57 protein-coding genes (2 of these 57 running past the window's edge) are annotated in these 57,671 nt (G+C 35.9%); 4 read left to right on the forward strand and 53 right to left on the reverse strand.

Translation table 11 applies throughout. From position 1 onward, the window contains the following. The 3 genes from H7K77_RS08525 to hflX all read right to left on the reverse strand — a co-directional run. Positions 1–118, reverse strand: the beginning of a protein-coding gene (locus H7K77_RS08525; protein WP_186577382.1) for a MerR family transcriptional regulator. It extends 278 nt beyond the left edge of the window; 118 of the gene's 396 nt are visible here — the first part of the coding sequence; the start codon lies at positions 116–118; its stop codon lies beyond the left edge, outside the window. Positions 119–269: 151 nt separating this feature from the next. Continuing rightward, the gene (locus H7K77_RS08530) at positions 270–1,517 is read right to left on the reverse strand and encodes a methionine gamma-lyase family protein (protein WP_186577383.1); all 1,248 of its coding nucleotides are present in this window, start codon (positions 1,515–1,517) and stop codon (positions 270–272) included. Between the two features lie 7 nt (positions 1,518–1,524). Further along, entirely contained in the window at positions 1,525–2,760 is a 1,236-nt protein-coding gene (gene hflX, locus H7K77_RS08535; protein WP_186577384.1) for a GTPase HflX, read from the reverse strand. A 245-nt stretch (positions 2,761–3,005) separates the two neighbouring features. Here hflX and H7K77_RS08540 point away from each other — a divergent pair, with 245 nt between their 5' ends. Next, positions 3,006–3,326, forward strand: a complete 321-nt coding sequence (locus H7K77_RS08540) for an ArsR/SmtB family transcription factor (protein WP_186577385.1) — start codon at positions 3,006–3,008, stop codon at positions 3,324–3,326. A gap of 127 nt (positions 3,327–3,453) precedes the next feature. On the opposite strand, the gene spoVK is transcribed toward H7K77_RS08540, so the two are convergent. Beyond that, positions 3,454–4,374, reverse strand: a complete 921-nt coding sequence (gene spoVK / locus H7K77_RS08545; RefSeq protein ID WP_186577386.1) for a stage V sporulation protein K — start codon at positions 4,372–4,374, stop codon at positions 3,454–3,456. 310 nt (positions 4,375–4,684) lie between these two features. Here spoVK and H7K77_RS08550 point away from each other — a divergent pair, with 310 nt between their 5' ends. Genes H7K77_RS08550 through H7K77_RS08560 form a run of 3 tightly spaced genes read left to right on the forward strand, consistent with a single transcriptional unit; the run spans position 4,685 to position 6,893 of the window. Next, on the forward strand, positions 4,685–4,867 hold the full coding sequence (locus tag H7K77_RS08550) for a hypothetical protein (protein WP_186577387.1): 183 nt from the start codon (positions 4,685–4,687) through the stop codon (positions 4,865–4,867). Between the two features lie 45 nt (positions 4,868–4,912). Further along, on the forward strand, positions 4,913–5,215 hold the full coding sequence (locus H7K77_RS08555; RefSeq protein ID WP_186577388.1) for a DUF4212 domain-containing protein: 303 nt from the start codon (positions 4,913–4,915) through the stop codon (positions 5,213–5,215). A 16-nt stretch (positions 5,216–5,231) separates the two neighbouring features. Then, a complete protein-coding gene (locus H7K77_RS08560) occupies positions 5,232–6,893 on the forward strand; it encodes a sodium:solute symporter family protein (RefSeq protein WP_186577389.1) in 1,662 nt (553 codons plus the stop codon). Between the two features lie 140 nt (positions 6,894–7,033). Here the strand turns inward: H7K77_RS08560 and hfq are convergent, their stop codons facing one another. The 49 genes from hfq to nusA form a co-directional block, all read right to left on the reverse strand. Then, positions 7,034–7,258: an RNA chaperone Hfq gene (gene hfq / locus H7K77_RS08565; RefSeq protein WP_186577390.1), complete on the reverse strand. Its 225-nt coding sequence runs from the start codon at positions 7,256–7,258 to the stop codon at positions 7,034–7,036. 38 nt (positions 7,259–7,296) lie between these two features. Further along, positions 7,297–8,232, reverse strand: coding sequence for a tRNA (adenosine(37)-N6)-dimethylallyltransferase MiaA (gene miaA / locus H7K77_RS08570; protein ID WP_186577391.1), 936 nt, complete (start codon positions 8,230–8,232; stop codon positions 7,297–7,299). Positions 8,233–8,338: 106 nt separating this feature from the next. Continuing rightward, positions 8,339–8,791, reverse strand: coding sequence for a Dps family protein (locus H7K77_RS08575; protein WP_186577392.1), 453 nt, complete (start codon positions 8,789–8,791; stop codon positions 8,339–8,341). Between the two features lie 95 nt (positions 8,792–8,886). Further along, a complete protein-coding gene (locus H7K77_RS08580) occupies positions 8,887–9,177 on the reverse strand; it encodes a hypothetical protein (protein ID WP_186577393.1) in 291 nt (96 codons plus the stop codon). A gap of 95 nt (positions 9,178–9,272) precedes the next feature. Beyond that, complete coding sequence (locus H7K77_RS08585; RefSeq protein WP_222599281.1) at positions 9,273–9,797, reverse strand: hypothetical protein; 525 nt, start codon at positions 9,795–9,797, stop codon at positions 9,273–9,275. 139 nt (positions 9,798–9,936) lie between these two features. Next, entirely contained in the window at positions 9,937–11,805 is a 1,869-nt protein-coding gene (mutL, locus tag H7K77_RS08590; protein ID WP_328701073.1) for a DNA mismatch repair endonuclease MutL, read from the reverse strand. Between the two features lie 25 nt (positions 11,806–11,830). Next, the gene (gene mutS, locus H7K77_RS08595) at positions 11,831–14,422 is read right to left on the reverse strand and encodes a DNA mismatch repair protein MutS (protein WP_186577395.1); all 2,592 of its coding nucleotides are present in this window, start codon (positions 14,420–14,422) and stop codon (positions 11,831–11,833) included. Positions 14,423–14,787: 365 nt separating this feature from the next. After that, positions 14,788–15,351, reverse strand: a complete 564-nt coding sequence (cotE, locus tag H7K77_RS08600) for an outer spore coat protein CotE (protein WP_186577396.1) — start codon at positions 15,349–15,351, stop codon at positions 14,788–14,790. Positions 15,352–15,579: 228 nt separating this feature from the next. Further along, entirely contained in the window at positions 15,580–16,002 is a 423-nt protein-coding gene (locus H7K77_RS08605; protein WP_186577397.1) for a RicAFT regulatory complex protein RicA family protein, read from the reverse strand. A 1-nt stretch (position 16,003) separates the two neighbouring features. Continuing rightward, positions 16,004–17,581 (reverse strand): tRNA (N6-isopentenyl adenosine(37)-C2)-methylthiotransferase MiaB, encoded by a 1,578-nt coding sequence (gene miaB, locus H7K77_RS08610; protein WP_186577398.1) that lies wholly within the window; start codon positions 17,579–17,581, stop codon positions 16,004–16,006. Positions 17,582–17,726: 145 nt separating this feature from the next. Beyond that, a complete protein-coding gene (locus H7K77_RS08615) occupies positions 17,727–18,656 on the reverse strand; it encodes a dipeptidase (RefSeq protein WP_186577399.1) in 930 nt (309 codons plus the stop codon). Positions 18,657–19,497: 841 nt separating this feature from the next. Next, positions 19,498–19,758: a stage V sporulation protein S gene (locus tag H7K77_RS08620; RefSeq protein WP_003468886.1), complete on the reverse strand. Its 261-nt coding sequence runs from the start codon at positions 19,756–19,758 to the stop codon at positions 19,498–19,500. 107 nt (positions 19,759–19,865) lie between these two features. Continuing rightward, positions 19,866–20,663 carry a TIGR00282 family metallophosphoesterase gene (locus H7K77_RS08625; RefSeq protein ID WP_186577400.1) on the reverse strand — a complete coding sequence of 266 codons (798 nt, stop codon included), beginning with the start codon at positions 20,661–20,663 and terminating at the stop codon, positions 19,866–19,868. A gap of 112 nt (positions 20,664–20,775) precedes the next feature. Then, positions 20,776–22,341 carry a ribonuclease Y gene (gene rny, locus H7K77_RS08630; protein ID WP_186577401.1) on the reverse strand — a complete coding sequence of 522 codons (1,566 nt, stop codon included), beginning with the start codon at positions 22,339–22,341 and terminating at the stop codon, positions 20,776–20,778. Between the two features lie 352 nt (positions 22,342–22,693). Beyond that, entirely contained in the window at positions 22,694–23,740 is a 1,047-nt protein-coding gene (gene recA / locus H7K77_RS08635) for a recombinase RecA (RefSeq protein WP_186577402.1), read from the reverse strand. A gap of 163 nt (positions 23,741–23,903) precedes the next feature. Further along, a complete protein-coding gene (locus tag H7K77_RS08640; RefSeq protein WP_186577403.1) occupies positions 23,904–25,154 on the reverse strand; it encodes a competence/damage-inducible protein A in 1,251 nt (416 codons plus the stop codon). Next, the gene (pgsA, locus tag H7K77_RS08645; protein ID WP_186577404.1) at positions 25,154–25,732 is read right to left on the reverse strand and encodes a CDP-diacylglycerol--glycerol-3-phosphate 3-phosphatidyltransferase; all 579 of its coding nucleotides are present in this window, start codon (positions 25,730–25,732) and stop codon (positions 25,154–25,156) included. Before pgsA ends, H7K77_RS08640 begins: the two co-directional genes overlap by 1 nt. A gap of 87 nt (positions 25,733–25,819) precedes the next feature. After that, positions 25,820–26,710, reverse strand: coding sequence for a helix-turn-helix domain-containing protein (locus H7K77_RS08650; protein ID WP_186577405.1), 891 nt, complete (start codon positions 26,708–26,710; stop codon positions 25,820–25,822). A gap of 18 nt (positions 26,711–26,728) precedes the next feature. Beyond that, the gene (locus tag H7K77_RS08655; protein ID WP_186577406.1) at positions 26,729–27,520 is read right to left on the reverse strand and encodes a YmfK family protein; all 792 of its coding nucleotides are present in this window, start codon (positions 27,518–27,520) and stop codon (positions 26,729–26,731) included. A 210-nt stretch (positions 27,521–27,730) separates the two neighbouring features. After that, positions 27,731–27,991: a DUF3243 domain-containing protein gene (locus H7K77_RS08660; RefSeq protein ID WP_186577407.1), complete on the reverse strand. Its 261-nt coding sequence runs from the start codon at positions 27,989–27,991 to the stop codon at positions 27,731–27,733. Between the two features lie 90 nt (positions 27,992–28,081). After that, entirely contained in the window at positions 28,082–28,798 is a 717-nt protein-coding gene (gene ymfI / locus H7K77_RS08665) for an elongation factor P 5-aminopentanone reductase (RefSeq protein WP_186577408.1), read from the reverse strand. A gap of 10 nt (positions 28,799–28,808) precedes the next feature. Next, positions 28,809–30,098 carry an EF-P 5-aminopentanol modification-associated protein YfmH gene (gene yfmH, locus H7K77_RS08670; RefSeq protein WP_186577409.1) on the reverse strand — a complete coding sequence of 430 codons (1,290 nt, stop codon included), beginning with the start codon at positions 30,096–30,098 and terminating at the stop codon, positions 28,809–28,811. After that, positions 30,091–31,377: an EF-P 5-aminopentanol modification-associated protein YfmF gene (yfmF, locus tag H7K77_RS08675; RefSeq protein WP_186577410.1), complete on the reverse strand. Its 1,287-nt coding sequence runs from the start codon at positions 31,375–31,377 to the stop codon at positions 30,091–30,093. The genes yfmH and yfmF overlap by 8 nt, the downstream gene beginning before the upstream one ends. 216 nt (positions 31,378–31,593) lie before the next feature. Beyond that, positions 31,594–32,553, reverse strand: a complete 960-nt coding sequence (locus H7K77_RS08680; protein ID WP_186577411.1) for an ABC transporter permease — start codon at positions 32,551–32,553, stop codon at positions 31,594–31,596. Position 32,554: 1 nt separating this feature from the next. Beyond that, positions 32,555–33,601, reverse strand: coding sequence for an ABC transporter permease (locus tag H7K77_RS08685; protein ID WP_186577412.1), 1,047 nt, complete (start codon positions 33,599–33,601; stop codon positions 32,555–32,557). Continuing rightward, entirely contained in the window at positions 33,601–35,109 is a 1,509-nt protein-coding gene (locus H7K77_RS08690) for an ABC transporter ATP-binding protein (RefSeq protein ID WP_186577688.1), read from the reverse strand. Before H7K77_RS08690 ends, H7K77_RS08685 begins: the two co-directional genes overlap by 1 nt. A 223-nt stretch (positions 35,110–35,332) precedes the next feature. Continuing rightward, complete coding sequence (locus H7K77_RS08695) at positions 35,333–36,475, reverse strand: BMP family lipoprotein (RefSeq protein WP_186577413.1); 1,143 nt, start codon at positions 36,473–36,475, stop codon at positions 35,333–35,335. Positions 36,476–36,570: 95 nt separating this feature from the next. Beyond that, on the reverse strand, positions 36,571–37,293 hold the full coding sequence (locus H7K77_RS08700; RefSeq protein WP_186577414.1) for a GntR family transcriptional regulator: 723 nt from the start codon (positions 37,291–37,293) through the stop codon (positions 36,571–36,573). Between the two features lie 235 nt (positions 37,294–37,528). Further along, positions 37,529–39,835, reverse strand: a complete 2,307-nt coding sequence (locus H7K77_RS08705; RefSeq protein ID WP_186577415.1) for an FtsK/SpoIIIE family DNA translocase — start codon at positions 39,833–39,835, stop codon at positions 37,529–37,531. A gap of 167 nt (positions 39,836–40,002) precedes the next feature. Then, complete coding sequence (locus H7K77_RS08710) at positions 40,003–40,206, reverse strand: YlzJ-like family protein (RefSeq protein ID WP_186577416.1); 204 nt, start codon at positions 40,204–40,206, stop codon at positions 40,003–40,005. Next, positions 40,203–40,931 (reverse strand): ClpP family protease, encoded by a 729-nt coding sequence (locus H7K77_RS08715; RefSeq protein WP_186577417.1) that lies wholly within the window; start codon positions 40,929–40,931, stop codon positions 40,203–40,205. The genes H7K77_RS08710 and H7K77_RS08715 overlap by 4 nt, the downstream gene beginning before the upstream one ends. Before the next feature lie 87 nt (positions 40,932–41,018). Then, positions 41,019–41,903 (reverse strand): 4-hydroxy-tetrahydrodipicolinate synthase, encoded by an 885-nt coding sequence (dapA, locus tag H7K77_RS08720; protein WP_186577418.1) that lies wholly within the window; start codon positions 41,901–41,903, stop codon positions 41,019–41,021. Positions 41,904–41,991: 88 nt separating this feature from the next. Continuing rightward, the gene (gene dapG, locus H7K77_RS08725) at positions 41,992–43,215 is read right to left on the reverse strand and encodes an aspartate kinase (RefSeq protein WP_186577419.1); all 1,224 of its coding nucleotides are present in this window, start codon (positions 43,213–43,215) and stop codon (positions 41,992–41,994) included. Positions 43,216–43,230: 15 nt separating this feature from the next. Next, positions 43,231–44,277, reverse strand: coding sequence for an aspartate-semialdehyde dehydrogenase (gene asd, locus H7K77_RS08730; RefSeq protein WP_186577420.1), 1,047 nt, complete (start codon positions 44,275–44,277; stop codon positions 43,231–43,233). 105 nt (positions 44,278–44,382) lie between these two features. Continuing rightward, positions 44,383–44,967 (reverse strand): dipicolinate synthase subunit B, encoded by a 585-nt coding sequence (locus tag H7K77_RS08735; RefSeq protein ID WP_186577421.1) that lies wholly within the window; start codon positions 44,965–44,967, stop codon positions 44,383–44,385. 14 nt (positions 44,968–44,981) lie between these two features. Next, complete coding sequence (gene dpaA, locus H7K77_RS08740; RefSeq protein WP_328701074.1) at positions 44,982–45,866, reverse strand: dipicolinic acid synthetase subunit A; 885 nt, start codon at positions 45,864–45,866, stop codon at positions 44,982–44,984. 249 nt (positions 45,867–46,115) lie between these two features. Beyond that, complete coding sequence (locus H7K77_RS08745; protein ID WP_186577422.1) at positions 46,116–46,346, reverse strand: YlmC/YmxH family sporulation protein; 231 nt, start codon at positions 46,344–46,346, stop codon at positions 46,116–46,118. Positions 46,347–46,431: 85 nt separating this feature from the next. Then, the gene (locus H7K77_RS08750) at positions 46,432–47,643 is read right to left on the reverse strand and encodes a M16 family metallopeptidase (protein WP_186577423.1); all 1,212 of its coding nucleotides are present in this window, start codon (positions 47,641–47,643) and stop codon (positions 46,432–46,434) included. 30 nt (positions 47,644–47,673) lie between these two features. Next, on the reverse strand, positions 47,674–48,624 hold the full coding sequence (locus tag H7K77_RS08755; protein WP_328701075.1) for a polysaccharide deacetylase family protein: 951 nt from the start codon (positions 48,622–48,624) through the stop codon (positions 47,674–47,676). 152 nt (positions 48,625–48,776) lie between these two features. Next, positions 48,777–50,894 (reverse strand): polyribonucleotide nucleotidyltransferase, encoded by a 2,118-nt coding sequence (pnp, locus tag H7K77_RS08760; protein ID WP_186577425.1) that lies wholly within the window; start codon positions 50,892–50,894, stop codon positions 48,777–48,779. A gap of 276 nt (positions 50,895–51,170) precedes the next feature. Then, positions 51,171–51,440, reverse strand: a complete 270-nt coding sequence (rpsO, locus tag H7K77_RS08765) for a 30S ribosomal protein S15 (RefSeq protein ID WP_186577426.1) — start codon at positions 51,438–51,440, stop codon at positions 51,171–51,173. A 185-nt stretch (positions 51,441–51,625) separates the two neighbouring features. After that, on the reverse strand, positions 51,626–52,573 hold the full coding sequence (gene ribF / locus H7K77_RS08770) for a riboflavin biosynthesis protein RibF (RefSeq protein ID WP_186577427.1): 948 nt from the start codon (positions 52,571–52,573) through the stop codon (positions 51,626–51,628). A gap of 16 nt (positions 52,574–52,589) precedes the next feature. After that, positions 52,590–53,495 carry a tRNA pseudouridine(55) synthase TruB gene (gene truB / locus H7K77_RS08775; protein ID WP_186577428.1) on the reverse strand — a complete coding sequence of 302 codons (906 nt, stop codon included), beginning with the start codon at positions 53,493–53,495 and terminating at the stop codon, positions 52,590–52,592. A 183-nt stretch (positions 53,496–53,678) separates the two neighbouring features. Continuing rightward, on the reverse strand, positions 53,679–54,029 hold the full coding sequence (gene rbfA / locus H7K77_RS08780) for a 30S ribosome-binding factor RbfA (protein WP_186577429.1): 351 nt from the start codon (positions 54,027–54,029) through the stop codon (positions 53,679–53,681). A 67-nt stretch (positions 54,030–54,096) separates the two neighbouring features. Further along, positions 54,097–54,375 (reverse strand): DUF503 domain-containing protein, encoded by a 279-nt coding sequence (locus H7K77_RS08785; RefSeq protein WP_186577430.1) that lies wholly within the window; start codon positions 54,373–54,375, stop codon positions 54,097–54,099. Then, positions 54,372–56,486, reverse strand: coding sequence for a translation initiation factor IF-2 (gene infB / locus H7K77_RS08790; RefSeq protein ID WP_186577431.1), 2,115 nt, complete (start codon positions 56,484–56,486; stop codon positions 54,372–54,374). The genes H7K77_RS08785 and infB overlap by 4 nt, the downstream gene beginning before the upstream one ends. A 4-nt stretch (positions 56,487–56,490) precedes the next feature. Continuing rightward, on the reverse strand, positions 56,491–56,805 hold the full coding sequence (locus H7K77_RS08795) for a YlxQ family RNA-binding protein (RefSeq protein ID WP_186577432.1): 315 nt from the start codon (positions 56,803–56,805) through the stop codon (positions 56,491–56,493). Next, complete coding sequence (gene rnpM, locus H7K77_RS08800) at positions 56,798–57,079, reverse strand: RNase P modulator RnpM (RefSeq protein WP_186577433.1); 282 nt, start codon at positions 57,077–57,079, stop codon at positions 56,798–56,800. Before rnpM ends, H7K77_RS08795 begins: the two co-directional genes overlap by 8 nt. Positions 57,080–57,091: 12 nt before the next feature. Then, a protein-coding gene (gene nusA, locus H7K77_RS08805; RefSeq protein ID WP_186577434.1) for a transcription termination factor NusA crosses the window boundary here: on the reverse strand, positions 57,092–57,671 show its 3' portion. Its footprint extends 530 nt past the window's final position; the window shows 580 of its 1,110 coding nt (coding positions 531–1,110); its start codon lies off the right edge, out of view; its stop codon occupies positions 57,092–57,094.

Genomic DNA, 57,671 nt, shown 5'->3' on the forward strand with positions numbered 1-57,671 from the left:
CTGGATGAATTAGGTTGTGTTCTTCGTAATACCTAATTTGTCTAGCTGTTAGATCAGTCAATGATTTGACTATCCCAATGGAAAATAAGGGCATTGAACGTCTATCCATATCGCTCATTTGTTCCACCCCTTTCCTTCATCTTTTCCATAATTTAATTATACAATGTGAAAGATAATTGTCAATACGTGTTAGCTTTCTTTACATAAAAATTTTCTAAAAATTTTAATTTTATAGTTTTTTACAAATAATAGTATCCACAAAAGACACCTTATTTTCCTACATGGAGAAAGCCTAATTCAAGTAATCTCTCTACAGCTTCTACAACAGCTAAGCGCACGTGCGCATAAACTAACCCCCCTTGTACATAAGCGTTGTAAGGTGGCCTTATCGGACCGTCAGCTGTTAATTCTAAACTTGCACCTTGTACAAACGTCCCTGCTGCCATAATTACTTCACTGTCATAACCAGGCATATCAGAAGGATACGGTGTGACGTGCGAGTTTATTGGGGACGCGTGCTGAATTGCCTGACAAAATGCAACCATCTGTTCAGGTGTATCGAATGAGACAGATTGAATTAAGTCTGTTCTTGTCGCCTCAGGATCAGGAGTAGTTTTAAACCCTAGTTCAGATAGAAAAGCTGAGGTAAATATTGCTCCTTTTAATGCTTCACTTACCATATGCGGTGCTAGAAAGAAACCTTGGAACATTTCTTGTAGCATGCCAAGACTCGCACCAGTTTCTTTTCCTAATCCCGGGGCTGTTAAACGGTTTGCTGCCATCTCAACTAATTCATGTCTGCCAACTATATATCCACCAGTTCTAGCAATTCCCCCACCAGGGTTTTTGATTAATGATCCTGCAAGTAAATCTGCACCAACATGTGACGGTTCTTGTTTCTCTACAAATTCCCCATAACAATTATCCACAAAGACAATTAAATTTGGATTTATTTCTTTTACGAATTGAATCATTTCTTCTATTTGATTAACGGTAAAAGAAGGACGATCGTCGTACCCTTTTGAACGTTGAATCCCTATGACCTTTGTTTTAGAGGTTATATTATTTTGAACATTCGACCAATCTATTTTGCCTTCAATAGTTAAGGGAATAGCTTTAAATGCTATTCCAAATTCTTTCAGTGAGCCATTGTTTTCACCCCTGGATCCCACCACTTCTTCTAATGTGTCATACGGTTTTCCTGTTATGTACACCAACTCATCGCCAGGACGAAGCACGCCAAAAAGTGCTGTAGTTATGGCGTGCGTTCCTGAAATTAATTGTGGTCGAACTAGTGCATCGTCACAGCCAAAAACATCTGCGTACACTGCTTCAAGCTTTTCTCGCCCATAATCATCATATCCGTAACCAGTTGTCGGGTTAAAGTGGCTGTCACTTACCTTGTTTTCACGAAAGGCATTTAATACTCTCTTTTGATTGAATTCTGCTATTTTATCTATTTCTTTCATTTTTAACTCTATACTATTTTCAATTTCCACTACTAGTTGTTCTAACATGCCTTCGTTATTGCCCCTTCATCATAAATTTTAAAGGATGCTCAGGATCCATATGACCTTCTATAACATAGCCATCTAACGGTTCATCAAAGGAACGGTCGTGAACTATGGTTGTGCTATTTAGTTGATGTAAAAGCTTCCCTTCTGAAGAAGGTACAAACGTTTTATACGAATCCCATTCGTCAGCAATTACGTCTTCCATCTTAATAAGCACCTTTTCCAAATCTTTGGAATCATAGGCACTAATTGTAATAAAAGGATGCGCATGTGGAATGAATTCACTTGTTAATAAATCCTTTTTATTGTAAACCGTTAATATAGGTATACGGTCTGCATTTAAATCCTTTAATAAGTTCATAACTGTTTTTTGATGTTGGATTTGGTCCGGATGCGAAGCATCTACCATATGAATAATAAAATCAGCTTCTGTTACTTCTTCTAGGGTCGAACGGAAAGCTGCAATAAGTGAAGTCGGTAGATCTTGGATAAAACCAACTGTATCCGTAATAATAGCATCCAGGCCTGATGGTAACTGGATTTGTCTTGACATAGGATCTAATGTTGCGAATAGCTGGTTTTCCTCTAAAGATTCACTGTTTGTTAATCGATTAAAAATGGTAGACTTACCTGCGTTTGTGTACCCAACAATCGCAATCTGAAATGCACGATTTTCTCTACGTCGTTTACGATATTGTTCACGTTGGTTAACAACCGTTGACAACCTTTTCTTAATATCATCAATTCTTCTTCTAATATGTCTTCTATCTGATTCAAGTTTTGTTTCCCCAGGTCCTCTTGTCCCAATCCCTGCACCTAAACGAGATAAAGCCTGACCTTGTCCATGTAATCTAGGTAACATGTATTGATATTGTGCTAATTCAACTTGTAACTTACCTTCCTTTGTATTAGCTCTTTGCGCAAATATATCTAAAATTAATTGACTTCTATCAATAACACGAATTCCTAATCGATCATGCAAGTTTCTTAATTGGCCAGCAGATAGTTCATCATTTGAAATTACCAAATCAACCTCTAAATCCTCTACAGCTTGAGCAATTTCCTCTATCTTTCCTTCCCCCAAATAGAGGGCGGGGTGAATTCTTTCTCGTTTTTGTGTCACAATTTTAACAACTCTGCCCTTTGCAGTTTCAGTTAAAGATTGTAGTTCATCCAGTGAAAAGTGAAATCGCTCTTCATCATCTTTGTAATGATGGACTGCTACAATTAATACTTTTTCTGACATAATGTACCTCATTTCTAATGAATCAAATATATTTATGGTATAACATATACATTTTACCAAAGCATGTCATAATGTAAAATTTAAATTAGTAATACACAATAGTATTGTTCGTTAACAATACTAATCCAATACATTTTGTTTATAACTGATAAACCCAATTACATCAAATTTAATTGGTTAATTGACATATACAATATTTGGATATAGAATTATATTCATAAGAAAAGTTTTTTAAGGAGACGAATATGAATTCTCAATTAACCCTTATCGACTTATCCACGGAAAAAGCTTTAGAGAAATATGAATCTAGATTTAAAGCTATTGCAGACAAAAAAAGATTGCAAATTATGAACATCCTAACGCAAAAGGGAGAAATGTGCGTATGTGATCTAGCGCCAATAATAGATATGACACAATCGAAGCTATCTTATCATCTTAAAATTTTGCTGGATGCTAATATTCTAATTAAAGAAACTCGTGGTACATGGAGTTATTACCAAATTAACCAACACGAAATCAATCACCTATTATCTGAAGAATTATGTTGTTTATTCAAACCTCAGTAATTATAGAGATTTTAGTAATTAAATCAATTTATTTTGATGAATAAAACTATTTTCAGAATTAGCAAGTTGCTCATAGTTCTGTCCCGTTATAAAATAACTACCCCCCTGCTTTTGCAAGGGGGTAGTTTTACTTTTCTAATGTTAAATCATTTCTTGTTATCAACATTAATTCTTCTGTTGAATATTGACTCTTTTTCATTAATCTAACAGCATGTTTCCTAATTGATTTCTCAATCGTATTTCGAACAAATCGAGCATTTGCAAAGCTGCTATTGGATCTCTCTTGTTTTTGTTTAATTAAATAGTCCTTTAATTTCCACTCTGCTTCTTTTGTTAATTGGTATTCACGATCTATCGTCATTTGACGTGCAATTTCCAATAATTGATCGACAGAGTAATCATCAAAATCCATCACAATAGGAAACCGGGAAGCTAACCCTGGATTTAAAGATAGAAAATGATCCATTTCATTTGGATAGCCCGCTAATATAAGTATAAATTCACTATGACTATCCTCCATATGTTTCACTAACGTATCAATCGCTTCTTTTCCAAAGTCTTTTTCTCCCCCACGCGCAAGAGAATAAGCCTCATCAATGAAAAGAATTCCTCCCATAGCTTTGTTAATAAGATCCTTCGTTTTCTGTGCTGTATGACCAATATATTCTCCTACTAGATCTGCACGTTCTGCTTCTATAAAATGCCCTTTTGAAAGTACATTCATATCATAAAATACCTCTGCTAATTTCCTAGCTACAGTAGTTTTTCCTGTCCCAGGATTACCTTTAAATAGCATATGAAGTACTTGTTTTTGAGCTTTCAACCCAACTCTTTCTCGTCTTTCATTAATTTGCAGATTAGCATAAATCTCTTTAATGGTCTCTTTCAGGCGGTTCATCCCAATAAAAGAGGAAAATTCCTGATCGATTTTTTGAAAAGGGTCATTTTCATTTCTAAATTGTTCATTGCTGTCGAGAACAAGGTTTTCGCGCTCATGCAATACAATATTGATTTGACCATTTTTATTCAACGACACTTGAGATCCCACGTCACCACCCCTTACTATCTTCAGTATACGCTAGAAACTTAATATTGTGACATATGCCTATCATTTCAGTAAAAATTCTTGAAACCACTCAATCTTTTAAAGTTGTATTAAAGACACTATTTACTAACACTTCCTAAACAGGTTGACACTTCAAACGAAAGTCAGAATAATGAAATAAATAATCTACTTTTAAGTTCTATATTTTAACTATATTCATAAGTTTTAATTGAAAGCTGTTTTCACCTTCAAAAAAACATGAAAACAATTTAACGGGCAATAATGTTAACGCTTACAAATGAGGAGGAATTATATGATTTGGGTTCTATTGCTCTCCACAATCACAATTCTTGCTGTGTTTTACGGATTGAAAAAGAAAAAAGCCTTTTTATTTACTATTCCGGTGATCTCTATTTTTATATTCATCCTGGTCAAAATCATTATGGTTCCTGTCCCTTTTTTGGACACTGTTCGATTTATCTTTGGTTTAAGCTGATGGGAATCTAATGTATTTATAACTATAAGAGAAGGAGGTGTTACGATGAAAAAAGTAGACAAAAAGCATGCCGATTCGTATTTCCGTGCACGCGTTATCCTAATCTCTTGTTCCTTGGCAGTCGGTTTTTCCGTATCCTACCTTGTTGTTTTACTAGCTGAGAACCTATTAAGCATTACATTCAACGGTTTTCCACTCCATTATTATATGGGTGCTCAAGGAGCTGTTTTAACATTTATTATCCTTCTTTTCCTAAACGCTATTGTTAGTGACAAACTTGACAAGAAGTATGGGTTTATTGAGACAAATAAGAAAGATATTTCTTCTAAAAAAACATTAACTCATTAGACAAAGGAGGTTACCAATGAGTCAGTTTATGGTTTCGTTATTATTAATTATCGCTACTTTTGGTCTATACATAGGTATAGCCATTTTCAACAAAGCAAGAGCTACTTCAGATTTTTACGTAGCTAACAGAAGTGTCCCTCCTATTTTTAATGGGATGGCAATAGGAGCAGATTGGATGAGTGCGGCCTCATTCATTGGAATGGCTGGCACGATTATGATTCTTGGTTACGACGGACTTGCTTATATCATGGGATGGACAGGTGGATATCTGCTCCTAACTTTCCTCATTGCTCCACAGTTAAGAAAATATGGTCGCTACACTGTTCCAGAATTCATTGGTGATCGATACCAAAGCAATACAGCTCGTCTAATTGCTGCTATTGCTACCATAATTATCAGCTTCACCTATTCTATTGGACAATTGTCTGGCTCAGGTGTCGTCATAGGGAGACTATTAGAAGTAGACGTTGCAGTCGGCACGTTAATAGGGGTCGTTCTAATCGCCTTCTATTCTGCACTCGGGGGAATGAAAGGGATTACATGGACCCAAGTTGCTCAATATATCGTACTGATTGTCGCTTACTTAATTCCTGTCATTTTTATGTCACTTCAATTAACCCAGAACCCTCTTCCATGGCTTTCATATGGAGAAATTATTGGTGAACTTCAAGAACTCGACAAGCAGCTAGGCGTAACAGAATATATTGTTCCTTTCACCGAAGCTTCTAAATGGCAGTTTATTGCTTTACTGTTCACCTTAATGGCAGGTACTGCAGGTCTCCCACACGTTATTGTTCGTTTCTACACCGTAAAAACAATGAAAGCTGCTCGCTGGAGTGGCGCTTGGGCTTTATTATTCATAGGCTTGTTATATTTATCCGCTCCCGCATACGCTGCATTTTCTAGATTTATCTTAATGACCGAAGTTGCTGGTAACTCTATTTCAAATTTACCAGCATGGACAGCTGCTTGGATTGATACAGGTAAATTATCTCTGGCTGATCAAAGTGGAGATGGTATCTTACAATGGTCTGAAATTGTCATAAGTAATGATATTGTTGTTATGGCTACACCAGAAATTGCTAATTTAGGGGTATTTGTAATCGGATTAATGGCAGCTGGTGCAATGGCTGCAGCACTTTCAACAGCGGGAGGACTCATGATTGCTATCTCAGCAGCACTATCTCATGACATTTATTACCGCTCGATCAACCCTAATGCGAGTGAAAAGAAACGACTACTTGTTGGCCGGTGGTCGATTGTTATTGCTACAGTAGTAGCTGGTTTAGTCGCATTAAATCCTCCAGGGGCCATTACACAAATTGTAGCATGGGCCTTTGCTTTAGCGTCTGGATCCTTTTTCCCTGCTTTACTTTTGGGTGTTTGGTGGAAACGTTCAAATGGCCCTGGTGTAATTGCAGGCATGATAACAGGTTTAACAGTTACACTCGCTTACATCTTTGCAGCTAAATATGGAGGTTTAAGTATCTTAGGGATTATTGATACAGGAGCAGGTGTGTTTGGTGCATTAGCTGCGATCATAGCAAATATTTCTGTATCGCTATTCACAAAAGCACCATCACAAAAAATACAAGACGAGGTAATGGATCTTCGTTATCCAGAACAATTAACTTATAAAGATGGAGAAGTTTGGATAAACGACTATAAAGATGTTTAATTTTTACTAGGGGGCAGGAAAGTTTGCCTGCCCCTATTTTCCGGCTAACAGGATATAAGACGAATATTATCATTTTATGCACTTGCCTAGGAAATATAAAAAGCGCTTCGGAAATCACACTCCCCTTAGCGCTTTATTTTTCATTCAGTTTCCAAAGTAACGTTTTTGGATGGCGCAAATGTTGATATGGCATGCTTGAAAATTAACTGTTGCTTTCCATCTGTATCAAATAAAACTGTAAAATTATCAAACGCCTTTACTGTTCCTCTTAATTGAAAGCCATTTGTTAAAAATACAGTAACTTGGATACGGTCTTTACGTAATTGATTCAAGTATTGATCCTGAATGTTAACCGATTGAGACATAGCTCTTCCTCCTCTTTTCTATCTGTATGTTTATATTTCTACTTTTTTTCTAGCTTTCCTGCTAAATCTTGTAAAATAATTTCAATTTTTTCGCTTTTATCTTCATGTGTGATCGTGTACCAGTCAACGTCCATTTTATTTCTGAACCAAGTGTATTGCCGTTTAGCGTATCTCCTGGAATTTCTTTTTAGTATTTCTATCGAATCTTCTAAAGATTGATTTCCTTCAAAATAAGGTATAAATTCTTTATAGCCTATCGCTTTCATAGATTGAGAATCCTTCAAACCCTTTTCATAAAAAAACCTTACTTCGTTTACTAAACCTTCTTTTATCATTTGGTCTACTCGTTGATTTATTCTTTCATACAACAACGGCCTATCCATTTCTAATCCAATAAGGATTGGGTCAAACGGTGACACTAATTGTTGTTGTTCATGATACGCTGTCATTGTCATTCCTGTACGTTCATACACTTCCAAAGCTCTAACGACTCTTCTCGTATTATTTGGATGAATCTTAGAAGCTTGTTCAGGATCGATTCTTTCCAATCGCTTATAGACGCTCATAATCCCTTTTTCTTCTATTTCATTCTCAATTTTTATTTGGAAACTATCATCACGTTTCTTTTCAGCAAAATTGTAACCGAACAGTGCAGCTTGAATATATAAGCCGGTTCCCCCCACAATAATAGGTAAGTGCTTCTTGTCACTAATCTCTTTTATGTAATGGTGAACTTGCTCCTGAAAGTCTGCAACAGAAAAGGACTCATTTGGTTCCTTTATGTCAATCATATAATGCGGTATATTCTCTTTCTCGGTGTTTGTAACTTTTGCAGTACCTATATCCATCCCTTTATAAATTTGCATAGAATCACCACTAATAATTTCACCTGAAAATTTTTTGGCTATTTCTACACTTAAACTCGTTTTCCCAACAGCAGTGGGACCAACTACCGCTATTACTTTTTGTCGCATATTTTATCCTTTCCTTACACATTCTTATGTTGTTTATACATTATACACGATGGAAATAAAACTGCAATAAAAATTAGGTTGCCAAAACGGCAACCTACATTTTCAATTATTCATATGCAATATAAGCTTGTAGCATCCAAACATGCTTTTCGAATCTTCCGTGTATATCATTCAAAAGGTCCGCAGTTGGTTGATCATTTATTTCATCAGCTAAAGGTACTCCAGTTTCTTTAATTTCTTTGATCATCGTTTTGTAATCTTGTGACAACTGATGAATAATCTCATTCTCTTTGTCGTCAGCTTGTGCTTCAAATAACGTTTTTTCCTCTAAGTATTTACTCATAGTTGCTAATGGTTTACCACCGATTGCTAAAATTCTCTCGGCCACCTCATCTAAATCAGCCGCTGCTTCGTTATAAAGTTCTTCAAATACCTCGTGAAGTTTGAAAAAGTGACGTCCTTGAACAAACCAATGGTAGCGATGAAGTTTTACATATAAGACAGCAAAGTTAGAGAGCTCTTGATTAAGAAAGTTGATTAGCTTTTGATTTTCAGGCATATTTGCACCTACCCTTATTAGATTTCATTCCTTCCCTATTTTTAGTGTTAAGTGCAAATTTATACATGAAGAATAGGTGTAAACCCGAAACCTAGTTACTCTTTTTCCTCATCATCCTGATCCTCTTCTGTCTCTTCTGAACTTTCGTCAGATTCCTCCAAATCAACATCATCAAGATCAAGCCAGGAAAGCATTTCATTAACCACTGTATTTATCTTTTCGTCAACCATACTTGTTCCGTACTTCTTTTTGGCACGTTCAATATTATCCATAACATCCTCACTGAAATGAATAATTGGATCATCATTTTCAAGATTATTAAATAAATCAATTATTTCATCTAGAGCCTTATCAAATCGCTTACTTTCTAATTCTGTCGCTTTCACATTTATCACCCAGTAATAGGGTGTCCAAAAACAATAAGATTAGAGTCCTTAGACCAAAATTAATTATATAAGTGAATTTTACATATCCTGTCTATTTAGTCAAAATCATTACAGCTATCATCGTATGTAACATATTCATCAATTAAATAATTAATATTCGATAATTTTAATAAATCTTTGTTCGTTAAAAACATAAGTACATTCGCCCCATGATCTTGAGATGTCAATATTGGAGACATAGAAATATCATAAATAGTTATATCAAAAAAAGGAGTAATAGTTTCTAAATCCTCCTTATAACTATTTTTTATACTATTTATTATTGATAAATTAATCTCAAAAATTAAACTAGATAAGTCATCTTTAGATTGCAAATTAGTATGAGGAAATTCCATAAAATTATGGAGCGCATAACCGGTATATGGATACCCTTTTTCCAGTTTATATAGGTCACCTTTCCAATACCAGAACTCTATAGTCTTACCCAACTTTAAAAAATGGTGAAAAAGTATATAAAGGGCATTTTTAATTTCTTTAAACCTCGCTTCATAGTTTAGCTCATCATCATATAGGTTACTAGTATCGAGTTGATAATTATATGGTGAATTCAATATCTTCATACCCTTTCATCTGTTATTAAATTACCGCTAAAAACTAAGTGAAAATGGACTGATTAATGTGGAAATACCTTGAAATAATCAAGCAAAAGAATAAAAAGCGCCTAAAACCTTGATAAATTACGGCTAAGACGCTTATACATCACATCACTCGTTTAAACATTTTCTCCATCTCATATTCTGAGAAGTGAATAATAATTGGGCGACCATGTGGACAGGTGAATGGATCTGTTGATTTTCTAAGATCTTCTAGTAGTTGGAACATATCATCATTGTTCAAATAATGATTTGCCTTTATGGATTTTTTACATGACATTAAGATTGCTGCATCCTCTCTTAATTTGTATAAATCCACTTTCTCATCCGTAATAACTTGTTCAACAATTTCGTGAATTACTTCTTCCTCAAAACCCCTAGGAAACCATTGGGGATGTGCACGAATAATGTATGTGTGCTGACCAAAATGTTCAAAGAAAATACCGACTTTTTTCAGTCCCTCTTGATACTGTTCGATCATTAAGGCTTCTGTTTTAGTAAAATCAAAGGTTAAAGGTAATAACAACTCTTGCAATTCATTAGGAACATCCCCAATTTTATCGCGATAATATTCGTATTTAATCCTTTCTTGTGCTGCATGTTGGTCAATTATATAAAGCCCTTCTTCGTTCTGAGCTAAAATATATGTTCCATGATGCTGACCGATCGGATACATAACGGGAACACGTCGGGAAGACTGTTCAACCGAATCTTGCTTTTGCTCCTCTGTTAATACAGAGCTCCCTTGTCCTTGATCATTAGTCTGTTGTTCATATGCAGTAAAACTTTCTGCTGCAGCATTTTGTGCTTGTATGAAGGCGTCCTCTTCTAACTGTTTAGCTTCATTTGTTGTTAATGGATCTTCATCATTTAGTGAAAAATGTGACTGACTCCTTGTTTCTTGTCTTGGTTGTCTATTTTCATAAAAAGAAAAGGACGATTGTGTACTTGTATCCTTCTCTCTTCTTGGTTGTTTCACGTCTGGGATTAGTGTTTGCTCTCGAAAAGCCTGTTTAATTGTTGTTTCTACCGCTTCAAACAACTCTTTCTCCTTACTAAAGCGCACTTCTAGTTTCGTTGGATGAACGTTAACATCCACTAGGATAGGGTCCATATCAATAGAAAGAACAACCAATGGATTACGTCCAATTGGTAGTAAAGTATGGTAACCACTTAGAATTGCCTTTGCTAGGGGGATACTTCTTATATATCTACCATTAATAACAGTTGAAATATAATTCCTAGAAGCTCGTGTCACCTCTGGTTTCGCTATATATCCATTTATCGTAAAATCAAGCGTTTTATGTTGTACTGGTATCATCTTTTTTGCAACGCTCATTCCGTAAACTTGGGAGATAATTTGAAGCATATCTCCTCTACCGGATGATTGAAATAGTTGCTTATCATTGTGATATAACTCAAAACGTATCATTGGGTGAGAGAGTGCCATTCGATTAATAATATCAGTTATATGACCTAGCTCAGTATGAATGGTTTTCATGTATTTTAGTCTAGCAGGAGTGTTAAAAAAGATGTCCTCAATTAGAAGTTCCGTACCTTGCCTGGCATCACCCTTTGATTGGTTAATCACCTTTCCACCTTCTAACTGTACAACAGTCCCGGCTTCTTCCCCGGTGGAAGTCTTGACGGTTAACCTACTTACTGCAGCTATACTTGCTAACGCTTCGCCACGAAACCCTAATGTCCTCACATGAAAAAGATCATCTTCATTCCTTATTTTACTTGTAGCATGTCTTAAAAAGGCACGAGAGCAATCATCCTCAGACATACCTTCCCCATTATCTGTTATTTTAATAGATTGCAAGCCTGCCTCCATAACTTCTACCTTAATTGTTGTACTTTTCGCATCAATACTATTTTCAACAAGTTCCTTCACAACAGAAGCTGGTCGCTCTACAACCTCACCTGCCGCTATTTTGTTGGCAAGAGAATCAGGCATTTGGATTATTTTCAAGGTTGATCCTCCTTTTTTCTATTTATTAAGACTCATTTGCTTTCTTGTGTAATTGGTAAAGATGGTTCATCGCTTCCATTGGAGTTAATTCTAATATGTTTAATTGTTTTAGGTCTTGAATAACTGGGCTTTCTTTTACTTCTTGCTTTTGTTTTTTTTCTTTATTATTTTCCCTAACAAAGAAAGAAAGCTGTTGGTCATCATGTTTACCTTCATTTAAATTACTTTGTTTAGTATTATCTTGCTTTCCTTCTAACTGTTTTAATATGACTGTAGCACGATCAATAAGTGATGATGGTAACTCTGCTAATTTCGCTACATGAATTCCGTAACTCTCATCCGCTGCGCCGTCTTTTATTTGATGCAAAAATACTACTCGACCCTCGTACTCCTCAGCCCTAACGTGTATATTTTTTAACTTATTCAGTGTTTGATCTAAACTCGTTAATTCATGATAATGCGTTGAAAATAGGGTTTTCGCATGAACCTGTTCATGTAAATATTCAATAATGGCTTGGGCTAGCGCCATACCATCATAGGTGCTCGTTCCCCGTCCTATTTCGTCTAACAATATTAGACTATTTTCGGTTGCATTTGTAATGGCATGCTTTGCTTCTAACATCTCAACCATAAAGGTACTTTGGCCAGACACAAGATCATCAGCGGCACCAATTCGCGTAAATATTTGATCAAATACAGGAAGCAAAGCACTTTTGCAAGGTACGAAACAACCAATTTGCGCCATAATTGCAGTTAAGGCTAGTTGTCTCATGTAGGTACTTTTCCCTGACATGTTTGGACCTGTGATTAATAAAATATCTTTATCAGGATCCATCTCTACATTATTAGGTACAAATGAATCACTTTTCATTACTTTTTCAACTACAGGGTGTCTTCCTTCAATAATTTTTACTTCACGCTTATTCGTAAAGGTTGGGCGCTTATAATCATTCGCCTCACTAACTGTTGCAAATCCCTGTAATACATCGACTTCACTAACTCGTTCTGCTAATGCTTGTAAGGTTGGAATAAATCCTTTAACCTGCTCACGGAGTTCAATAAATAGTTGATATTCTAGATCAACACTCTTTTCTTCCGCTTCTAAGATTAACGATTCTTTCTCTTTGAGCTCTGGTGTAATAAATCTTTCAGCATTCGTTAGTGTCTGTTTACGTTCATATTTGCCTTCAGGTAATAGATGAAGGTTTGCACGTGTTACTTCAATGTAATAACCAAATACCTTGTTATACCCAATCTTCAATGACTTAATATTCGTTGACTCTTTCTCTTTTTTCTCTAACTCAGCAATCCACTGCTTCCCATTTCTAGACGCATATCGATACTTATCCAATGTTTCATTAAAACCATCTTTAATTAGTCCACCTTCTTTAATTGTAATCGGTGGATCTTCTACAAGACTTTTATCTAATAATTCATAAAGCCCGTCCATCGGATTTATATGTTTTCCTAATGATCGTACTTGTTCGTCTGAAAACTTTTGCAACAAAGCCTTTAACTCAGGTATCTTTCCTATTGAAATCTTTAACTGATTTAAATCACGTGCATTCACATTTCCAAATGCAACACGACCAGCTAGTCGTTCCAAATCATAAATAGATTTTAATACATCACGAATTTCTTCTCGTTCGAAAAATTGTTGTAAGAACCCATCAACTAAATTTAATCGTTTCTCTATAAGTTGTTTCGTTAGTAGAGGTCTTTCCAACCATTTTTTTAACATTCTAGCTCCCATTGCTGTGACAGTCTTATCGAGAACCCATAGTAAACTCCCATGCTTCCCTTTTCTCATAATTGTTTCAGTTAATTCTAGATTCCGTTTTGAGTACATATCTAACGACATAAATTGTGCTAGTTCAATAATTTGTACTGGCTTTAAGTGGTCTAGAGAGCGTTTTTGTGTGATTTGCAAATACTGTAGCATTCGACCAAATGCCTGTATAAGATTTTCTTCCGATAAATGCTCCACTAAGTGATGGAATTCTTCCTGAATTGTCGTATCTTCCTGATAAGAAAGGGTCACTAATAACCTCTCTTGTAAATCTGTTTGATAAGATTCATTAAGATCAGACGATACAACAATCTCCTTGATTGGGCGATTAAATAACTCACTCAAAACCCCATTCCAGCTAGTCAGAGTAGCGACACTGTTTTCACCCGTTGATAAATCGTTATATACAATTACAAAATCACCTTCAGAGAAATGACTAATGCTAGCCAAATAATTATTCTCTTTTTCTTGAAGCATTGTCCCGTCCATTACCGTACCGGGAGTAATTAATTGCACGACTTCTCTTTTAACAACCCCTTTAGCAGTTTTAGGGTCTTCTACTTGTTCACAAATAGCAACTTTGTATCCTTTTTCCACTAAGTTTTTTATGTAGTTTTCAGCAGAGTGGTAAGGTACTCCACACATTGGGATCCGCTCTTCTGCCCCTGCATTTTTTCCTGTAAGTGTAATTTCCAATTCTCTCGATGCAACAACAGCATCATCAAAAAACATTTCATAAAAGTCCCCTAATCTAAAAAATAGAAAACAATCCTTGTAATCTGCTTTAATAGAAAGGTATTGCTGCATCATTGGTGTAAAACCTGTCATTATAAATCCCCCAACACGTCCTAAATTTCTTGTCTTATTATATCATAATTTCAGTAGTCTTTTTCAGTACAAAGAATTGCCAATCTATTCTATAAATCTTTTCAATTTGGCTCCTTTTTGTTATACCAGCGTCTTCTAACTAAGAATAATCTGCTTATTTTATCAGTTCTTCAAAAAATTCCCATAGGATTGAAAAATTCTGGAGAAGCGAATTATAAAATTCATACAGATACAGCGCATCCTATATTACATCCTCACTATTACTTAGGGGGCTTATACCTTTTGCGAAAAGTGTCAATGAGACAAAATCTTAACAGAAAAAAGGGTACAACCTACAGTTGTACCCTTATCTATCTAAAGATTGGTTATTCTTCTTCTACATTAGCTAAAAAGTCAGGATCAATATCTTCAAACTCATCATCTGATAATTCTAAATCCCAATCATCATCATCGCTAATCGTACCATTTGGATCTACTTTTACACATACTTTTGTTTCTCCGATTACTTCAACTAGGAATTCACGCTCCACTTCAACTTGAACCTTGTGATCATGATTAGAGATCGTGCACTCTAAACAATTTGGCTGTTGGATAACTTTTGCAAAAACTTCTACTTCATCACCTAGCGTTTGCTCATCTTTTACTGATAGTTTAATATGGTCACAATAATTCACACGTTCTGTAACAACCTCTGTCTTCGTGTTATCATTGTAGGAATACCAAATATTCACATCATAACTACCATTCACTTCTACAACGTCATCACCTTTTAACTTAGCATTATATAAGTGATTTATAACCCAACACCCTAGTATGCTAGACGGTCTATGTGACGGTGTTATTGTGTTAGTATCCTGAGTAAACTTACGCCCCTTACCAATAACTGCTTTCGTAATAATTTCTCGATATTCTTGATCAAGAAAAGACATAGAACTAAAACCTCCTCTTTTTTTCATTGTCATATTATGCAGGCTACCTACCTAAAGTGCATAACGATTTACTGCGCTAGAAAAAAGTAGACCAGCAAAGGTTTCTAATTCATCCTATGCAAAAGCCTATGAATGTGTACGAATATCACAGAAAGTTTTTTAAAGTCTTCTTTAAATCCATAAGAAAAGCCCTGACTGAATCACAGTCAGAGCTTTTCTTATACATTATTAATGACAGGATCCGCTACTTGCCTTAGAACCAGTTTCTCCAGCAAGTACGTCTCCTTCTGTTGATCGGATTACTTCATTTGTAATCTCTCTTGCTATCGTGTTTGTAACAAGTTGAAGGATATCATTTATTACAACCTGTGAATCCTTAAATTCCTGTACGATTGGAATAGAATCAATTTCTTCTTGTAAGCGATCAATTTCAGCTTCCACTTTTTTCAATGCTTCTTGTTTTCCATAAGCTTGAAAGTTAACAGCTTGTTTTTGCAATGCCTTAATTTTTTTAATCATAAGTTGAACTTTTTGGTTCTCATTCAACTTAGCTTCTAGTTGCTTGAAGCGATCGATTTCTTCGATATTTGCCATCATACTAGCCAATTTATGCGCTTCTTCTATAACCTGTTTACGAGTATATTCCGCCATTTTATTTCACCTCAACTGCTTCTTCAACTAATTCTCCATCAAGAGACCATGTTTTTGCTTCCGTAACTTTAACTTCAACAATTTTGCCAATTACTGACTTAGGAGCTCTGAAATTAACTAATTTATTTCTTTCTGTGTATCCAGAAAGAACATCTGGATTTTTCTTGCTTTCTCCTTCAACAAGCACTTTAACAATCTGTCCTTCATATTTCTTCATTGCCTCTTTAGATTGTTTATTAACTAGTGCATTCAGGCGTTGTAATCGTTCTTTCTTCACTTCCATTGGCACATTATCTTCCCATCTAGCAGAAGGAGTACCTTCTCTTGGAGAGTAGATATAGGTATATGCGCTCTCAAATCCTACTTCTTCCATTAATGTCATTGTTTCTTCAAATTGTTCATCCGTTTCATTTGGGAAACCAACAATAATATCAGTTGTTAAAGTTGCATTTGGCATTGCTTTACGAATTTTAGCTACAAGATTTAAATATTCTTCACGTGTATATCTTCTTGCCATCACACGAAGAACCTCCGAACTCCCTGACTGAACCGGCAGGTGAATATGATCTAACAGATTACCACCCTTAGCAAGCACTTCTATTAAATGATCATCAAAGTCTCTCGGATGAGATGTGGTAAAGCGGACACGAGGGATGTCAATTTTGTTGATTTCCTCCATCAATTGACCAAGACCATACTCGAACTCCAAATCTTTCCCATAAGCATTTACGTTCTGACCCAGTAAGGTAACTTCCTTGTAGCCTTGTGCAGCTAACTGGCGGACTTCTTGAATAATATCCTCTGGCAAGCGACTACGTTCTTTGCCTCGTGTATATGGTACTATACAATACGTACAGAACTTGTCACAGCCATACATAATATTTACCCAACCTTTTATTTTACCTTTACGAACTTTAGGAAGGTTCTCGATGATATCTCCCTCTTTAGACCAAACTTCAACAACCATCTCTTTCCCAAACATTGCTTCTTGAATGAGACTCGGTAGTCGATGAATATTATGAGTACCAAAGATCATATCGATAAATGGATGTTTCTTAAGGATACGATTTACAACAGATTCTTCTTGGGACATGCACCCACATACTCCAAGAATTAAGTCCGGTTTTTCTAGTTTTAATGGTTTTAAATGACCAATTTCCCCAAATACCTTGTTTTCTGCATTTTCACGGATTGCACAAGTATTTAATAGGATTATATCTGCTTCATTCGTATCATCAGTAGATTGGTAACCCATATCCGTTAATATACCTGCCATCACTTCTGTATCATGCTCATTCATTTGACAGCCATAGGTTCTGATCAAGAATTTCTTACCTTGTCCAATCTGTTTCATTTCTTGCGAGATAGCAAAGTCATAATGGATGTCTACATCTTTTTTTAGTCGTTTCTTAGCTTTCTTTAGATTAGGTGGTTGATAGGTTGCTTGAAAATACTTACTTATCATCTCATCTGAATCTATTTGTTTGATACGTTCTAAGTTCGAATCCTGGTCGGATTTTATGTCCGATGGATCTACTTGTTTTATTTGGTTAGCTTGTTTTCGTTGTTGCTCATTCATTGTGAATAAAGCTCCTTTCATCGTTACCAAAAGAGTAAATTGGTTTGTCCCAATTTAATCATTATACCAAGGAATACATACAAAAATAAAGTTTTTCTCTATTATTATATGTCATAAGAAGTTTAAACACAAAAACAATTACAACTTATTTACTGATTCTAGGAAACTTGTCTATAAAATTTTGATAACTGATTTTCTTTACTTGCTCTTCGGTTAGTTCATTTATTTGTAAATTAGTCAATAATGATCGATAATCCAAATAATCATATAAGCCATCCACAAACTTATCTGTTCCATCAAAGTCAGAACCAAAACCTAAACAATTTATGGCTCCCTTATCTATGAAATAATCGACATGGTTTATAACATCCTGAATATTTGCATCCTCAAAATCTGTTAAGAAATAAGGTACAAAAGTAATTCCCATCCATCCATCACGTTGAATTAGTGCTTCTATTTGTTTGTCATCTAAATTTCTTCTGTGAGACGCAATTGATTTTGCGTTTGAATGGGAGGCCATGGGGAATTTTGCTAATCTCATAACGTCAAAAAAGCCTTGATAGGATAAGTGCGAAACATCAGTCCAAATGTTTTCCTTATTAAGCAACTCTACTACTTCTTCTCCAAAACTACTGAGACCTGCTCCACGAGGCTCTCCAACACCATCCGCGACTGCATTGGCTTGATTCCAAGTAAGTCCAACAGCCCTTACTCCTAAACGAATTAAGGTTTTTAATTTATTAATATCGTTCCCAATAGAATGACATCCTTCTAGTGTTAAAATAGCACCACGTTCATTTTCTTTTAATGACAACAAATCATTTCGATTTGAAATAAATTTAATATCATCATAGGGATCGACAACTTGCTCAAAAAAGATAGTTATCATTTCTAATGCTGCATCAAATTGCGATTCTGCTGGTACATCATCTGGTATAAAAATGGCAAAGCATTGTACTTTGACTGGACTGTTGATCCACTTCACATAATTTACTTGCAATTCTTCACTTGAATGGAAAGATATTTTCTTCTCCCAAAGTTTTAATAACGCATCACAGTGTGCATCAATCACCATATTCCCAACCTCCACAAATCAATTTTTGGTCAATTCATTATTATATAATGATAGTTCCTAATGACGAAATTCCCATAGAAAGCGAAGTAACTTTTTAGTTGCTGCTACGGAAATTCACTTCGCTTTCCGTGGGCTCGCGCTGAGCCTCCTCGGTCGCAAAAGTGCGTGCACCTGCGTCTTCTAGTAACGCTTCGAAGCAGGCTTCCTCGGTGCAAGGGAGCAAAGATGGTTACTCAAGTGGCCCCCTCACTCCCTGTGGGGTCTCAACGGCTTCGCTTTCCCACAGGAGTCTACGTGAATTTCCTCCGCTCAGAGCATATGAATGTAATTTCACGTACTATTATGCTTAATTCAATCCATTTTTCTACGATAGGTAGTCAGAGCAAAAAATAACAATATAATAGTTGATACTTGTTTTGGAATTAAGAATCATATGATAACTAGTCATTACTGTTCTTAGCGTTAGAAATCTATCATAGTGTAGGCAGAATACGGAGACTCCTCGAAAATATAACCCGATTTTCTTCGTGCGATGTATCGCTTCCATAGCATTCCTTGTCCTGTGGGAACAGCACGAGTCCGAAGATCCCGGAAGAGCGTTCTTTGCTCTGAGGAAGCTGAAGCCATGCCCACGGAAAGCGGAGTATTCTGCCGGAACGAGTTTAAGCACACATCCAAAGGTTCAAATAAGTTACTAGTGATTTTCTCTCCACTATGAAGTCAAACAAACTACTCTTTGAAAACGTTTTTTATTAGCTCTTTTTTTACTATTTAGACACTTAATCAAAAAAAACCTGCTTGCTGGCAAGCAAACAGGAAAATATGAATCTATTACCAAGTACTATCTTGGTTCTACAATTAGTTTAATAGCTGTTCGTTCCTCATTATCAATCATAATATCCGTAAAAGCTGGAATACAAATTAAGTCAACTCCACTTGGGGCAACAAATCCTCGTGCAATTGCTACTGCTTTAACGGCCTGATTTAACGCACCAGCGCCGATCGCCTGAATTTCTGCTGAGCCACGTTCTCTTAGCACATTCGCAAGTGCTCCTGCTACTGAGTTGGGATTCGATTTAGCTGAAACTTTTAATATGTCCATTCCTAGTACCTCCTTGGTTTACTAAAAGTATTTCCACTTTTACTATATTCTTGTAATTGATAGATATTCCCTTTTATTATGAATCAATTTTTCAAATAATTCAAATATCAACCAAAGAATGGATGATCGTCGTTTATCATAATTCGTTCGACACTTTTTGCAACTCCTGTATCCTTATTTATATCTACTAGAAATCCATTTAATTGTGTTCTTCCTTCTTTGGCAACCTCAAACCTGACTGGTAAATTAGTTAAAAACTTTTTAATAACAGCTTCTCGATCTGTACCAAGAATTCCATCATATGGGCCTGTCATTCCCACTTCTGTAATATAAGCACTTCCTTTTGGTAAAATACGTTCATCAGCAGTTTGTGTATGTGTGTGTGTACCAACAACAGCACTTACTCTTCCATCTAAGTACCATCCTAGCGCTTGTTTCTCACTCGTTGCTTCTGCATGAAAGTCCACAAAAATGATATTTGTTCTTTTCTTAGCTTCTTCAATTAACTCATCAGCTTTACGAAATGGATCATCAGAAGGTGGCATAAACGTTCTTCCTTGGAGGTTAATAACAGCTATTTCAACGCCGTTTGATTTAACAAAGGTAAGTCCTTTACCCGGAGTTCCTTCAGGAAAATTAGCTGGTCTTATCATATTTTTAGCATCATCTATAAATTCAAAAATCTCTTTTTTATCCCAAGTATGGTTGCCCATTGTAATAACTTGAGCACCCCATTCTAATAGTTGTTTATAGATTTTTTCGGTTATCCCTTTGCCCGCAGCTGCATTTTCTCCATTAATTATCGTTATATGCGGCTGATACTTTTGTTTTAATTTAGATAGATAGTTCTGAACCATATCTCTACCAGGAGATCCTACTACATCTCCAATAAATAAAATCTTCATATAATTCGCTTTCCTTCCTATTGATGAAATTAGCTTCAGTTTCACATATAAATGGTTAAAAGTCAAAAATACCTATTCATTCGTAAAAAAATAAAGCGACCAAGTGGCCGCTTTATTTTGCATATTCAACTGCTCTCGTTTCTCGAATGACAGTCACCTTAATGTGTCCTGGATAATCCAGTTCATTTTCTATTCGTTTTCGTATGTCCCTGGCAATTTTAACTGACTCAAAGTCATCAATTTCATCAGGTTTTACAATAATACGAATCTCTCTTCCTGCTTGAATAGCAAATGATTTCTCTACACCATCATAAGATTCAGAGATTTCTTCTAGCTTTTCTAATCGTTTAATATAATTCTCTAATGTTTCACTTCTTGCACCTGGACGCGCTGCAGACAGTGCATCAGCAGCAGCAACTATTACTGCAATCACAGAAGTCGGTTCTTCATCACCATGGTGTGAAGCTATTGAATTTATTACAACTTGATTCTCTTTGTATTTCGTTGCTAATTCCTTACCGATTTCAACGTGACTACCCTCTACTTCATGGTCGATGGCTTTTCCGATATCATGAAGTAATCCAGCTCGTTTAGCAAGTGTTACATCCTCACCTAGTTCTGCGGCAAGCAATCCGGATAAGTAAGCCACTTCCGTAGAATGCTTTAATACATTTTGACCATAGCTTGTACGATATTTTAAGCGACCTAGAATTTTAACAAGGTCCGGATGTAGGCCATGAACACCTACTTCAAACGTTGTTTGCTCCCCAACTTCACGAATATATTCATCTACTTCTCGTCTTGACTTATCAACCATTTCTTCAATTCGAGCAGGGTGAATACGTCCATCCTGAACCAGTTTTTCTAAGGCAATCCGGGCCGTCTCTCTTCTAATTGGATCGAACCCAGACAGAATTACAGCTTCTGGTGTATCATCTATAATTAAATCTATTCCAGTTAGTGTCTCAAGAGTACGAATATTACGGCCCTCACGACCTATGATCCGACCTTTCATCTCATCGTTTGGAAGGTTAACAACAGATACGGTTGTTTCGGCAACATGGTCTGCTGCACAACGTTGTAAAGCAAGTGAAAGAATACTTTTTGCTTTCTTATCTGCTTCTTCTTTAGCACGGTTTTCAGCTTCTTTAATAAAGATAGCGGACTCATGACTTACTTCTTTTTCAACACGCTCTAGAATAATCTGCTTAGCTTGGTCAGTTGTATAACCGGAAATACGCTCAAGTTCGGTTTGCTGCTCGCTTAACATAGCTCCAACTTTGCTTTCCATTTCTTCAATTTGTTGTTGTTTTTCTGCTAGCGAACTTTCTTTCTTCTCTAACATAAGCTCTCGCTTATCAAGTGTTTCATCTTTACGGTCTAGATTCTCTTCTTTTTGCATAAGACGTGTTTCTTGTTTTTGAATTTCCATTCTTCTCTCTCTAAGCTCTTGATCAGCTTGTTGACGAAGTTTATGGTTTTCATCCTTAGCTTCAAGAAGCGCCTCTTTCTTAGCAACCTCGGCGTTACGATGTCCTTCTTCGACAATTTGTTTAGCCAAGTCCTCTGCACTAGAAATTTTCTTTTCAGCAATAGATTTACGAATCAGATAACCAACAACAGCACCGACGATTAGGGCAAGCAAACTGGAGATGATGGCTGTGATTATTAGTTCCATGGTTTCACCTCCTCTTGCTATAAACTTGTACAAACAATAAAATAGTCGGCATGTACAGTCTTTAACTTTAATTAAACGTTTTTAAAAGAATGTATAATAAACTATAAAATTATACATACTTAATTTTAATCTTGAGGGTATATAATGTCAAGGAAACGTCAAATTTATGTAACATTTTTATCCAATTATTTTATATCGCAGCTAAAAACGTGTCATAATTTGACTAATTCTAGTCTTATATTATATTTTTTAATCCATAATCCATTACTTCTATTCCAATCTGTTTGTACATAACCTTCTTTTTAAAGAAATAATAAAAAAATCCCTACAATTAAGTAAGGATTTTCTCGTACTATTTGATATCTAATACTTCTTGAGAGTCTTCTTCAGATTCTCCATTTACAGTTTCAACAACATCCATCTCATAGTGTGTTCGAATTGCATTATATATCTCCTCAGAAATATCTATGTTTTCTTTCAAGAATTGCTTAGCATTTTCACGACCTTGACCTAATCTTTCTTCATTATAAGAATACCAAGCACCACTTTTTAGGACGATATCTAAATCTGATCCGATATCTAATATTTCACCTTCTCGAGAGATACCCTCTCCATACATAATATCTACTTCAGCCTGTTTGAAAGGAGGTGCAACCTTATTTTTAACAACTTTAATTCTAGTTCTATTACCGACCATGTCATTACCTTGCTTCAATGTTTCTGCACGGCGAACTTCTAAACGAACAGATGAATAGAATTTAAGTGCACGTCCACCCGGAGTGGTTTCAGGATTCCCGAACATTACGCCAACTTTTTCACGGATTTGGTTAATAAATATAGCAGTTGTCTTAGACTTGTTAATCGCCCCAGAAAGTTTTCTAAGTGCCTGTGACATCAAACGGGCTTGTAACCCAACATGTGCGTCTCCCATTTCTCCCTCTATTTCTGCTTTTGGTACAAGTGCAGCAACAGAGTCAATAACGACCATATCAACAGCACCACTACGCACTAAGGCTTCAGCAATTTCTAGTGCTTGTTCACCAGTATCTGGCTGTGATAGTAGTAATTCATCGACATTAACACCTAATTTTCTAGCATAAACAGGGTCTAATGCGTGCTCCGCGTCAATAAACGCGGCTTGACCACCTTGTCTTTGTGCTTCTGCAATCGCATGTAGAGATACTGTAGTTTTACCAGAAGATTCAGGACCATAGATTTCAATTACCCGACCTCGTGGATACCCACCAACCCCTAATGCTACATCTAACGCTAATGAACCGCTTGAAACAGTGGATACCTTTTGCTCTGCTCGTTCTCCTAGTTTCATAATAGACCCTTTACCAAATTGCTTCTCTATTTGTTTCAACGCCATATCTAAGGCTTGTTTACGATCGCTCACTTATATTTCCCCTTCCTATTTAACTATTACTATCATAACTTGTTTTTTGAGATTTAACAAGAGAAAAAGCGAATAAATGTTCCCTTATTTTTAAGTAGGGTTTTTCTAAGAAAACAGAAAAATAATATAAGCATTTTCAAATTTTTGTATAGGGTTAAATAGTTTATTTTAAATTTTGTATATATTTATATAGTAATTCGAATCCTTTTTTAACGGTCCGATTTCTAATCCCTTCTCGATTACCTTGAAAGTGAAATTCCTTTGTATCGACCGTATCGATTCCAGAAACACTAATAAAGACTGTACCTACCGACTTTTCTTCTACACTTTCAGGCCCTGCAACCCCAGTAAAACTAATTCCTAAAGTAGAATTGAGTTTCCCTTTCACGTTATGTGCCATTTCCTCCGCACACTGCTTGCTTACTGTGCCATATTGATCAATAGTGTTAGAATCAACTTCAAGCAGATTTTTTTTGGCTTCTGTAGCATAACTAACTACTGCTCCGTTAAACACAGCCGATGCACCACTAATTGACACAAATTCGTCAGCAAATTTACCACCCGTTAGACTCTCTGCACTCGATATTGTCCAGTTCTTGTTTTTTAATAGGTGAAAAACCTTCTCCTGAATGGTTACATCGTCATAACCATAAAAGTAATCACCGACTAAATCCATTATTTGTACTTCAGATCCCTCAATGAGTTTATTCGCATCCACTTTCGTTTTTGCTCTAGCGGTTAAACGTAAAGCAACCTCCCCTTCTGAAGCGAGTGGTGCAATAGTCGGATTGTGTTGAGCATCTATAAGTGATTTTAAATCGTGTTCTAATTGAGATTCACCAATCCCGATAAAGCGAAGCATTCTTGACTGAATAACTGTATTAAGCTCCAACTTCTCCTTTAAATAAGGAAAAACGTGATTAGCCGTAATAGACTTCATCTCACGAGGAACACCTGGTAAAAACACCCAGATTGAACCTTTATATTCTACAATCATCCCTGGGGCCATACCAGTTTCATTTTGTAATACGATCGCGTCATCAAATACCCGAGCTTGTTTGCGATTGTTCGGTGTCATTTGGCGATTCGCTTTAAGAAAGAAATTAGTTATTTTCTCCATCGCTAACTGATCTTCTGTCAACTTCTTGTTAGTTAATAATTGGAATGCCTCTCGAGTTAGATCATCATCAGTTGGACCTAAACCTCCAGTAACAATAATTAGGTCTGATCGTTTAGAAGCAAGCTCAAATGTGGACCGAACTCTTTCCAAGTTATCTCCAACCACTCCATGGAAATAAACACTTATTCCATGGTCCGCAAGCTGTTCAGACAGCCATTGAGCGTTTGTATTAGCAATCTGACCTAGTAATAATTCTGTACCAACTGCCAGTATCTCCGCTTTGTATTCTACCATTATTTTGACTCCCTCATCACATGCCAGTTTTTAACAAAGTAATCAACGCCTGAAATTACTGTGATAATTAAAGCTAAATAAAGGGTTATTTGATCGAAAGGGATCCCTAGATAGGAAAAAGGATAATTGTGTAATAGTAGTGCAGATATGGATACAATTTGTAAAACTGTCTTTAATTTCCCCATTTGCCCAGCTGCAAGGACAACTCCTTCTCCAGCTGCAACTAAACGTAAACCTGTCACTGCAAATTCACGACTAATAATGATGATTACAACCCATGCAGGTGCAAACCCGATCTCCACTAATAAAATAAAAGCTGCAGAAACTAAAAGCTTGTCCGCCATAGGGTCCAAAAATTTACCTAGATTGGTAACCAAATTATGTTTTCTTGCATAATAACCGTCAATCCAATCAGTAGTAGAGGCAAGAATAAATAGAAGTGCAGCCGCCAAATGAGAAACTGGTAATTCACGTTCACCAATATCTAATATTCCCCAATCAAAAGGTGCTGCAAGTAAAACGATGAAAATTGGAATAAGAAATATTCGTGATAATGTAATTCGATTAGGTATGTTCATATGTAGTCCTCCAAAATAAATTAGTAAGTAAGGTAACCCTTCCCACCATTATAGATGAAAAGGGTTAGTAATTAAAAAAATATAGCTTTATTCGTTAACGATTTTAATCCAAACCTTTTGTACTTGGCTAGCGTCTATATCATCAGGTAATTGTAAAGCTACTCCATTTACTTTTATATTAAGCTTAGTTGGATTTCCAAAACGTAAGTAAATTTGTTCTTCCCCAGTCATATCTTGTGTTAACGGAGAATCTGCTGCATAGAACATGTTATTGTAAAAACTCTTTCCTTTACCATTCTCTAACTCTAACCAATGCTCACTCTCAGAGCTTAATTCAAGTTCTACCTTATCTCCAGGGTTAGTAAGTTCATATGTGGTTTCTCCGTTCCCCTTTTCAACAATGTTCAGCGTGGGTAGGGTCTCAGCCTCATCATTATCCTCTTCTGTAGTTTCAGCCTCATCATTCGTTGACTCAGGATCGGTTTCAGGTTCTACTTCCTCACCTGTATCTTTTGGCATCTGTACTTCGTCTCCACCTTTATTCTCCTCTGTCTGCTTTGGTTGATCGTTATCGCCATTAAATCCATCTTGTCTAAAATACCATATGGTAACCAATATACCTATAATTAACAAAACGACAATAACAGTTGGTAAAAAGGATAAAATAGCTGGGCTTTTAGAAGTGGTTGTGTCTTTTCTACTTCTTTGTACCCTGGTATATTGAATTGTACTTTCACTTGTATTTGTTTTCGGTAATTCACTACTATACTCTTCCATTAACTGATCAGGATCTAATCCAACTGCTGTAGCATATTCTTTAATAAAAGCTCGAATATAAAAATTTCCGGGCATTATATCAAGATTACCTTTTTCAATTGCTTGCAAATATCTCGTTTGTATTTTAGTTATCTTTTGTACATCGTCTAAAGACAACTTTTTAGCTTCCCTTGCTTCCTTTAGCCTCAAACCTAATTCCATACTAAACACCATCCATCTTTAAAAATCAAACATTGAAAAACCATTATTTTGATTAAACTCTGATTTTTCAATTGGGTCATATCTTATTTCTTCACCTTCTTCAGTTCTTAATTCAATAATATAGTCAAAGTCATCTAATTTATATTCTGTTTGTTGAACAAAAATATCCGGATGTTCCACCACTTTGGTTGCAGGCAATCTCATCACTTCTCGTACAAGCTCCCAATGTTTCTCACTTGCGCGTCTAGTGGACACAATTCCATCAATTATATAAATGTTGTCATCATTATATTCGTCTTTTATCAACTGATTTCGGACGGTCTGTTTTAATAAAGTACTCGAAACAAATAACCATCTTTTGTTAGCACAGACACTAGCAGCAACAATTGACTCGGTCTTTCCAACCCGTGGCATACCTCTTATCCCTATTAGTTTGTGCCCATCCTTTTTATATAATTCAGCCATAAAGTCAACTAATAGTCCTAATTCACTTCTTACAAAATGAAAGGTCTTTTTATCGTCATTGTCACTATGTATATATCTTCCGTGTCTGACTGCCAATCGATCCATCAATTTAGGTTTTCTAATTTTTGTTACGTTTATTGTATCCATTGTTTTTAATATAGATTTCAATCGAGTGATTTGTTCATCTTTCCTTGTTAATAAAAGCATGCCCCTTTTCGAATCCTCTACACCATTTATGGTGATAATGTTTATTGATAACATACCAAGTAGGGAGGAAATATCTCCAAGTAACCCTGGACGGTTGCGCTGAATTTCATATTCAAGATACCATTCTGTTTTACCCATCTCAAAACTCCCTTAAAAGGAATAATCTACTAATATCATAAATGATTTTATTCCATTAGAAAAGGATATTATTTCTAATATTTCACATTGCGGTTATTAAGATATAATTTTCACCTTAAAAGCACATTTTAATGGCATGATTTTAGATAAAAACAAAGCCCTTGCATACGTAAAAAGCAAGGGCTTTGTTTATCAAAAAGTGCGGACTAATTATCGACCAGTACCTTCATTCTGTACCATTTTGACCATGATATTTGCAATGGCATGTTGCTCACCTTTATCAGCAGCATTCCACAGATCACGTAATACAGCCTCTTGGTCATTTTTCGCTTCTACTTGTTTGGAAAGATAACCACCAATATCATATGCTATTTCAGAAATAGCGTTTTGGCTCATACCTTGACCTTCTGCTTGGTGTAATCTGTCACCAAGGAAATCTTTCCATGATTCGAAGTTATCTAAAACAGACATTTAAATTCCTCCTTCATTCAACTTACACCTATAGCATTTGAAATTTATAAAACTTTATTCATAAAGGAGGAATTACTTTTTGAGAAAAAACTACCAGGCACCAGTCACCTTTAACATTTCTCCTTGGATATAAGAAGACTTTTCATCTAATAAAAAAGCTACTGCATGAGCAACTTCCTCAGGTTTTCCAGCTCGTTTTACAGGTATCTCATCCATTATCATACGCTTGTCATCTTCAGAAAAAGTATCGTTCATTGAGGTGTCTATAAAACCTGGGCTCACACCATTAACGGAAATCCCACTTGGAGCAACCTCTTTAGCTAGTGCTTTTACAAAGCTATCCTGGGCTCCTTTAACAGAAGAATAAATCACCTCACAACTTGCTCCAATTTCTCCCCATATAGAAGAGATGAGGATGATATGGCCGAATTTATTTTGGATCATATAAGGTAATAAGTGCTGACTTATTACCCATGGACTCTTTACGTGAAGGTTAATCATTTTATCCATTTCAACTTCTGAGACGTCTTGAAACAAACCATAATGGCTCTTTCCACTTGCAAAGATAACAGAATCAATCGGGAAATGTAAGCCTTCAAGAAAAGTTGTAATCCCATTATTAGTGCTTAGATCTCCCTGAATAATACCTAATATTGATTCGTCTGGTAAAACGTCACATAAACGATCAATGACTATTTTATTTTGATTATAATGTACTAACAATTTATATCCTTCAGCAGTCAGACGCTCACATATAGCACGACCGATACCACCACTTGCTCCAATTACTAAACAATTTTTCGACATCACTATTCCCTTATCCCTTAATTGGTACAGTTTGACAGATTGAAATTCTATCCTCACTAATCCAGTTCTCTAAAAATTTATTTGCCTCTTCTACGCTTAGCGACTCAATTGTCGGTACAATTTCAAAAAAGTCTATATCCATCAAATTATAGTGTATAAATTGATTGGAGATGAATTCTAAAGAATTCATGGCACGTAAAAATTGACCAATTTTTTTCCTTTTCATTCTTTCAAATTCTTCTCCTGAAAGTTTTGTCTGTTTTAGCTGATTTAGACGACTAATGATTGCATCTGCAAGTTCATCCGGTTTAGACGTATTGCCCCCAATTATAGAGAAACCAAATTTCTTTTCTAAATTTGTTTCGAAACTAAAACTATTGTCAATTAGATCCTGTTCGTACAGTTCCTGATAGAATTGTCCACTTTTAGAAAAAAAGTTATCTAGTACCATGTCAGTCAATAAGTCTTTTTTAAGAAATTCTGTAACATCCTGATAATCCATTACTTCCTTTATACCAATCATTGACTTTGACATCGTAACTGGCATTTCAATAATATGTTTCTTTTTAGCTACATGTGTTGGTTCCTCTGGATATGTTCTATCTATTTCTATTATTTCTGGGAAATCTTTCAACTGTTGATTTTCTCGAATTAGCTTCATCATACTTTCTGGTTCAAAGTTACCCGCAACGAAAAAGGTCATGTTAGAAGGATGATAAAAGGTGTTATAACAAGTATATAGATCTTCCTTCGTAATTTTATCAATAGATTCTACTGTACCTGCGATGTCTATTTGAACTGGATGATTAACATAAAGACTTTGGATCGTTCCAAAAAAAGATCTCCAATCTGGTTGATCATCGTACATTCGTATTTCTTGGCCAATTATTCCTTTTTCCTTTTCCACGGACTGATCAGAAAAATAAGGCTCTTGTACAAAATCTAATAATGTTGTCACATTCTCCTTAATGTCACTAGTAGAAGAAAAAAGATACGCTGTTTTAGTAAAAGATGTAAAGGCATTTGCTGAAGCCCCTCGTTTTGTAAATTCTTGAAAAACATCTTTATCTTCTTTCTCAAACAACTTGTGTTCTAAAAAATGCGCAATACCATCCGGAACCGTAACAGTCTCTGTTTTTCCAATTGGTACGAAGGATTGATCTATTGAACCATAATCAGTGGAGAAAATGCCAAACGTTTTAGACATTTCAGGTTTTGGAAGAAGAAAAACTTTTAATCCGTTTTCCAATTTCTCTGAATAAATGGTTTCTTTTAACTGCTCATACTCTGTTTTATTCATTGTTTTCTCCTCCTTTGTTTGTTAAAAAGTAAACCGTATCTAAATTTATTTTCTCACCTATTTTTATTAGATCTTCTTTCGTAACTTGTTTAATCTGTTCTATCACATCTTGTGGTGTGATTTCACTGTTCGCAACTACCTGGTGATACAGAACTTCAACAATTCCTTGAGGGTTATCCATTGTCTCTAGCAGTTGATTGACAACCATGTTTTTTGTTTCTTCGACTTGCTCTACAGTGAATTCCCCTTTTTTCATCGAATCCATTTGGTCTAATATAATCTCTTTTGCTTTATTGTAATCCGTAGGAGCAATACCACTAAAAACAAACAGCAACCCTTTATGGCTTTCTATTCTTGAAGCTGCATAGTATGCTAAACTATGTTTTTCTCTCACATTCATAAACAGCTTTGAACTTGGAAAACCACCAAAAATTCCATTGAACACTTGTAATGCACCGTAATCTTGATCATTGTATAAAATATTAGTTCGAAAACCTAAGTGAAGTTTTCCTTGCTGAATATCTTGTTCTTCTGTAACAGCTTTAACGTCTGTAACAGTTTTAGTTGTACTCCCTTTTTTCTGTACTATATCCTGTTGTTCTCTAGAAAAATTGGTTGCAACTAACTGTTTCACTTTTTCTTGATCAACATCACCAATAACATAAATATCAAGGTTGTCCTCGACTAGTAATTGGTGATAGTAATCATACAAGTTTTGAGCAGTGATATCATTTAAATCCTCTGGATAACCATGAACATGTAGCTTATATGGCTCATCTACGCACATTTCATCAATTAAGCGCATATTTGCATAACTCATCTTATCATCAACAATAGCATCCATTTTTTGCTTCAACGTTTGTTTCTCACGATTAACAATCTTTTGATCAAAACTTTCCCCTTCTGATTTTGGGTGAAAAATAATATCATTCAGTAGTTTTAGAGCACTATCCATAATCTGATTGCTAGACGATAAATAGGCTTCATTAGCAAACTCTAACCGAAAGCTCATGATATGATTTTCACCTTTTTTGGCACTATCAATATTAAATACTGCTCCATACAAGTCATCTAATGCCATTCTTAAAGATCTAGCAGTTGGATAGTTTTGAGTACCCTGTTGAAGCACGTAGGGCAGTAAAGCGCGTTGGGTTACAGTCTCCCTTTGTAATGGAGATTTTAATTTCACAACCACATTAATTGTTTTATATTTTTTTGTTTCAACAACATGTAAACGGTAACCATTAGTTTGAAATACATTTTCTTCTACTAACTGCATGAAAGGTCCTCCCTAAATTGTCATTACTTTATAATTTCCATACCACTTACCACTATACGTTTGAAGGATAAATGAAATCTCATTATGTAGCTCCTTCTTAAATGCATGTCCCCTAACATTATATCTTTTGGATAATGTTTAGTTTTTATTTATCTATACTAAAGTATATCGAAAAAGAAACCTGGTAACAAATACCAGGTTTCTTTCTGTAAGAATTTAACGGCTGCCTTTAATGTAAGGGATACCGTTAGCTTTAGGTGCTTCTGCACGTCCAATAAATCCAGCTAAAGCCAATATTGTTAGAACGTAAGGTGCAATAGTTAAGTAAATTGCAGGAACATCAGCTAAGAACGGAATTCCTGAACTAATAATACTTAAACTCTGTGCAAACCCAAAGAATAGTGCTGCACCCATAGCACCTAATGGGTGCCATTTCCCAAAAATTACTGCTGCTAGTGACATAAAACCCTGACCAACAATCGTAGCATGAGAGAAGTTTAAAGCAATAGTTAAAGCAAATACCGAACCGCCAAGTCCACCTAAAGCACCGGAAATCATAACAGCTATATATCGCATTCCATACACGTTAATACCATTAGTATCAGCTGCCATAGGATGCTCACCAACTGATCTTAACCGCAAACCAAACGGGGTTTTATATAAAATATACCAGGCGATTACTGCAAACAAAATCGCTACATAGGAAGTGACATAAACCCTCTCAAAGAAAAGTGGCCCTAAAATAGGGATATCCGATAACACTGGAATATTTGTAGAATAGAAAGGCTGACTAACCATGTCTGTTTGACCTTTTCCATACCATTGTTTGGTTAAGAATAAACCTAGACCAAGTGCTAAGAAGTTTATCGCAACTCCACTAACCGTTTGATCTGCACGGAAAGAAATAGCAGCAACAGCATGAATAAGAGAGAATAAGGCTGATACTACCATAGCTACTACAATTGCCACCCAAGGTGTTGCCTTTCCTAACGTATCAGCAAAAGTTAAGTTAAATACTATTCCTACAAACGCACCCATAACCATTAAACCTTCTAAACCAATGTTAATAACACCAGACCGTTCACTAAACACTCCACCTAAAGCAGTGAAAATTAGAGGGGCTGAATAGAATAATGCAATCGGAATAATTGATTGAAGAATTTCGAAAAAACCCATCTTAATTCCCCTCCTTTTTTAAACGTAATAACGCCCAACGTATAATGTAGCTGGACCCTACAAAGAAAATTATTAAAGCAATTACAATTTCTACAAGTTCTGACGGTACACCAGCAACAGTAGGCATGTTTAGCGCTCCGATTTTTAAAACACCGAATAATAATGCTGCGAGGATAACTCCGAACGCATTGTTACCTCCCAAAAGCGCCACGGCGATTCCATCAAATCCTATATTCGTAAAGGCTGAATGCGTTGGCATATAGCCAAATGTTCCTAATCCCTCCATAGCGCCCGCCAAGCCAGCGAAACCTCCAGAGATTACCATTGCAAGAATTATATTTTTACTAACACTCATCCCGGCATACTCGGATGCATGTTTATTTAATCCTACTGACCTTAATTCATAGCCTGTTGTCGTTTTTTCCAATAAGAACCACATGAACACTGCAGCTGCTAACGCTACTATAATGCCATAATGTAAACGAGAATAGCTAGTCAGCTCCATTATCCAGTTTGCAGACAAAGCTGCAGATTCTTTAATTGTGTCTGTTGAATCTTTACTATCTGTTAATACATCACGGATGATACCGTTTGAAACATATAATGCAATGTAGTTCATCATGATGGTGATAATAACTTCGTGTACACCTAGTTTAGCTTTTAATAAACCGGGTATAAATCCCCACAGTCCTCCAGCGACAGCCGCAGCAATCAAGGCTAACGGTAAATGAATGAACATTGGGGCATCGACTGTTGTTCCAATCCATACGGCAGCTAACCATCCAACGATAACTTGTCCTTCTGCTCCGATATTGAACAACCCAGTTTTAAATGCAAAAGCAATAGCTAAACCTGTCAAAATATACGGTGTCACTTGTCTGATTGTTTCACCAAAGAAATAAGGGCTACCAAATGCACCATTCCAAAGTGCGATATAACCATCAATAGGGTTGTAGCCAAAAGATAACATTATAATAGCTCCTGCAATTAAACCTAATAAAACAGAAATAATCGGAACCAATAAATTAAACATACGATTTGAAAACATTATTGTGCACCTTCTTTCGCTTGGTTACTACCTGCCATAAGGAGGCCAAGCTCCTGTTCATTTGTTTCTTGAGGCAAGACATTCGCTATAATGTTTCCATCAAACATAACTGCAATACGATCACTCACATTCATTACCTCATCTAACTCAAAAGAAATTAAAAGAACAGCTCGTCCTTTGTCACGTTCTTCGATAAGCTTTTTGTGAATAAATTCTATCGCACCAACATCCAAACCTCTAGTAGGTTGTGCTGCAATTATTAAATCTGGTGAGCGATCTACCTCACGTGCAATAATAGCTTTTTGTTGGTTTCCTCCTGATAGCGCTCTCGCCTTTGTATATTCACTTGGAGTTCTAACATCATATTCTTCGATAAGCCTTTTTGCTTTATCGTAAATATTATTAAAGGATAGAATTCCATTCTTAGAAAAAGGCTTTTGGTAGTAGGATTGTAAAACCATATTCTCTCCAATTGGAAAATCCAGTACCAATCCAAATTTGTGTCTATCTTGTGGAATATGTGAAACACCTGATTGTGTAACCTTTCTTGGTGAAAGATTCGTTATTTCCTTATCATTTAAGAATATCGAACCAGATTCTATTGATTTTAATCCAGTAATTGCTTCAATTAGTTCAGACTGTCCGTTCCCATCAACCCCAGCAATACCGACGATCTCACCTGCTTTAACATCAAGGTTCAACCCTTTAACCATTTCTACTTTTCTGTTATCTTTAACACGTAAATCTTTTACAGACAGAACTGTCTTGCCTGGATTTGCGTCTTGCTTCTCTGTTGTAAAACTCACTTCTCGTCCTACCATTAACGAAGCAAGTTCATCAGTAGAAGTTTCAGCTACGTTAACTGTACCAATCCCTTGTCCCTTTCTAATAACCGTACAACGATCACAAACTTCCATAATCTCTTTTAACTTATGTGTAATTAAGATAATAGAAATACCTTCATTAACCAATGATTTTAATATCTTTATAAGTTCTTCTATTTCTTGAGGAGTTAATACGGCTGTAGGCTCATCTAAAATTAGCACTTCTGCACCACGGTAAAGTGTTTTTAAGATTTCTACCCTTTGCTGCATTCCTACTGAGATATCACGAATCTTAGCATAAGGATCAACTTTCAGACCGTAACGCTCAGATAGATCAGCCACTTCTTTCTCAGCCTTTTTTAAGTCAATAAAACCGAACTTTTTAGGTTCGTGCCCCAAAATAATATTCTGAGTGACAGTAAATGTATCCACAAGCATAAAGTGTTGGTGAACCATACCTATCCCCAGATCATTAGCTACATTTGGGTCTGTAATATTAACTTTTTTGCCTTTTACTTTAATCTCGCCTTTTTCTGGCTGATACAACCCAAACAACACATTCATTAATGTTGACTTTCCAGCACCATTTTCACCTAGAAGAGCATGAATTTCTCCTTTTTTAAGTTGAATGGTGATATTATCATTAGCAACAATACCTGGAAATTCTTTTCGAATATTAAGCATTTCAATAACATGATTCTCCAAAGACCCCACTCCTTATCTAGACACTGCTTCAGTTTTTCAATAAATCGTACTTCGATAGCAAAATCATTACGTTAAAACCTATTATTATTTTTAAGAATTATAAAATCACCAAAGGAAAAGAAACGTGTAATTTCTCGCCCTTTGAGGATTTTACAATATAGACAAGGAGAAAAGGCTAGAAAAATCTAGCCCTTACCCTTACTTATTGTTCTAAAGACTCAAGATAAGTTTTTAATTCTTCATCAGTTGACGGCACTGTTACTTCACCGTTAAGAATTTTCTCTTTATACTCTTGAACGACTTTATCTATTTCATCTGTATAGGCTTCTTTATTTGTATCAGCAACACCAATACCATCTTCTTTAATACCGAAAGCAAGTATTTCGCCTCCAGGGAATTCTCCATCCGCTGCTTGTTGTGCTACTGTTTTAACAGCAACGTCCACACGCTTTAGCATAGATGTTAAAGTAACGTTAGTATCACCAATTGCACCTTCTTCATATTGGTCACGGTCCACACCAATAACCCATACGTAAGCATCTGGGTTTGCATTCTTAATATCTTTTGCTTGAGCAAATACACCATTACCAGTACCACCAGAAGAATGATAAATGACATCTACTCCACTGTTGTACATGTTAGCAGCAATCGCTTTCCCTTTATCAGGAGCACCGAAAGAATCTGCATATTGAACAGTTACATCAATAGAAGGATCTACTGACTTAACGCCAGCAATAAAACCAGCTTCAAATTTCTTAATTAATTCTCCTTCAACTCCACCAACAAAGCCTACTTTTTTCGACTCTGTTTTAAGTGCTGCTGCAACACCAACTAGAAAAGAACCTTGATGTTCTTGGAATGTAATGCTTGCTACGTTATCAGCCTCTACAACGGAATCAACAATTGCGAAATTAGTATCAGGATTTTGTTCCGCTACTTTTTCAACTGCTGGAGCAAGTAAGTATCCAATACCATAAACAACATCATAGTCTTGTTGCACTAAACGAGTTAAGTTTGGTAAATAATCTGCATCTTTTTCAGATTGAACGTAATCAATACCTTGTCCTTTTGATAACCCATTTTCAGAAGCGAAGGCTTGTAAACCTTCCCAAGCAGATTGGTTAAAAGACTTATCATCTACTCCACCGATATCAGTAACCATACCAACTTTAATATCACTAGCTTCTTCCGTATTTTCCGTACCTTCGTCAGTTCCTTCAGTTCCACCATTATCAGTAGATTTATCAGAAGCGTTATCTCCTTCTTCAGAACTTCCACAAGCACTAAGTACTAATCCTACAGCTAAAAGTAAAGTTAAAAGCAATAAAAAACGATTCTTTTTCAAAATAATATACCCCCATTATTTGTAATAATTTTAAATCGGTATTGCTGTGATTATGAAGTAGCGATCACCCCCTAAAAGTTGAAAGTCCTCATCTATCATCTCTTCCTTAACACATAAAAACTGAAAACATCTGACCTAAAATAATTCGCAGAATAAAGAACTGGTCTATTATTTTTTGTATAATGCATTTGTTTTAATAGTAATAGCGCTTGGTCTGGTTGACAGTTTAATACTGGCGAAATTTCTTCATGATAACTTACTGGCTCAATATACGTAACGGCATAAGCAATCTGTGTATCAGAATGTTGATCTAAAAAGTGAAACAAGGAATCTTGTGTGTGAACTAATTCCACAGGTATTAGTTCTTTGTCAATCCTATCAATACAATACACGACCGGGTCACCATCTGCAGTTCTTACTCTTTCAATCTTAGCTATCTTATTTATCTTAGTAGGAGCAAAATGTTTTTTGTCATTCTCTGTCGGATTGACGAGTTCTGTAGAAATGTACTGGGATCCAGGTATCTTTCCTGAACTTTTTATCATTTCTGTAACGCTTCCTAATTGTTCAATCCCTGATGAAAATGATGGTTTAGTATGAACAAATGTACCTACACCATGATGCCTAACCACAACATTTTCCTCTTCCAACATTGAAATAGCCTCCCTCAAAATGGCTCTTGGCACATGTAATTTTCGGGCTAATTCAAATTCTGAAGGTAACTTTTCTTTTTCTTTATAAGTTCCATTTTCTATGTCTTGTTTTAGTTGCTCTATGACCCGAATATGTAATTGAAGATCATCTGAATTAATAGACATTCGTTCCCCCTAAAGTTCCATCACTCTATCCAAAAATGGAGCGTTACTAATAGTCAAAAATAAATATAACACTTTTAATACTAGAAATAAATAGAAATTTGCATAAAATTACCTAGAAAAAATCAGATAATGACAGAGTTTGTCAGATAACCTCACAAAAAGTAGGTTTAATTGTAATGATTTTCCATAATCTCAATTTACCGATTCTTTATCATCATTTCCAATTATCTTTTATTTATGAGGATTTTTCTTCAGAATAATCGAAAACCAAAACTGTTCTTGGTTTAGATCCCTCGTATGGACCTACAATCCCACGATCCTCCATCGCATCAATTAACCTTGCTGCTCTAGTATAACCAATTCTAAATCGTCGTTGAAGCATCGAAACACTTGCACTTTGCATTTCAATGATCATTTGTACTGCCTCATCAAACAATTCATCATCTACATTATTTACTACTTCCGTTTCTTCTTCTGGTATCATTTCATCCTGATATTGTGCTTTTTGTTGTTCTACACAATGATCTACAATCCGTTCTACTTCCTCATCAGATAGAAAAGCACCTTGAATCCTTGTAGGCTTAGATGCACCAACGGGTATAAACAGCATGTCCCCTCTGCCTAGTAACTTTTCTGCTCCACCTGAATCTAATATAGTTCGAGAGTCTGTTTGTGAGGACACACTAAAAGCAATCCTTGATGGGATATTTGCTTTAATCACACCGGTGATAACATCTACTGATGGTCGTTGTGTTGCTATAATTAAATGAATACCTGCTGCACGAGCCATCTGAGCTAAACGTGTTATCGCATCTTCTACATCTCCAGATGCAACCATCATTAAATCTGCCAACTCGTCTACTAATACAACAATAAATGGCAACTGTGGTTGCTTGTCCCCTTCAGCTAAGTTATGCTTTCGGATGTATTCATTGTATCCTTCTATGTTTCTAGTGCCTGTATCTGAAAATAACTCATATCGCCTTTCCATTTCAGAAACTACTTTTTTCAAAGCCCGTGAAGCTTTCTTAGGATCTGTAACTACCGGTGCTAGTAGATGTGGGATCCCATTGTATATATTTAATTCTACTTTCTTAGGGTCTATCATCATCATTTTCACTTCGTGAGGTTTTGCACGCATTAGGATACTAGTAATAATTCCATTTATACAAACACTTTTACCACTACCAGTTGCCCCGGCAACTAGTAAATGAGGCATGCGGTTTAATTCAGCCATTACAGCCTCTCCGGAAATGTCTCTACCTAATACGAATGAAAGTTTCGAACCTTGTTGAGCTTGCTTTGTTTCCAACACTTCACGTAATGAAACAGTAGCAATTTCTTGATTTGGCACCTCAATTCCAACTGCTGACTTTCCTGGTATTGGTGCTTCAATTCTAATATCCTTTGCCGCTAGAGCAAGTGCTAAGTCATCATGTAAATTAACAATTTTACTTACTTTCACCCCAGCGTCTGGGTAGACTTCATATTTCGTTACGGCAGGACCTACATGGACTTTTGTTACCTTTGCTTTTACTCCGAAACTATGAAACGTTTTTTCAAGTTTTCTTACAACCGCTTGAATTTGTGAACGTTCCTGTTGTTGGGTGTTATTTATTGGTTCGGTTAGCAGACCCATCGAAGGAAGTTGATAATCAAAATTCTCTAGTTCTGTCATTGGTAAAGATTCTGAAATTTCTACTTCATCTGCTTTCTTACTTTTAATCTGTGGTTCTTTCTCTTTAGCTTTCATTTCCTTGGTAGAAGTCTCAGTTGTATTAGTTTCCATTGAATAGGCTATATCGGTGAACTCTTCAATCTCAGGTTCTACTACTGGTACATCATGTTGATGTATTTCCGGTTCATTAGCCTCCACTTCAGCCTTTGCCTGCCGTTTTTCTTCTTTACGTTTTTGTCTTACTTCTTTTATTCGTTGGAACTGGTCCTTGGAATATTCCTTTATTCTAAGGACATTTTTCTCTATAAAGGCACCAATCGAAAAATTCGTTAAAAATAATCCACCGATTAGAATAGAGAAAGCTGCAACAATTTTCGCTCCTGTTGCTGAAAATAGATAGTAACAAAACGCAAGTAATATAGCCCCTAAGAATCCCCCTCCTAAATTTACTGAAGGTACTTCTCCTTTATAAAAGGAAAAGATTTGAGAAACAGTTGTTTTTATTATGGAAGGATTTACAACTTTCAGTAATAAAGCCTCAAAAGTTTGAATATGTGTTAGTAAGAGTACTCCTAGAAATATAATATAAAGTCCCGACAACCGCCTATTAAAGAGGAGTGGTATTTTCCTTTTGATCATTAGATAAATTCCTAATCCTAGTAAAAATAGGGAGGCAACAAAATACCATACTCCAAATATAAATCTAAATATATTTTCTAGTATGGATGGTATGGCACCATCACTTATTGCACTTGCTCCACTACCAAGTACTGCAAGAAAAATAAATAAAATACCTATTAATTCAAATTTGACCTGATCCTTAAATTGGACTTGTTTCTTTTTTGTTTTCCTTTTTTTTGCCATTCTCTCACCTCTGCGATTGTTCAGAAGATGTTCTTTTGTTATACGATTAGATAAACCCTTGTCAGTATAGATTGACAAGGGTTTAAAATCTAAGGCGAAGTAACAAAATTAATCACTTTTAATGACTATAGTATATCATAGAGTTGCCTCAATTTAAGTATTGATTTTTAAATTATCTGTCCCGGTGTAAAATTAGCATTTAAATAATCATGCGGATTAGTTGAGAGTAATTGTACAATTCTATATGAACCGTCTTGTAGATCCTCTACCGTTAATCTTTTACCGTTTACTTCAATGGTTTGAAACTTTGTATAGCTATCGCTTGATACTGGATATATATCTGTTTCGCTTAATGGTGTGTATAAAATCATTGAATCATCGTCCCATCTTCTTTATCCTGATCAATCAATTCATTTAATTTTACCATCGCTTCTTTTATCCCACCAACTTCATCGATTAAACCATATTTAACTGCATCGGTTCCAATGACGTTTGTCCCAATATCTCTTGTAAGATTACCTTTTTCAAACATAAGTTCTTTAAATTTTTCTCCTTTTATGTTGGAGTGACTCGTAACAAATTGTATAACACGTTCTTGCATTTTGTCTAAGTATTCAAACGTTTGTGGTACACCTATTACGAGTCCAGTTAATCGTATCGGATGAATAGTCATTGTTGCAGAAGGTGCAATAAAGGAGTAATTTGTTGATACTGCAATAGGTACCCCAATTGAGTGGCCACCTCCAAGTACAATCGATACAGTCGGTTTAGATAGAGAGGCAAGCATTTCCGATAAAGCAAGACCTGCTTCTACATCCCCTCCAACTGTATTTAATACAACAATTAAGCCTTCGATTTTTGGATTTTGTTCAATTGCCACAATTTGAGGGATTAAGTGTTCATACTTTGTTGTTTTATTTTGTGGTGGTAATTGTACGTGACCTTCAACCTGTCCAATGATTGATAATACATGAATATTAGAATCGGGAGCAGTTGGAACAGATGTTTGTCCAAGTGCCTGAATTTTCTGTACGAGTGATGAAGGAGGATTCGTTTGATCTTCTCCTTCATGTTTACCTATATCTTTGTCTGTCATTATAAACGCTCCTTTCTTTAACGCTATAATTAGTATGAACAATGGAAACAAGTTACATACAAATATAAATAGAAAAGGTAGCAACTCTTATGAGTTACTACCTCTAAAATCCATTAATATCTTGTTTAATTGTTGTTCTTCATTATTATTCAAAGGAATTAATGGGAGTCGAACGCTACCAACATCGAAACCTTTCATTTTTAAAGCTGCTTTTACCGGTGTTGGAGATGGCGCCATAAATAATCCTTTCATAATAGGTAACAACTCTCGATGCATGGAAGCTGCCTGCACCACGTCTCCACTTTCAAAAGCACGAATCATCTCATTCATTTCATTGCCGATAACATGGGCTGCGACAGAGACAATACCTTTACCTCCAATAGACTTAATAGGCAGCGTTAAACTGTCATCTCCACTGTAAACGGTAAAGTCTTCACTCGTCATGTCAATTACCTTTGAGATCGCATCTAAATCCCCACTTGATTCTTTTACAGAAACGACATTCGGAATTTTGGATAATTCGACAATTGTTTCAACAGACATTTGCACTACCGTACGCCCGGGAATATTATAAAGCATGACAGGCAAAGTAGTTTCCTTTGCAATAGTAGAGAAATGTTCATATAGACCTTGTTGACTAGGCTTATTATAGTAGGGTGTTACTAATAATACGGCATCTACTCCAACCCTCTCTGCTTGTTTCGTCAATTCAATAGAAGCATTCGTATTATTAGAACCGGTCCCAGCAATAACAGGAACACGTTTATCTACTATTTTTACTACATGTTCGAAAAGTTCTAGTTTTTCTTGGGAAGTAAGGGTTGGAGACTCCCCAGTTGTTCCAGCTACTACTAACCCATCCGAGCCATTATCTAACAAGTAATTTACTAACTGAGTTGTTTTATCAAAATCAATTTGATTCTGTTCATCAAACGGAGTAACCATTGCAGTTAGTACTCTTCCAAAATCCATAGACTACTATTCTCCTTTCTTCTTCGACTACAAAACAACATGTATGAATTCACCTTTTTTCTATCCTAGTCCCTTAAGGATAGTGCATCTATTTTCCTTGGTTGTTTAATTCAAAAGTGTCATGAAGTGCATTCACTGCAGGGACAAGATCGTCATTGTGAATAAGAACCCATATTGTTGTATGACTGTCGGCAGATTGAAGAATTTGGATTCCTTCATCGGTCAACGTTTGCACAATTTTTGCAGTAACTCCTGGAACACCTGTCATACCAGCTCCAACGAGGGAAACCTTTGCACAGTTCTTTGTTATTTCAGGTTCATATTGTAACTCTTGTAATAGCTTTACTGCTTTATCCGTGTACACTTCTGGAATCGTATAGACTACACCAGTAGGAGAAATATTGATAAAGTCCACAGATATTCCTGCTTCAGCCATTACTTTAAATACTTGAGAATGGAGTTGATATGGTCCGTTGGATGATGAAACCCTAACTTGAGTTATTTCTGACATATGAGCAATACCCGTAATTAATCGATCGGGTATATCCTTGCCTTTTTCGTTATCACGTGATGTCGTAACTAACGTACCTTTATCTTTTGATTTTGTCGATCGAACCCGTATAGGTACTTTAGCTTGCATAGCAATTTCTACAGCCCTAGGATGTACGACCTTAGCTCCTTGATAAGCCATGTTACATATTTCTGAATAAGTAACAACATCAAGGGTACGAGCTGATGATACGACACGCGGATCAGCTGTCATAATTCCATCTACATCCGTAAAAATATCTATGAATTCAGCATCTAGTGAAGCACCTAACGCAGCTGCAGATGTATCACTACCACCACGACCAATTGTAGTTATTTCTCCCGATTCGGTTCTTCCTTGGAATCCAGCAACAACTACTACATCATGTTGTGTAAGTTCTTCTCTAATTCGGCCACTATCCATTTCTTTTATTTTAGCAGCAGTGAAATCATCGTTGGTGATAAAACCTGCTTGAGCGCCTGTTAAGGCAATGGACGATATTTTCTGGCTCTTTAACTCATTAGAAAAAACAACAGATGAGATCGTTTCTCCACATGACAATAGTAAATCTTGTTCGCGTTTAGAAATATTTGTATTCGGAAAATTTACTAATCCGAGTAAGGAATCAGTAGCGTATGGATCTGGATTTCGTCCCATAGCTGATACCACAACAACCACTTTAAATCCTTCATTTATTGCATCTGTTATATGCTCAATGGCACTCTGTCTGGAATCTTGATCCCGGACAGAAGTACCTCCAAATTTTTGTACTAAAATTTTCATTAAGACACCTCTAAGTTACAGCCAGTTATTTTTAACTAAGGATTCTGCAATTTGTACAGAATTCCATGCTGCTCCTTTTAATAAGTTATCGGAAACAACCCAAAGATGGAAACCTTTTGGATTATCCAAATCTTTTCTTACTCTACCAACAAAAACCTCACTCTTTCCTGCTGAATTAAGTGGAGTTGGATAAACTTGATTAGATGGATCATCCTCTAAAATAACTCCATCCGCATTTGCAAGCGATTTTTGTAATTCTTCAACTGTTACATTTTCATTATCAACTTCAACGTAAACACTTTCAGCGTGAGAAGTGAAAAACGGTAATCTTACACAAGTTGCTGCAACATGAAGTTCAGGAGCATGCATGATTTTCTTTGTCTCATTAATCATTTTCATTTCTTCAAATGTGTACCCATTATCTTGGAATACATCAATTTGTGGCAGTGCATTAAAAGCAATCGGAAAATGCTTTTTATCTCCTTTTACTGGCATTAAATTAGCTTCTAGTTCTTCACCATTCAAAAATGCTTGGGATTGCTCTTTTAATTCTTCTACAGCAGATGTCCCTGCCCCTGAAACAGCTTGATAAGTCGACACGATTACACGGGAAATTCCGAATGAATCTTGAATTGGCTTAAGAGCTGCTACCATTTGAATTGTAGAACAATTTGGATTAGCAATAATGCCGTTATGCTTTGAAATGTCACTTTCGTTTACCTCTGGTACTACTAATGGTACGTTTTCATCCATACGGAAAGCACTTGTATTATCTACTACTACTGCACCTCTTGTAACTGCTTCATGCGCTAAACCTTTAGATACAGATCCACCTGCTGAGAATAAAGCAATTTGAACACCTTCAAAGCTTTCAGGTGTTGCTTCTTCTACAATAAATTCTTCACCTTTAAAATTTATTTTTTTACCAGCCGAACGGCTAGAAGATAACAATTTTAAATTATTGATAGGAAAATTCTTTTTCTCTAATGTTTCCAACATTTTTTGTCCTACTGCACCTGTTGCCCCTACTACTGCTACATTATACCCTTGTTCGTTTGCCATTTAATTATCTCCTCTCCTTAAATCACATTGCTTTTATAAATGCTAATAGATTATATTTTAACATATTCTTGACATATCAGGTACAGAAAGGACAATTTACTCTTTTTATCTTTCAATTATAACTGGTTGAATTTGCTTAAATTCCAATGCCTTCTCAATCGTATCAGGAATAAGTGTCATGTCAGATACAAGCGAATTTGGCTTCTTAATTGGATCATCTTGGCCATAAGGCACGAAATACATTAATTTTGTAGACATTAGACGCATTAAATTGACACCGTTCAATCCTAGTGCATCGTTAGTAGAAATGCCTATCACAACTGGACTCCCATTTCTAATAGTTGCTTTTGCAGCCATTAATACTGGAGAATCTGTAATAGCATTTGCAAGTCTACTCATTGAGTTCCCAGTTAAAGGTGCTAACACCATGCAATCAAGCGGTTCAGCAGGCCCAAGTGGCTCCGCGTCGACAATGGTTGTAATGGGCTTTCTCCCTGTAATTTTTTCAATTCGTTCCATATGATCCTTTGCCTTACCAAACTTAGTATCCGTTGATTGAACAGTGTAAGAAACCACAGGTACTACCTCAGCACCCTCTTCCACTAATTTTTCAATTTGCGGAAAAACCGCTTCATACGTACAGTGTGAACCCGTTATACCAAAACCTATTTTTTTACCTTTTAAGGACATTATTTCTTCCTCCCCTAATTTTCTTCAGACAAGATCTGTTTAATAACAGTTCCAAGAATCTCTCCAGCAGTTTTAGGAGCAACTATTCCTGGTAACCCTAAAGAATGCAACGCTTTTATTCCTCTTTGCTTTGCATAATCAAAGTCTGTTCCACCAGGTTTGGATGCTAAATCTATAATTAATGCGTTTGCTTTCATCGGTTTTATTACATCCTCTGTTACAACTAAGGCAGGAACAGTATTAATTAAGATGTCACAATTAGAAGTATATGCAGAAAGTTCTTCCATGTGAAAACCTGTAAGTCCCATCTCTGTGGCTCTTGCTACATCCTCTTTACTTCTTGACCCAACAAATACATTTGCACCTAGTGCTGAAAATGCTCTTGCTGTACTCAGTCCAACTCTTCCAAGACCTAAAACAATAACATTTGAAGAATGGATAGTAAAATCAGTATTTTGAATAGCTATCATAATTGTCCCTTCAACTGTAGGAATAGAATTATAAATGGCTACATCGTTTCGGTTCATTAATGGTATCAGTTTTAATCCTGTATCTTTTGTACTATTAATTAAATATTGGTTTGCAATTCCACTAAATACAATGCAGTGACTAGGAAGTCCTTCCAGCCAATCCCGACTTATTGTAAATTTTTTATCAGAAAACACAGGATCTACTAAACCCTTATCGTCTGTGCCCGGAATCGGTAGAATTATTGCATCTAAGTTACTTTGATCTAAGTCGTCAATATCAACCTGTTTTGCTCCAGTGAAGCCTTGATTTAGTTGATCAAACCCTACTAAGTGAATATCAATATCATTGAACTGTGTAAGGGTATTGATCATTTCTAAATACCTTGCATCTCCTCCCAAAACAGCGATTTGTTTATTAGTTTCCATCATTTCACCTCTCCTGGTGTAATCACTATCCTCTCTTATATTATGATTTTTTTCTTAGTTAGTGAAAGTATAGAGGAATTTTCAACGATATTTGAAGAAAAAGGGCAATTAAAATAGGGGTGTTTCCATAAGAGATAAAATGTGTAGTGACTTCTCTAAAATCTTAGGTATGTGCTTGTGTACATTTCAGAAGGTATAATAAATAAGTCAAAAAAAGAAGCTTAGTAATCGGAATTACTAGCTTCTTTAAATTTATGATTCAATTATTATCATGTCTTCTCCGATTTTCTTTATATCCTTCCATTCTATTCTAGCTGTACTAGCTTCTTTTTTCATACCGAACCAACTATAATTTGGAACGATAAATGACTCAATTTTCCCAGTCTTTTCGTTTATCTCTAAATCCGTTTGCCCTAAAACCCCTAATCGTGAACCACTTTTTACGTTAACAATTTCTTTTCCGCTCAAATCCTTGTATCGCATATTTTCTCCTCCTTATAAGTATCCTCTAAAAAGAGAGTATGCAAAAAAAACAAACCTATGAGTGTATTCTCATAGGTTTGTACCTTTAAGAAGAAATTAATGCACTGGAATAAGAATCATTAAAAACTTCTTCAATCACTTTTTGTATAGATTGAGGATTGACCGCGTCAATTTCTTCTATCATTTCATCTAATGTTCGATGGTTTCTTAGTAGCAATTCATTCTTTCCATTTCTACTCATCCTACTATTTGTGCTCTCTAAACTTAACATAAGACTTCCTTTTAGTTGTTCTTTACAGTTCTTCAGTTCCTTATCGCTAAGTCCTTGTGCAAGAAGGTTTTCAATTGTATCAGAAATGGTTTCCCTTAGAATTGGTAAATGCTCTTTACTAGTACCTGCATATATAGTAAGTAACCCATTATCTAAAAAAGAACTATGATAAGAAAACACAGAATAGGCTAATCCTCTCTGTTCCCGTACTTCTTGGAAAAGTCTTGAGCTCATACTACCACCTAGTACATTGTTCGTTACAATTAAGCTATAAATGTCCTTGTCATCAATAGCCAAACCATTATATCCAAGACAAAGATGGGCTTGCTCCGTATCTTTTTTTCTCTCAATATGATCTGCGATAAAGTTAGGTTTTTCATAGCTATCAGCTTGTTGTGATGTTGTGTAACTACCAAACAGTGATTCAACTTTATTAAAGAAAGAAGTATCTACGTTTCCCGCTACAGAAACAACTACATTATCAGGACCGTAATTCTTTTCCATATAATCTCGTAAATCATCAGGTTTGAAGGATGCCAACGTTGTATCTGTACCTAAAATTGGAAACCCTAGAGGGTGCTGTCCGTAGGAGGCAACAGATAAAAGATCATGAACTATATCATCAGGGGTATCCTCTGCCATTTTTATTTCTTCTAATACCACTTTCTTTTCACGTTCCATTTCCTCTTCATCAAAGGATGAATGAAAGAACATATCAGCTAACACATCTAAAGCAAATTCCTTGTGGGTATCAATAACTTTCGCATAATAACATGTGTATTCTTTTGAGGTAAAAGCATTCACCTGGCCACCAATTGAATCAAATGCTTCTGCAATATCTTTTGCTGTACGATTTTTAGTACCTTTAAAAAACATATGTTCTAAAAAGTGAGAAATACCGTTATTTTTCTCCCTTTCATTTCTCGATCCTGTTTTAACCCATATACCAATTGTAACGGACCTCACAGATGGAATGTCTTCTAAAACAATGCGAAGACCATTAGAGCACGTATGTTTTTGTAACAAATTAAGTCCTCCTATACTACGATGTTGTCTTTAACGTTTAGTATTTAATAGTTTGTCTACTGTACCAATTTTATACTCTTTTTGTTTAATATTCAAAATCAACTCATCGATTCCTTGCTCTATTACATCTGTAGGATGCATTAAAATCATTGCACCTGGATGTATTTTTGACATAACACGATTAACCATAACAGAAGTGGATGGCTTTTTCCAATCAATCGTATCCACAGACCATAATATTGTATTCATACCTAAATCTGATGCTGATTTTACAACCTCATCGTTAAAGCTACCGCTAGGAGGGGCAAACCATTTTGGAGTCTCCCCAACAATAGCCTCTAATATCTCATTTGTTCTTTCCATTTGCTCGACATTTTCTGCTTTTGATAACTTGTTCATATCTGGGTGATTATATGCATGGTTACCGATTAGATGCCCTTCCTCTTGTATCATCTTCACTAAATCAGTATTTTCACTAGCCCACTTACCTTCAATAAAGAAAGTAGCCTTTACTTTTTCTTTCTTTAAAGAGTTTAAGATACTAGGTATATTGTCTGTTCCCCAAGCAACATTAATCAGAAAAGAAACCATATTTTTTTCTGGGTGCCCTTTATAGATCGGTGATGGCGGTAAATCATCTAGATTAACCTCAGGTTCAACTTGGTCGTAAACTAATAATTCTTCTTTAAATTTACCCATTTCTTTCATTTTTTCATAAGACTTCTCAACATTGACTTCAATACCATTTCTTCCAGGCATTTTTTTCCAAACCTTATCAATTTTTGCGTTTTGAGGTTCCTCTTCGTATTTTGCTTTTTTCTCTTTAATTTTTTCCAACAATTCAGGTTCCTGATCGGTTGCAGATTGGAAAGCAGCTATGTACTCCGTATTGTTATTGTTCCACAAAATTTGTCCATCATATTGAAAAATGATTAATAATAAACCAAAAAAAGCTATTAGTTGAATGATTGTTCGGTTCACTTCTATCCCTCCCATTAAAACCTATGTAAAAAAGGGACAAGGTAGAACGAACCTAAATAAATAGACAATGATTATTTGCCAATAAGAACATACGATTTTAATCCTGATTTTTTCGATTAAAAAAAGAAACTGGCATGCCAGCTTCTTCCGTTTTATGAATCTTTTTGTTGTTTTTCCTTCTCATCTAGTAAAACAGCTTTTCTAGAAAGATTAATACGGCCTTGTCTGTCAATTTCCTTAACTTTCACCATGATTTTATCACCGATAGAAACGACATCTTCAACCTTGCCAATTCTTTCTTCAGCTAGTTCGGAAATATGAACAAGTCCTTCTTTTCCTTTAAATAACTCAGCAAATGCTCCAAACTTTTCTACTCGTTTTACTGTTGCCAAATACATTTCTCCAACTTGTACTTCACGAACAATATCTTCTATAATCTTTTTGGCTTTTTCATTCATTTCACTTTCAGTAGAGGAGATGAACACATTACCATCCTGCTCAATATCAATTTTTACGCCAGTTTCATCAATAATCTTATTGATTTGCTTACCACTTGGTCCAATAACATCACGTATTTTATCTGGATTAATATGCATCGTTAAGATCTTTGGAGCATATCTTGATAATTCATCTTTTGGCTCATTAATAGTTTCAAGCATATGACCTAGAATGTGCATACGTCCTTTTTGAGCTTGAATCAAAGCTTCCTCTAAAATATCTCTTGAAAGTCCTTCAATTTTGATATCCATTTGTAAAGCAGTAACACCGTTGGCAGTTCCAGCCACTTTAAAATCCATATCTCCTAAATGATCTTCCATACCCTGGATATCACTTAAAATCGTATAATCCTCTCCCGATTTGACGAGACCCATAGCAATACCTGCGACTGGAGCCTTAATCGGAACACCCGCATCCATCATAGCAAGCGTACTTGCACAAATACTTGCTTGAGAAGTAGAGCCGTTTGATTCTAAAACTTCAGATACTAAACGGATCGTATAAGGAAATTCTTTTTCAGAAGGAACGACTACTTCGAGTGCACGCTCTCCTAATGCACCATGTCCAATTTCACGACGGCCTGGGCCTCTAATAGGACCAGTTTCTCCCACGCTGTAGGAAGGGAAATTATAGTGGTGCATAAACCGCTTAGACTCTTCCAAGTCTAATCCATCTAAAATCTGCACATCGCCTAAAGCACCTAGTGTACATATACTTAATGCCTGCGTTTGTCCCCGAGTGAATAATCCAGAACCGTGTGTTCGAGGTAGGACCCCAATACGCGAAGATAGTGGGCGAATTTCATCTGGCTTCCGACCATCAGGTCGAACCTTTTCCTTAGTAATTAAGCGACGAACCTCTTCTTTTACAATTTTATCCAAAACACCTTTTACTTGTTTAATTGTATCGTCATCAGCTTCTTGAGCTTCATAGGATTCAATTAGTTCTGCTTTGACTGCCTGAATGGCATCCTCACGTGCATGCTTTTCTTGTACCTGAATTGCTTTTACCATAGCTTCTTTTGCCTTAGCTTCTACTTCTGCGGTTATAGCAGCATCAAGTTCATACAATGTGACTTCCATTTTTTCTTTTCTAACTTCTGCAATCACTTTCTCTTGAAATTCAACTAATCGTTTAATTTCATTATGACCAAACATGATAGCTTCTAACATGATCTCTTCCGGTACTTCCTCAGCACCTGCTTCAACCATATTAATTGCATCTTTCGTACCTGCAACTATTAAATGGATATCACTTTTATCCTGTTGGTCGATTGTTGGGTTAATAATAAATTCGCCATCTACTCTACCAACAATAACTCCAGCAATAGGGCCACCGAATGGAATATTAGAAATTCCCAATGCAATAGAAGATCCAATCATTGCTGCAATCTCGGAAGGATTGTTTTGGTCCACACTCATAACTGTACTGATAACCTGTACTTCATTACGAAATCCGTCTGGAAATAATGGACGAATTGGTCGATCTATTAAACGAGAAGTCAGTATTGCCTTTTCACTAGGACGACCTTCTCTTTTTATAAAACCTCCTGGTATTTTACCAACGGCATATAAACGTTCTTCGTAGTTAACAGTTAGTGGGAAAAATGGTAAATCTTTTGGTTCTTTAGATGCTGTAGCTGTAGCTAATACAGAAGTGTCACCATATTGAACCATACAAGCTCCATTGGCTTGTTTAGCTAATTCTCCAATTTCAACCGTGAAAGGTTGTCCAGATATTTCTGTGGAGAATACTTTTTTTTCATCTGCCATATTTGTTAGTACTCCTCTCATATGTGAAACTTACATGTACCATGCAGCTTACATGAAATACAGTTGACTTAAATATTTTTCATGTTAATGGTATTTTTTAACTAGTGCATGTATTGTAGATAATTGTCCCTCGTCTAAAAGGGTGTTCAAAACAGAAGAATTTATGAATGGATTATTCCTTATTCTTCTTATATTTAATAACTTCTTTTAGGACTTCTTTATGTAAGAGTTTTTTTACGTACAGAAAAAGCGGGGTTTATCCCGCTTTTAAGTACATTAACGACGTAATCCAAGCTTTTGGATTAATTCACGGTAGCGTGTTACGTCTTTGTTACGTAGGTAATTTAATAAGTTACGACGTTTACCTACCATTTTTAATAGACCACGACGAGAGTGGTGATCTTTTTTGTGAACACGTAAGTGCTCATTCAAGCTTGTAATTTCTTCCGTTAGGACAGCGATTTGAACCTCTGGAGAACCAGTGTCACTATCGTGAGTTTTATACTCATTGATGATCGCATTTTTACGCTCTTGTGTAAGTGCCATCCTATTCACCTCCTATTATTTAAAACCCCAATCCCCTAGCAAACGTCGGAGACTCATATTGCCAAGTGGATGGTTTCCGTATCTTAGAGTACATCTTTTTGAAGAAAAAAGCAAGTGTTTGCTCTAATTAGATCTCAATAAATAATGGAAACACATAATTAATTCGTTTTACCCAGTAAAAAAAGTTATAAAGTCTCTACATTAAAATAAGAGCGTACTTCTTTCTCATCAGCTTTCAATTGCGAAAACAGTTCCGCCGTGTCGCTTAACTTTCTTTCATCTCGAATATATTTTTTCCATTCTATTACTAATTCTTTCCCATATATATCCTCTTTATAATCAAAAATATGAACTTCTATTGATGGTAATTCTCTATTTTCTTGAAATGTTGGTTTATATCCTAAATTGGCCATTCCAAAATATCTATTTTTTTCAACTTTAATAGCGACCGCATAAACCCCTACTTTTGGAAAAAAATAGTTATCTGCTGGCTGGATGTTAGCTGTTGGATAGCCTATTGTTCGTCCTCGCTTGTCACCTTCCACTACAACTCCACGTATTTTTAACGGTCTACCTAATAAATCATTTGCTGCTTCAATATTCCCACTTAATAAATGTTTCCTAATCCTCGTTGAACTTATCTTTTCTAAATCCTCTTGTACTTTTCCTACTACGGTTGTCTTAAACTTTCCTCTAGAATGTTCTTCAATGGTATTCATTGAACCTTTACCCATGTGCCCATAACTAAAATCAAAACCGGCCACTAAGGACGTTATGTTTAGTCCAATTATAAAATCATCTATAAAGACTTGTGGAGACAATTTGGATAGCTCAAGGTTAAACGTGATAACGTACAATCTGTCGATACCCATTTGTTCAAGTAAACGCTGCTTTTCAATTAGTGGCGTTATATAGCTAGCATGTTGCTTATCTTTCCTCAACACAACAGAAGGATGGGGAGTGAACGTTATCACCGCACTTTCCTTTCCCTGATCTTTGGCAATCGAATGTGCCGTCTGGATTACTTTCTGGTGTCCCCTATGTATTCCATCAAAAAAACCAATAGCTGCAACTGTATTAGGCAATTGATGTCTACATAATTGGTGAGGATAGGTTAACCTAATCACTTCCATATTTCATCACCTCTTTCTAATGCCTGAATACTCGAACAGGCTTTATTTCTTGATCATTATTTGGATGAAACTGATAGATAGCTACTAACTTATCCTTGTATTGAACTCTAAATGGATTTGTATCTGGTAATGGCTTCGGCCTAGGAAGTTTTTGCCCATTTAAAACCTTATTTTCCGTTTCTACATCAACGTAAATAACATCTAAATGATCGACTCCTGCTTGAATAGGAGATAGTAGAAGATCGACTTCTTCCTTACTAATCGCTTTCTCAATTTGATCAAAAGTGTATGAGTTTTCCTTTTTGAAATTTCCCGTTTGAATTCTGACTAAACTAGACATATGGGCAGGATAGCCAAGTGCCTGTCCTATATCTACACAAAGAGTGCGAATATAGGTCCCTTTAGAACATTCCACTTGAAATTGGACTGTTTGATTACCCTTTTCATCTAAAGGGGTATAGGACAACATTTCTATATGGTGAATGGTTATGGTTCGAGTATGGCGCTCCACAGTCTTACCCTCACGAGCATACTCATATAACTTCTTCCCATTCACCTTAACAGCAGAATACATAGGAGGAATTTGTTCGATTTGACCTAAAAATTGATTAAGTACTTTTTTTAATTGATCTTCAGAAAATTCCTGTTTTAATGGTTTTGTATCTACAACTAAACCGTAGCTATCTTCTGTTTCAGTTGAGATACCTAAGGTTATTTCTGCTATGTATATTTTAGTAGTATCCGTTAAGTATGGGACTACTTTCGTTGCCTCTCCAATACAAATAGGGAGAACACCCTCAACCTCTGGGTCAAGCGTGCCTGTATGGCCTACTTTTTTTGTCTTTAGTAACTTTCTTATTTTCATTACACAATCATGGGAAGTAAACCCTTTTGGCTTCCATAAAGGAAGTATTCCATTCATCATACTACCTCCTACAGGGTAATTTTTTAGACAACTCTTAATAATTTGTAAAGAAAACTTCGATCAGGTTAATCACATTTATCCTCTTAAGATATTATATACCATTCGTCAAAACAATCTTATACACAACAAAACCCTTGTTTAAAGTTTATAACAAGGGTTTTATCACGTAAATAGATTTCCTTATTCTCCCGAACTGTTTAGATCACGCAGAATATGTTCAATTCTATTCCCTTTTTCAATGGCTTCATCAAATTCAAAGAATAGTTCAGGTGTTTTTCTTAATCGAATTCTTTTGCCAATTTCGGAACGAATGAAACCTTTTGCTTTCGCAAGACCAACAAGTGTATCCTGCTTTTGTTTATCCTCTCCTAAAACAGAGATGAAAACTTTTGCTTGCTGTAGATCACCAGTCACTTCAACATCTGTAACTGTAACAAAACCTACACGTGGGTCCTTAATCTTTCTGCCGATTATGTCACCCAATTCTTTTTTCATTTGTTCGCCTACACGATTCGCTCTTAGATCACTCATCTTAAAAATCACCTCTTCAAAGATTGAGGGAATATTATAGGTGGCTCATGTATAACATGAACATAACTTATAACCATTCAATAGTTGTTGTTGTACGTTCAATCTCTGGAAAAGAATCGATCAAGCGAAAAGCCTGATGAATGACCCTTTCCGACTGAACGTTATCACTGGAAATAGTAACAAGACCAAATTGTGTTCGTTGCCATAAGTCTTGAAATGCTATTTCACTTATAGCAATATTATAATCATTTTGTACTCTTGTTATTATTTTTTTTATTACAGATCGTTTTTGCTTTAATGATTGTGATTCATAAATAAAGCATTCTACTTCTGCATAAAGGATCATTTACGCTCGATTTCCTCCATAATATAGGCTTCAAATATGTCGCCTTCTTTAATATCATTGAAGTTCTCTACTGTAATACCACACTCATAGTTTTGTGCAACTTCTTTAACATCATCCTTAAATCTTTTCAATGTGTCAATTTCACCTTCGTAAATGACAACTCCATCACGAATCACACGAACACCAGCGTCACGCGAAATTTTACCATCAGTTACATAGCTTCCGGCAATAGTACCAATTTTCGACACTTTAAAGATTTCACGCACTTCTGCCTGGCCGATAACTTTTTCTTGAAATTCTGGATCAAGCATCCCTTTCATAGCAGACTCAATCTCTTCTATTACTTTATAAATAATTCTATGAAGTCTTACGTCTACTTTTTCTGTTTCAGCTGCTTTTTTAGCATTCACATCAGGTCTAACATTAAAGCCAATTACAATAGCATTCGATGCAGAAGCTAAGATAATATCAGATTCTGTAATCGCACCTACACCAGTGTGAATAATACGTACTTTAACGCCTTCCACTTCAATTTTTTCTAATGAGGATGCTAATGCTTCAGCAGAACCCTGTACATCTGCTTTCAAAATTAGATTAATGTCTTTTACTTCCCCTTGCTTAATTTGCTCAAATAAGTCATCTAAACTTACTCTTGCTTTATCTCCACGTTTCTCTTCGATTTGCTTTTGTTGTCTGGCTTCACCAATTTGACGTGCTTTCTTCTCATCATCAAACACAACAAAGCGATCACCAGCTTGAGGTACTTCATTTAACCCTGTAACCTCGACTGGTGTAGAAGGTCCTGCTGTTTTAACACGTCGTCCTATATCATTAACCATTGCACGTACACGACCAAACGTATTACCAACTACAATAGGATCACCTACATGTAGTGTCCCGTTTTGAACTAATAAAGTGGCAACCGATCCACGTCCTTTATCCAACTCTGCTTCAATCACAGTACCACTTGCATTACGATCTGGATTAGCTTTCAATTCCTCGACCTCTGCTACTAATTGAATCATTTCAATTAGGTCTTCAATACCTTCACGCTTAATAGCAGATAGTTGAACAAAGATCGTTTCGCCACCCCAGTCTTCTGCAATTAAACCATGTTCCGTTAATTCCTGCATAACACGGTCAGGGTTAGCCCCTTCTTTATCCATTTTGTTTACAGCTACAATGATCGGCACCTCTGCTGCTTTAGCATGATTAATTGCTTCAATGGTTTGAGGCATAACACCGTCATCTGCAGCAACAACTAGAATTGCAATGTCTGTTACTTGTGCTCCACGTGAACGCATGCTTGTAAATGCTGCGTGTCCCGGAGTGTCTAAGAAAGTTATTTTCTTTCCTTTATTTTCAATTTGGTAAGCACCAATGTGTTGCGTAATTCCACCTGCTTCACCTTCTGTTACTTTCGTATCACGAATAGAATCAAGTAAAGTTGTTTTACCATGGTCAACGTGTCCCATGATCGTTACGACTGCAGGTCTTTCAATTAAGTCGTCTGTATTATCTTCTTCAATAAACGTTTCGATTGCTATCTCATCGACGACTTCTTGTTTCTCAACTTCCACACCATATTCTTCACAGATTAATTCGATAGAATCATCGTCAAGATCTTGGTTTTTAGTTGCCATTACACCAAGGAACATTAACTTTTTAATGATTTCGCTAGTATCTTTCCCTAATTTCTCAGCTAGGTCACCAACAGTTAAATTTCCAATGTAAGTAACTTTAGAAGTTGTTTCTTGTTTACTTGCTTGTTTCTCATTTTGGTTTGTTGCATTTGTGTTATTGTTTTTATTATTCATATTTTTATTTCCCTTACCTTTAGATTTGGCTGACTGATTGTTCGCACTTTGTTTTTCTTTAGGTTGGGATTTAGCATTTTTAGATTGATTGTTTTTATTACTTTGATTTGAGGATTTCTCTTCTTTTGCAGTACTTTTTCCTGCAAACAATTTATCTAATTCAACCTTTGTTTCATCAGAAATTGTAGACATATGGTTAGAGACTTCTACTTTTAACTCTTTTAATTTATTAATAATCACTTTACTAGATAAGTTCTTTTCCTTTGCATATTCATAAACGCGCATTTTGCTCATACGTTCACCCCCGAATAGATTTATCGAGTAACGATGTTATTTTCTTAGCGAATCCATCATCTAAGATTGAAATAGCTACCCTTCCGGATTTTCCCATTGCCTGTGAAATTGTATCTCTGTCATCTACAATTCTATATGGTACGTTATAGTACGAACATTTATCTATAATCTTTTTTCTAGTGTTTGGTCCGGTATCACTAGCTAAAAGCACCAATTTAGCTTGTTGTTTTTGAATTTCACGAACAATAAGTTCCTCGCCGAGTGTACATTTTCTGGCACGGAATGCTAATCCCAACATGTTCAAATAATCTTTACTCAATTTTTTTACCTTCTATGACTAATTTTAGTTGTTCATAGATCACTGGATCAACTGTTGTGCTGAGATGTCGCCCTAAGATATTGTTACTCTCAGCTTTCTCAACAACTGTGATGTCTTTGGATACATATGCTCCCCGACCATTTTTTTTACCAGACGGGTCTACAAACACTTCACCCTCTTTATTGCGAACAACCCGAATTAGGTCCTGCTTAGGTTTCATTTCTTGTGTAACTACACACTTTCTAAGAGGTGTTTTTTTGTTTGTTTTTGCCATATGAATACCTCCTTATTCAAATAGATCTTCATCGATCTCAGAATAGGTTTCTTCCTCTTCATAGGAATCTGTAGACAATAGACCTTCTTCTCTTGCTTCCGATTCACTTTTTATATCTATTTTCCAACCAGTAAGCTTAGCAGCTAAACGTGCATTTTGCCCACGTTTTCCAATTGCTAAAGATAATTGATAATCAGGAACGATAACAGTAGTTGCCTTTTCTTCCTCATTAACTTTCACTTCCACCACTTTAGAAGGACTTAAAGCATTGGAGACATACACTACTGGGTCTTCTGAATATTCGACGATATCGATTTTTTCCCCTTTTAATTCATTTACAATCGCCTGGACACGTTGCCCTCTCTGCCCAACACATGAACCAACCGGATCAACTTCAGGATTTGAAGCATAAACTGAGATTTTAGAACGGTCGCCTGCTTCCCTTGCTACAGAACGAATCTCAACCGTACCATCATATATTTCAGGAACTTCCATTTCGAATAACCTTTTAAGTAATCCTGGATGTGTACGTGACACAAAAACATTAGGTCCCTTATTCGTATTTTCTACTTTAGTAACAAAAACCTTTAAA

It is taken from the genome of Aquibacillus kalidii (assembly GCF_014280935.1).
Lineage (GTDB): Bacteria > Bacillota > Bacilli > Bacillales > Amphibacillaceae > Aquibacillus_D > Aquibacillus_D kalidii.

Coding starts and splice junctions, on each gene's coding strand:
- H7K77_RS08530 (WP_186577383.1), bottom strand. CDS start 1,517: ATGTTAGAACAACTAGTAGTGGAAATTGAAAATAGTATAGAGTTAAAA.
- hflX (WP_186577384.1), bottom strand. CDS start 2,760: ATGTCAGAAAAAGTATTAATTGTAGCAGTCCATCATTACAAAGATGAT.
- H7K77_RS08540 (WP_186577385.1), top strand. CDS start 3,006: ATGAATTCTCAATTAACCCTTATCGACTTATCCACGGAAAAAGCTTTA.
- H7K77_RS08550 (WP_186577387.1), top strand. CDS start 4,685: ATGATTTGGGTTCTATTGCTCTCCACAATCACAATTCTTGCTGTGTTT.
- H7K77_RS08555 (WP_186577388.1), top strand. CDS start 4,913: ATGAAAAAAGTAGACAAAAAGCATGCCGATTCGTATTTCCGTGCACGC.
- H7K77_RS08560 (WP_186577389.1), top strand. CDS start 5,232: ATGAGTCAGTTTATGGTTTCGTTATTATTAATTATCGCTACTTTTGGT.
- hfq (WP_186577390.1), bottom strand. CDS start 7,258: ATGTCTCAATCGGTTAACATTCAGGATCAATACTTGAATCAATTACGT.
- miaA (WP_186577391.1), bottom strand. CDS start 8,232: ATGCGACAAAAAGTAATAGCGGTAGTTGGTCCCACTGCTGTTGGGAAA.
- H7K77_RS08575 (WP_186577392.1), bottom strand. CDS start 8,791: ATGCCTGAAAATCAAAAGCTAATCAACTTTCTTAATCAAGAGCTCTCT.
- H7K77_RS08585 (WP_222599281.1), bottom strand. CDS start 9,797: ATGAAGATATTGAATTCACCATATAATTATCAACTCGATACTAGTAAC.
- mutS (WP_186577395.1), bottom strand. CDS start 14,422: ATGACAGGTTTTACACCAATGATGCAGCAATACCTTTCTATTAAAGCA.
- cotE (WP_186577396.1), bottom strand. CDS start 15,351: ATGTCTTTTCTTGATCAAGAATATCGAGAAATTATTACGAAAGCAGTT.
- H7K77_RS08605 (WP_186577397.1), bottom strand. CDS start 16,002: ATGGCGGAATATACTCGTAAACAGGTTATAGAAGAAGCGCATAAATTG.
- miaB (WP_186577398.1), bottom strand. CDS start 17,581: ATGAATGAGCAACAACGAAAACAAGCTAACCAAATAAAACAAGTAGAT.
- H7K77_RS08615 (WP_186577399.1), bottom strand. CDS start 18,656: ATGGTGATTGATGCACACTGTGATGCGTTATTAAAACTTTGGGAGAAG.
- H7K77_RS08620 (WP_003468886.1), bottom strand. CDS start 19,758: ATGGACATATTAAAAGTTTCAGCTAAATCGAATCCCAACTCAGTAGCA.
- H7K77_RS08625 (WP_186577400.1), bottom strand. CDS start 20,663: ATGAAGATTTTATTTATTGGAGATGTAGTAGGATCTCCTGGTAGAGAT.
- rny (WP_186577401.1), bottom strand. CDS start 22,341: ATGGAACTAATAATCACAGCCATCATCTCCAGTTTGCTTGCCCTAATC.
- H7K77_RS08640 (WP_186577403.1), bottom strand. CDS start 25,154: ATGGTAGAATACAAAGCGGAGATACTGGCAGTTGGTACAGAATTATTA.
- pgsA (WP_186577404.1), bottom strand. CDS start 25,732: ATGAACATACCTAATCGAATTACATTATCACGAATATTTCTTATTCCA.
- H7K77_RS08650 (WP_186577405.1), bottom strand. CDS start 26,710: ATGGAATTAGGTTTGAGGCTAAAGGAAGCAAGGGAAGCTAAAAAGTTG.
- H7K77_RS08655 (WP_186577406.1), bottom strand. CDS start 27,520: ATGGGTAAAACAGAATGGTATCTTGAATATGAAATTCAGCGCAACCGT.
- H7K77_RS08660 (WP_186577407.1), bottom strand. CDS start 27,991: ATGTCTGTTTTAGATAACTTCGAATCATGGAAAGATTTCCTTGGTGAC.
- ymfI (WP_186577408.1), bottom strand. CDS start 28,798: ATGTCGAAAAATTGTTTAGTAATTGGAGCAAGTGGTGGTATCGGTCGT.
- yfmH (WP_186577409.1), bottom strand. CDS start 30,098: ATGAATAAAACAGAGTATGAGCAGTTAAAAGAAACCATTTATTCAGAG.
- yfmF (WP_186577410.1), bottom strand. CDS start 31,377: ATGCAGTTAGTAGAAGAAAATGTATTTCAAACTAATGGTTACCGTTTA.
- H7K77_RS08680 (WP_186577411.1), bottom strand. CDS start 32,553: ATGGGTTTTTTCGAAATTCTTCAATCAATTATTCCGATTGCATTATTC.
- H7K77_RS08685 (WP_186577412.1), bottom strand. CDS start 33,601: ATGTTTTCAAATCGTATGTTTAATTTATTGGTTCCGATTATTTCTGTT.
- H7K77_RS08690 (WP_186577688.1), bottom strand. CDS start 35,109: ATGCTTAATATTCGAAAAGAATTTCCAGGTATTGTTGCTAATGATAAT.
- H7K77_RS08700 (WP_186577414.1), bottom strand. CDS start 37,293: ATGTCTATTAATTCAGATGATCTTCAATTACATATTCGGGTCATAGAG.
- H7K77_RS08705 (WP_186577415.1), bottom strand. CDS start 39,835: ATGGCAAAAAAAAGGAAAACAAAAAAGAAACAAGTCCAATTTAAGGAT.
- H7K77_RS08710 (WP_186577416.1), bottom strand. CDS start 40,206: ATGATTTTATACACACCATTAAGCGAAACAGATATATATCCAGTATCA.
- H7K77_RS08715 (WP_186577417.1), bottom strand. CDS start 40,931: ATGACAGACAAAGATATAGGTAAACATGAAGGAGAAGATCAAACGAAT.
- dapA (WP_186577418.1), bottom strand. CDS start 41,903: ATGGATTTTGGAAGAGTACTAACTGCAATGGTTACTCCGTTTGATGAA.
- dapG (WP_186577419.1), bottom strand. CDS start 43,215: ATGAAAATTTTAGTACAAAAATTTGGAGGTACTTCTGTCCGGGATCAA.
- asd (WP_186577420.1), bottom strand. CDS start 44,277: ATGGCAAACGAACAAGGGTATAATGTAGCAGTAGTAGGGGCAACAGGT.
- H7K77_RS08735 (WP_186577421.1), bottom strand. CDS start 44,967: ATGTCCTTAAAAGGTAAAAAAATAGGTTTTGGTATAACGGGTTCACAC.
- dpaA (WP_328701074.1), bottom strand. CDS start 45,866: ATGATGGAAACTAATAAACAAATCGCTGTTTTGGGAGGAGATGCAAGG.
- H7K77_RS08745 (WP_186577422.1), bottom strand. CDS start 46,346: ATGCGATACAAGGATTTGAGCGGAAAAGAAATTGTTAACGTAAAAAGT.
- pnp (WP_186577425.1), bottom strand. CDS start 50,894: ATGGCAGATGAAAAAAAAGTATTCTCCACAGAAATATCTGGACAACCT.
- rpsO (WP_186577426.1), bottom strand. CDS start 51,440: ATGGCACTTACACAAGAGCGTAAAAATGCGATCATCAATGAGTATAAA.
- ribF (WP_186577427.1), bottom strand. CDS start 52,573: ATGGAAGTGATTAGGTTAACCTATCCTCACCAATTATGTAGACATCAA.
- truB (WP_186577428.1), bottom strand. CDS start 53,495: ATGAATGGAATACTTCCTTTATGGAAGCCAAAAGGGTTTACTTCCCAT.
- rbfA (WP_186577429.1), bottom strand. CDS start 54,029: ATGAGTGATCTAAGAGCGAATCGTGTAGGCGAACAAATGAAAAAAGAA.
- H7K77_RS08785 (WP_186577430.1), bottom strand. CDS start 54,375: ATGATCCTTTATGCAGAAGTAGAATGCTTTATTTATGAATCACAATCA.
- infB (WP_186577431.1), bottom strand. CDS start 56,486: ATGAGCAAAATGCGCGTTTATGAATATGCAAAGGAAAAGAACTTATCT.
- rnpM (WP_186577433.1), bottom strand. CDS start 57,079: ATGGCAAAAACAAACAAAAAAACACCTCTTAGAAAGTGTGTAGTTACA.